This is a genomic window from Leekyejoonella antrihumi (assembly GCF_007845645.1).
GTDB lineage: Bacteria > Actinomycetota > Actinomycetes > Actinomycetales > Dermatophilaceae > Leekyejoonella > Leekyejoonella antrihumi.
Genome location: NZ_VCQV01000028.1, coordinates 1 through 56797 on the forward strand (window position 1 = coordinate 1; position 56797 = coordinate 56797).

Here is a 56797-nt window from a genome sequence, read left to right on the forward strand (position 1 = left end):
CGCAGTCCAGCAGTCGCTGCACCCGTTGCCGCACGGCGGCCTCGGACAGGCCGACCTCGCGCGCGATCGTCGAGTACGCCGCACGCCCATCGCGCTGCAACAAACCAATGATCGACTTCGAGAGATCGTCGACGACGGCGGGCCTGCGAATCTGCTCGCTCATATCGTGATTCTGACACGAAATAGTGAATCTAGCAAGAACGAGACAACGGATTCCGTTGTGTGAGAGCGTTTGACCTATGCTTATCGGACTGCCCGCCGTGGTGTAGCCGTGAATGATCCCCGTCACAGTCAAAGGTGCCCACGAATGGCGCTCAGTGCATTCGATCTGTACTCCGTCGGGATCGGTCCGTCGTCGTCGCACACGGTCGGTCCGATGCGAGCCGCGAAGTTCTTTGTCCATGGGCTCAAGGACAGCGGCGAGCTTGTCGCGGTCGCCAGGCTGCGGGTGCAGCTGTTCGGCTCCCTGGGAGCCACCGGGCACGGACACGGCTCGGACAAGGCGGTGGTTCTCGGCCTGGAGGGTGAGACGCCGGAGGGTGTAGACACCAGCACGGCTGACGAGCGCGTCGGGACGGCTCGCGAACGGCATGCGCTCGACCTACTCGGTGTCCACTCGATCGACTGGGACGCCGACGAGCACCTGATCATGCACCGCCGCAAGTCACTGCCGACGCACCCGAACGGTCTGCAGTTCGACGCCTACGACTCCGGCGGCGAAGTGATCGCGTCGCACGTCTATTACTCCGTCGGTGGCGGATTCGTCGTGGACGAGGCGGCGACCGGTCCCGACCGGGTCGTGCTGGACGACACAGCGCTTCCACTGCCGTTCTCGACCAGTGCTCAGATGCTGAAGATCTGTGCGCGCGAAGGGATCTCGGTGAGCGATGTCATGCTGCGCAACGAGCAGGTATGGCGGGCGGAGGGCGAGATCCGCGACGGCATGCTGCACCTCTGGCAGGACATGCAGCAGTGCGTCCGGAACGGCTTCGGCCATCACGGCATCCTGCCGGGCGGTCTGAAGGTGCCGCGCCGGGCGCCGGGTCGCTACGACGAGCTGACCAATGGATCACTCAAGAACGACGCGCTGGCGGTGATGGACTGGGTCAACCTGTATGCGTTGGCCGTGAACGAGGAGAATGCCTCCGGAGGGCGGGTCGTCACCCGCTCCCACCAACGGGGCGGCCGGCATCATTCCCGCGGTTCTGCACTGCTACGTGAACTCCCTCGACGCCGCCGACGACGAGGGAGTCGTGCGCTTCCTGCTGACCGCGGCCGCGACCGGCATACTGGTCAAGGAGACCGCGTCGATCTCGGGAGCCGAGGTCGGCTGTCAAGGAGAGGTCGGCTCCGCGTGCGCGATGGCGGCCGGTGAGGTGCTCGGTGGCACGCTCACCCAGGTCGAGAACGCCGCCGAGATCGGTTTAGAGCACAATCCGCAGCTGACCTGCGACCCGGTCGGCGGTCTGGCCGCCAATGTGATCGAGTGCTGACAGAGCCGTGAGGATCACGTGCTGATCCGTCAAGTATCCAATAACGACAATCGAATCCAGTGCAAAGGAGTTTAGGATGAGTGACACACCACGCCAGCTGAGGAACTTCATCGGAGGTGAGTACGTCGCACCGCAGACCGATGAGACGCTCAGCCTGATCGATCCGTCGACCGGGAAGATCGTCGCCAAGGCGCCGGTCTCCAAGCAGCAGGACGTCGACGCGGCATACGACGCGGCGAGCAAGGCCTTTGAAGAATGGGGCAACGCGACTCCGGGTGACCGGCAGTCGGCGATGCTGAAGTTCGCCGACGCGCTGGAGAAGCGGGCTGACGACTTCATCAAACTGGAGGCTCAGAACACCGGCAAGCCGTTCACGTTGACGGCCTCCGAGGAGATCCCGGTGATGATCGACCAGCTGCGTTTCTTTGCGGGTGCGGCGCGGGTCCTGGAGGGCGTGGCCAGCACCGAGTACCTGGCCGGCCATACGTCCTGGATCCGGCGGGAGCCGATCGGGGTCGTCGGACAGGTGACGCCGTGGAACTACCCGATGATGATGGCGATGTGGAAGATCGCTCCGGCGCTCGCGGCGGGCGACACCATCGTGCTCAAGCCGAGCGACACGACGCCGGAGACGACTCTGCTGATGGCAGAGGTTGCCTCGGAGTTCCTGCCGGCCGGCACCTTCAACGTGATCACCGGCGACCGGGACACCGGCCGGATGCTCGTCGAGCACCCCACCCCGCAGCTGGTGGCCATCACCGGCTCGGTCCGGGCGGGTATGCAGGTCGCGGACTCCGCCGCGAAGGACCTCAAGCGGGTGCACCTCGAGCTGGGCGGCAAGGCTCCGGTGATCGTCTTCGACGACGCCGACATCGAGGCGGCCGTCGAGGGCATCGGCACGGCCGGCTACTTCAATGCCGGGCAGGACTGTACGGCCGCGACCCGGGTGCTGGTCGCTCCGCGAATCCACGACGACTTCGTTGCGGCGCTCGCGGAGTTTGCCAGGAGCGAGGCGAAGGTCGGCATGCCCGACGACGAGGACGCGCTGCTGGGCCCGGTCAACAACGCCAACCAGCTCGCGCACGTCCAGGGCATGCTGGAGCGGCTGCCGGACCACGCGAGCCTGGCGGCCGGCGGCCACCGCATCGCGACGCTCGGTGACGGCTACTTCATCGAGCCGACCGTGGTGTCCGGGCTGCTGCAGGACGATGAGGCCAGCCAGAACGAGATCTTCGGGCCGGTGATCACCGTGCAGCGGATCGAGGACGAGAAGGCGGCGATCGCCGCAGCCAACAGTGTGCAGTACGGTCTTGCCTCTTCGGTGTGGACAAAGGACTTCGGCCGGGCGATGCGGGTGTCCAAGGCACTCGACTTCGGCTGTGTGTGGATCAACACCCACATCCCGCTGGTCGCCGAGATGCCGCACGGCGGGTTCAAGCACAGCGGCTACGGCAAGGACCTGTCGAAGTACGGCTTCGAGGACTACACCCGCGTGAAGCACGTGATGGCGAACATCGACAGCTGACTCGGCGGGCTGCGAGGACGCTTCTGGACCGGTGGCTCGACGTGAATCTGGACTGGTCTGTTCGGGCCCGTGGGGCAGTGCCAGACTGTCGACATGAGTGAGACAACGACGTCTGCCATCGGCCAGGTCACCCCGCAGCTGTTCATCGGCGGGCAGTGGCGAGATGCCGAGGGCGGCAAGACATTTTCGGTGGAGAATCCGGCAACCGGTGAGCCGCTCGGGCAGGTTGCGGATGCTTCCGTGGCCGACGGTGACGCGGCGCTGACGGCGGCGGCGAACGCGCAGTCGCAGTGGGCGAAGACCCCGCCGCGCGACCGCGGTGAACTGCTGCGGTCGGCATTCGCGCTGCTCACCGAGCGTGCCGACCACTTCGCCGAGCTGATGACGCTCGAGATGGGCAAGCCGCTGGCGGAGTCGAAGGGCGAGGTCACCTACGGCGCGGAGTTCTTCCGCTGGTTCTCCGAGGAGGCGGTACGGATCGACGGGCGCTGGTCGACCGCACCTAACGGCGCCACCCGGCTGGTGACCATGAAGCAGCCGGTCGGTCCGACGTTGATGATCACCCCGTGGAACTTCCCGCTGGCCATGGGAACTCGCAAGATCGGGCCGGCGATCGCGGCCGGCTGCACGATGGTCGTCAAGCCGGCCGCCGAGACGCCCTACAGCATGCTCGCTCTGGCGCAGCTGCTCGAGGAGGTCGGGCTGCCCAAGGGCGTGCTCAACGTCGTGACGACGAGCAACTCCGGCGGGGTGATGGAGCCGCTGATCCGCGACCCGCGCTCCCGCAAGCTGACCTTCACCGGTTCGACGCCCGTGGGCCGCAAGCTGGTCGAGCAGTCGGCCGACCAGTTGCTGCGCGTGTCGATGGAGCTGGGCGGCAACGCGCCGTTCATCGTCTTCGAGGACGCCGACGTCGACGCTGCCGTGGCCGGCGCCATGCTGGCCAAGATGCGCAACATCGGCGAGGCCTGCACCGCGGCCAACCGGTTCTTCGTGCACGAGTCGGTCTCGCAGGAGTTCGGGGCCAAGCTCGCCGAGAAGATGGGCGCCATGACCGTCGGCAGCGGGATGGACGACGGTGTCACCGTCGGCCCGCTGATCAACGCCAAGGCGCTCGACAAGGTCAGCCAGCTCGTCAAGGACGCGACGAGCCGTGGTGCGCAGGTGGTCACCGGCGGCGGCACGACCGGTGAGCGCGGCTACTTCTACTCGCCGACGGTTCTCACCGGTGTCCCCTCGGACGCGGCGATGGCGCGCGAGGAGATCTTCGGGCCGGTCGCCGGGATCCAGACGTTCACCGACGAGGAGGACGCGATCCGGCGGGCCAACGACACCGAATTCGGTCTGGTGGGCTACTTCTTCACCCGCGACATCTCTCGCGTCGTGCGGGTCAGCGAGGCGCTGGAGTACGGCATGGTCGGTGTCAATCAGGGCATTGTGTCCAACCCGGCCGCACCGTTCGGTGGCGTGAAGGCCAGCGGGTTCGGTCGTGAGGGCGGTGCCGAGGGTATCGAGGAGTACCTCGAGACCAAGTACGTAGGCCTCGCCCTCTGACCTGGGAAGGCCGCCGTGTCCCGTTGGCGTCGTACGTAGGCCTCGCCCTCTGACCTGGGAAGGCCGCCGTGTCCCGTTGGCGTCGTACGTAGGCCTCGCCCTCTGACCTGGGAAGGCCGCCGTGTCCCGTCGGCGTCCTGTGGATAACGTCCGGGGTCGCCCGTCGAACTGTTCTACCGTGCTGAGATGCGGAGGGAGCGGTGATGACGGGACTGTCCACGGATCCAGGGGCGTTGCAGGTCGGCGCGCGTACCATGGCGGCCGGCGGGAGCTCGGGACTGCCGGTAGCCGTGGCCCGGGCGCTGCGTGCGGTCGCGGGCGCCGCGGGTGATCCGCAACTGTCGGAGACGGCCCGCCGGGTCGCCGAGCTGTGGGCCACCGAGCTTGCCGACCTGGACGAGTGCGGCCAGTGGTTCGCCGCCGGGCTGCATACCGCCGGGCAGACGTATGCAGCAGCGGAGGCAGCCGTCGTGGCGTCGGTGCGACGCTCGTGACGGAACCGATCTCGGGCGATCCGCCGGATCTGCTCCGCGCTGCCGGACTGCTGTCGCGTGCCGCGGATGAGGTGGGATCCCGCGAGCAGGCACTGCGACAGGGGGCCACGGTGGGCACTACCGGGTGGCTCGGCCCGGCGGCGGTCACCTTCGGCGCTGCCGCTGGTGAGCACGCGGGCCGGCTGGTGCGCGCACGCCGTGCGCTGGGGTCGATCGGCGTCGCGGTGCGCGGGTACGCCCTGGTGCTCGAGGGCCTGCAGACCCAGGAGTCGACGCTGCTCGCCAGGCGCGGCGCCCTGACGCAGCGGCTGCGGATCGCCGCGCTGCAGCAGGGCATCACCCCCGTCGCCGTGGCGATGCCCGAGGATCGCGTCGAGCAGATTGTGGCGCAGCTCCGGCGAGTCGACGCCGAGCTGGACGACATCCGGCAGCAGGCATCCACGGCGCAACGGGCGCTGACCGCCACGATCGACGACCTCGCGCCGACGCGGTCGCCGCGAGCCGTCCCGCGCCGACCCCTTGGTCTGACCACGGCCGTGCTTGCGGATCTCACCGACGGCGGGACGAGCGCTGTCGGCGCGGTGTGGACGCATCCCTTCCCCAAGGTGCCGGCGTCGGCAGCGACCGGCCGCATGCACTGCGGGCCCGTCAGACCAGTGCTCACGGACCCCTCCGGCCGCGTGACGACCGGTCCGGTCGGGCAGCAGGTGGGCGCCGGTCACCGGATGAGGACCGGCCCGGTGCGTCCGGTGCTCGTTGACCCGACGCGCCGGATGAGGACCGGCCCGGTGCGGCGGATGCCGTGAGCGCCGGCCGTTCAGAGCCTGTCGTCAGCCTGACGGACGAGGAGCTCGTCCTGCTCAACGCGGTGCATCCCGCGGTCCTGCAGCCCTACTTGGACACCGTGCCGGAGGGCAGCCGGTCGATTGCGCTCGCCACGGCGTACCGGTCGCTGCGGGTGCACGGGCTGGCGCCGGGGTCGGCGGGTACGGGGCTTGCGGTCCCGGAGGGTCTTGTGCAGTTGCTGCAGGCCCGAGAGTGCGCCGAGGCGGTGCTCATTGTCTGCCGGACCGATGGCGACGACGAGCGGCTGTGCTACTGCCACCTGTGCGAGCCCGCCGTCATCATCGAGGAGCTGGATCGCGAGGGCATTCACACCTTCCAGGTCGTGCACGACCACGAGCTCGCGGCCGCTCTGCAGGAGTTCGCGCAAGGAGACTGTGGCGCGGGCGTGCACCTCGAGGCCCGGGTCTGGGCGGTTGCCGAGCGGGCCGAGGACGTATGCCGGATCGGCCCCGACGACCTCGCCGATGCCGGCCGGCGGATCGCCGGGCTGCTGACCGGTGCCACCGTCGGACACAATAAGGCGTGTGACAACGACTTCTAGCCCACGCACGGTCTCCCTGCTCGGATCGACCGGTTCCATCGGCACCCAGGCGATCCAGATCGTCACGGCGAGTCCGGACCGGTTCCGGGTCGTCGGCGTCAGCGCCGGCGGGCGGGATCCGCGCCAGGTCGCGCAGCAGGCGGTGACCCTGCGAGTCGAGCAGGTCGCGGTGGCGTCCGGTAGCGCAGCCGAGCTGCGCGAGCTCATCGGCGACGCGGCACGGTCGGCCGGGCTCACGGCATACGACCCGGAGATCCTGGTGGGAGCCGACGCCTCGGAGCGGGTGGCCGCATCCGGCGCCGATGTCGTCCTGAACGGCATCACCGGGTCCATCGGCCTGCGCCCCACCCTGGCCGCGCTGAAGCACGGCTCGACGCTGGCGCTCGCCAACAAGGAGTCGCTCATCGTCGGCGGCCCGATCGTCAAGGCGCTCGCGAGGCCCGGCCAAATCGTCCCGGTCGACAGCGAGCACAGCGCGATCGCCCAGTGTCTGCGGGTCGGGCGGCCCGAGGACGTGCGCAAGCTGGTGGTGACCGCAAGCGGTGGCCCGTTCCGCGGGCGGAGCCGGGCAGAGCTGCGCGACGTCAGCCCGCAGCAGGCGCTCGCGCACCCCACCTGGACGATGGGCCGGATGGTCACCACCAACTCGGCAACCCTCGTCAACAAGGGGCTGGAGGTGATCGAGGCGCACCTGCTCTTCGACGTGCCGTTCGAGCGGATCGAGGTGGTCGTCCACCCGCAGTCGATCGTGCACTCGATGGTGCAGTACGTCGACGGGTCGACGATCGTGCAGGCCTCGCCGCCCAGCATGCTGATCCCGATTGCGCTGGGGCTCGACTGGCCGAATCGGGTGCAGGACGCGGCGCCGGCCATGGACTGGACCACGGCGTCGACATGGGAATTCGAGCCGCTGGATGATGCGGCCTTTCCCGCAGTAGCCCTGGCCCGGCAGGTCGGGCAGGCGGGCTCGACCTACCCGGCGGTCTACAACGCCGCCAACGAGGAGTGCGTGGAGGCCTTCCACCAGGAGCGAATCGGCTTCTTGGACATCGTCGACACCGTGCGCGCCGTCGTGGACGAGCACGATGCTGCACCGCACACCGACCTGACTGTGGAGCAGGTTCTCGCCGCAGAGGGCTGGGCCCGCAGCCGGGCACAGCAGATGCTTAGCCAGGCGTGAGACGCTAGGGCCGTGATGTTTCTGGTCGGGATTCTGCTTGCCGCGTTCGGGGTGGCCGTTTCCATCGCACTGCACGAGATGGGTCACCTGATTCCCGCCAAGAGGTTCGGGGTCAAGGTCACCCAGTACATGGTCGGGTTCGGGCCGACGGTGTGGTCGTGGCGGCGTGGTGAGACGGAGTATGGCGTCAAGGCCATCCCGCTCGGTGGTTACATCCGGATGATCGGGATGTTCCCCCCGCGCCCGGGCCAGGCCGAAGGTGTGGAGCGCGCCTCGTCCACCGGGCGGTTCGGCCAGCTCGCCGAGCAGATGCGGGAGGAGTCCTACGAAGAGATCGACCCGCAGGACCGGGACCGCGTCTTTCACCGGCTGAAGTCCTGGCAGAAGGTCGTCGTGATGTTCTCCGGGCCGTTCGTCAACCTGATCATTGCGTCGGTCCTGCTGACCATCATCGTGTGCGGGTTCGGGCTGCCGAAACAGACCTCGGCCTACGTCACCGCCGTGCAGCCGTGCCTGTCCAGCGCCGCCACCACACCGAAGAGGTGTGCGCCCGGAGACCGTTCGCCGGCAGCGGTGGCGGGTATGAAGGCGCGTGACGTCATCGTTTCGGTCGCGGGGAAGAAGGTCACCACCACGCCGGAGGCCACCGACGTCATCCAGGCCCACGCCGGCCAGACCGTGCCGGTGGTCGTGCGCCGAGACGGTCATCTGGTCACCCTGCAGGTGACGCCGAAGCTGTGGACCGCCCCTAAGCTGGACGGCAACGGGCGGCCGGTGCAGTCTGCCAGTGGCAAGGCCGAGACGGTCACGACCGGCAAGGTCGGTATCTACATCTCCGGGACCTACCGCACCGAACGTCAGCCGCTGACCGCCGCCCCTGGCTACATCGGGTCTGCGCTCGGGCAGACCGCCGGCGTCTTCGTGAAGATCCCGCAGAAGATGGTTGGTGTCTACAACGCCGCATTCGGCAGCGCCAAACGTGACGCCAACAGCCCGGTGTCCGTCGTGGGGGTGGGCCGGATCGCCGGAGACGTCGCCGAGGCGAAGGGTCCCTCACTGCAGGACAAGGCAGCGATACTGATCGGCATCATCGCGTCGCTCAACCTGGCGCTGTTCGTCTTCAACATGATTCCGCTGCTACCGCTGGACGGCGGTCACATCGCCGGAGCCGTGTGGGAGGCCGTCAAGCGGCGGATCGCCCGCGCCCGCGGGATCACCGGTCCGGTCTACGTCGACGTGACCAAAGCTCTTCCGGTGGCCTATGGCGTTGCGATCGTCCTGATTGCGATGTCTGGGCTGCTGATGTATGCCGACATCGTCAACCCCATCACGCTCGGCAACTGAGCCGCGAGAGATACTGGACATATGAGCGTTTCCCTTGGTATGCCGTCCGCACCCCAGCCGGTGCTCGCCCCGCGTCGCAAGACGCGCAAGATCAAGGTCGGCAAGGTCGAGGTCGGCGGTGACGCGCCGATCTCGGTGCAGTCCATGTGCACCACCCCGACCACCGACATCAATGCCACCCTGCAGCAGATCGCCGAGCTGACCGCGGCCGGCTGCGACATCGTGCGGGTTGCCTGCCCGAGCGCCGACGACGCCGCGGCTCTGCCGGCGATCGCCAAGAAGTCGCAGATCCCGGTGATCGCCGACATCCACTTCCAGCCGAAGTACGTCTTTGCCGCGATCGACGCCGGCTGTGCCGCCGTGCGCGTCAACCCCGGCAACATCCGCAAGTTCGACGACCAGGTCAAGCAGATCGCCCGTGCCGCGAAGGACGCCGGAGTCTCACTCCGCATCGGGGTCAACGCCGGCTCGCTCGACAAGCGGCTGCTGGAGAAGTACGGCAAGGCGACACCGGAGGCCCTGGTGGAGTCCGCGGTCTGGGAGGCGTCGCTCTTCGAGGAGCACGACTTCCACGACTTCAAGATCTCGGTCAAGCACAACGACCCGGTCATCATGGTGCGGGCCTACGAGCTGCTGTCAGAGCGTGGCGACTGGCCGCTGCACCTCGGCGTCACCGAGGCCGGTCCGGCCTTCCAGGGCACCATCAAGTCCGCTACGGCGTTCGGCGCGCTGCTCTCCCAGGGGATCGGCGACACCATCCGCGTCTCGCTGTCGGCCCCGCCGGTCGAGGAGGTCAAGGTCGGCGACCAGATCCTGCAGTGCCTCGGCCTGCGTCCGCGCAAGCTGGAGATCGTCTCGTGCCCGTCGTGCGGGCGCGCCCAAGTGGACGTCTACACCCTCGCCGAGCAGGTGACCGCGGGGCTCGAGGGCCTCACGGTGCCGCTGCGGGTGGCCGTCATGGGCTGCGTCGTCAACGGTCCGGGAGAGGCACGCGAGGCCGACCTCGGTGTCGCCTCCGGCAACGGCAAGGGCCAGATCTTCGTCAAGGGCGAGGTCATCAAGACGGTGCCCGAGTCGCAGATCGTCGAGACGCTGATCGAGGAGGCCATGCGCATCGCCGAGGAGATGGGCGAGGGCGTCACCGACAGTGCCGACGGCCCAACCGTCAGCGTCAGCTGACCGCCGACAGGCATACGAACCCGCCGAGCGGCATACAAAATGGGTGGGCCTCCCGCCGAGAGCTATGCCTCTCGGCGGTGTAGGTAGCGCTGCAGCCACCGCTCACCGGTCCCGTCGAACGGTCCGGTGTGCTCTTGCACCATGGACAGGACCCACCGGCAGTCCCGCTCGGCCTGCGTGATCACCTCGCGCGGGTAGGCGTAGCTGACCTGGTGCTCGGCGAACTCGTCCTCGTCGTCGACGAACGGGTCCTCGCCGAGTCGCTGGACGACATCGAGGTCCAGGTCGATCATCGTCACCGTCCACCGGTCGCCGTCCCGATGCCAGACCGGGACGGTGCTGATGTCGGTGTAGATCCGCACCCTGCCGGTGTCACCGCGCGCGTCATCGCGATCCCAGATGGTGGGGGTGTAGCCGTGATCCCACGGGAAGAGCGCCACCTGCGCCCGGTCGCAGTCGAACGCGGCGCCCGGACGGGCGAAGTGGGTGCCCACCGGGAAGCCCAGCCACACTCCGTACTGGTCGCTCCCGAGCAGGACGCCGTCGAACTGCCAGTGCTGCGCGTCGTCCCACTTGCGGAAGTTGACGTGCACGGCCGCACCGATCTCGGACGGCAGGGTGGACGGATCTGGGGAAGTGGGCGCCATGTGCGGCAACCTAACACCCGGCCCAGCAGATTTGTCTGCGCGTTTTCGCTTCGCACCGGGTCATTTACGGGCAGGCTAGAAGGGTGCTCAGGACGTTCAGCTCAGCGCAGCCCCTCGGTGTCGACGACTACGCCGCGGCGCTGGAGATCTGCGCGACGAATCCGGCGATGAACGCCTTCGTGGCCGCCCGCCTGGTCGAGGGCGGCCCGGCAGCTGTGGCCTCGACGTTCGGCGTGCGCAACGGCACCCGGCTGCGCGCGATCTGCTGGGTGGCGGCCAATGTCGTGCCGGTGGAGGCCGACGACGCCGCCCTGGACGCCTTCGCCTCCCGGTTGCGCAGACATCGGCGGCGTTGCTCCTCCATCTTCGGCGACGCCGACCAGGTGCTACCGCTGTGGGACCGGTTGAGTAGGCACTGGGGCACCCCGCGCTCCCTCCGGCGAGATCAGCCGGTGCTGGCGGTCTCCAGCCCGCCGCTCGCGAGCGGCCGCACCATGGATCCGCGGGTCCGGCCGGCGCGGCCCGACGAGGTGGACCTGGTGCTGCCCGCGTCCGCGCACATGTTCACCGAGGAGATCGGCTACCCGCCCTACCTCGGTTCGGACCGGGAATACCGCCGGCTGGTGGCGTCCCTGATCGACCGGGGCCACACCTACGTGATCGTTGAGCACGGCAAGGTGGTATTCAAGGCCGACATCGGGTCGCTCGCCTCCGGCGTCGCGCAGATCCAGGGGGTCTGGGTCGCGCCCAGCCGCCGAGGCCAGGGGATCGCCACCCCGGCCATGAATGCGGTCGTGCAGCAGATCCTCGACCGGCACGCATCGATGGTCACGCTTTACGTGAACGGTTTCAACGAGGCGGCACGTCGCACTTACGCCGCCGCCGGATTCCGCCAGATGGGCACCTTCGCCACCGTCATTCTGTGACTGGCTTCGACCCGACCGGTTCCGCATGACATGCTGCGCGAATGGCTCCTCTGTCGCTCACCACCAAAGGTGTCATCGGTGCGTTCATCGGTTCCGGCGTCATCCACCTGGTGCGTCCGCAGGCCTTTGAGTCGATCGTGCCCGCACAGCTTCCACGCAAGAGGGAGCTGGTCTACGCCTCCGGAGTGGCCGAGCTGGTCTGTGCGGCAGGGCTGCTCACACCGCGGACCCGTCGTCTCGCCGGGCTCGCCTCTGCCGGTCTCCTGGTCTCGGTGTTGCCCGCGAACGCGCAGATGGCTTGGGATGCGCATCGCGCCGTCGTCCGCAAGGGTTCAACGCCGCGGCGGGAGGCGATGCGTGCGGGAACGATCGCTCGACTGCCGCTGCAGATCCCGATGATTCGCGCGGTGCTGCGGGCACGCTGAACCAGTCTCCTGCCTCGTACCCGAGCGGCGGCTCAGGACCAGCCGACCGTCATGTTCCGGCGCCAGACCTGCAACGCATCGAATCCGTCCTGCCGGATCTCCAGACCGCGGTTCCACAGGCCCAGGTAGAGCTGCGCGGCGGTGCCGGTCCAGGTCGTGTCGGGCTCGCTGTCGGGTCGGCCGGGCGTTGCCACCGCCGGCTGGTCGCTCAGCCGCACCGTCCATGCCCGGTCGGTGTCGCTCGCGTGCACGAGCACAGTGACGGGTGCCTCGGTGCGCATCTGCTCCCCTGGTCGGGTGAGGAAGCCGCACAGCAGCTCGTCGATGCCATCCGACGCGAATTGCGCGTCGATGTCGGCGGCGTGCGCTTCGGGGTATCCGCCCAGCCCGGCGGCCAGCGCGTCGACGGCGTGGATCGCGGTCTCGTGCGCCTGGCGCCGGGCCCAGGCGTCGCGAGGTCGGCCGGCGTCCGGCAGGAAGAATCGGACATTCAGGTCATCGGCGGAGGCACGCAGCACCGTCTCGAGGGCCTTCGAGCCGGCCACCACCCAGGCGCCGGGATCACTCTGCTGCAGGCCATCGGCCTTCATCGCCTCGGTGTCGAGGTGCCGCTCTCCGCGCAGATATCCCGTCGCCCAGCGATGCACCATCCCCTGATGGGCGAGCAAGGCGCGCACCTTCCACCCCGGACAGGTCGGCACCGACGCGTCGAGACCGGCCTTCACCGACTCGTCGTGGAGCCGGGCTGTTGCCATGGGCAGGGCATCGAGATAGCTCTCGAAGGGTAGCGAAGCGGGCATGCCACGACCGTATCCGGCGGGCCGGGGTAATGTCTGAAGATGACCGGCACAGATCCGTTCCAGCGCCAACCGATCAACCAGGCCGCACCGCTCGTGGGCTATAGCACGGTCACGTCGGACCGAGCACTTCGCAGCGCGATCGAGGCGCAGGCGGGTGCCGACGCCGACGCGATGATCTCCTCGCTGCACGACCTGGGGATCGTCGCCGGATCTCCTGAGGCCCGCGAGCACGGGATGCTCGCCAACGCGAACGAGCCCACGCTGCATACCGTCGACCGGTTCGGCAACCGCGTCGACGAGGTGAGCTTTCACCCGAGCTGGCACTGGATGATGGACAAGGGCATCGGGTTCGGCCTGGCCGCGCACCCGTGGGTATCGGACGAACCGCTCCCGCACGTGCGTCGGGCGGCGGGCTACATCGCCTGGACGGCGATCGAACCAGGACATGCCTGCCCGATGACCATGACGTATGCCGCGGTGCCGGCCCTGCGCGCCGATGACGCGCTCGCCAAGGAGTGGACCGACCTGCTGGCGTCCACGACCTACGACTTCGGGCTGCGCCCACCGCAGACCAAGGCCGGCATCCTCGCCGGGATGGGTATGACCGAGAAGCAGGGCGGCTCGGACGTGCGCACCAACGTCACCACGGCGGTCGCCCAGAGCGACGGCAGCTATGTCCTGCGTGGGCACAAGTGGTTCACCTCCGCGCCGATGAACGACCTCTTCCTCGTTCTCGCCCAGGCACCCGGTGGACTGACCTGCTTCGTGCTGCCGCGGGTCTGCCCCGACGGCACTCGCAACGCGGTGCAGATCGTGCGGCTGAAGGACAAGCTCGGCAATCGCTCCAACGCCTCCAGCGAGCTGGAGCTGCACAACGCGTCCGCGGTGCGCCTGGGGGACGAGGGCGCCGGCGTGCGGACGATCATCGAGATGGTCGCGGCAACCCGGCTGGACTGCGTGCTGGGATCGACCTCGCTCATCCGGCGGGCCGTCGCGGAGGCGACCTGGCACGCTTCGCAGCGCTCCGCATTCGGCGGTCCACTGATCGACAAGCCGGCCATGACCGGGGTGCTTGCGGATCTGGCACTCGAGAGCGAGGCCGCGACCATGCTGGGACTGCGGCTGGCCCGCTGCGTCGAGTTGCCGCATGACGAGCACGAGGTCGCGCTGCGGCGAATGGCGTTGCCACTGTCCAAGTTCTGGGTCTGCAAGCGTGCCCCGATGGTGTGTGTCGAGGCCATGGAGTGCTTCGGCGGCAACGGCTATGTCGAGGACTCCGGCATGCCACTCATCTACCGTGAGTCGCCGCTGAACTCCATCTGGGAGGGCAGCGGCAACGTCAACGCCCTCGACGTCCTGCGGGCGTTGGCACGGGCGCCGGAGGGTCGGCAGGCGTATGCCGATGAGGTAGGTCGGGCCCGCGGGGCCAGTAAGGTGCTCGACGGCGCGGCCGACGAGATCGTGGCGGACGTGCGGACGATCGCGGCCGATCCGTCGTCGGCCGAAGGTCACGCGCGTCGGCTTGCCGCGCGAATGGCGGTGGTGCTGCAGGGTTCGCTGCTGGTACGGCACAGCCCGTCGCAGGTAGCAGATGCCTTCATCGCCTCGCGGGTCGGCGGCGACCACGGCGGAGTATTCGGCACCCTCGGGACGCGCGCCGACACCACCGCAATCACGGCTCGCGCGCTCCCCGAGGTGTGACGGGCAGCCATCTCGATGCGAAATCGAGATGACCCACGTGGTCGATCGGCCCTAATCTCGGGCGTATGCACTCTCCGCCCACCGGTTTCGACGAGCACGCTCTCGTGCAGCTGGTGGCGGCGCGGTGGAAGAAGCGGGCCGAGCGGCTGACCTACGCGCCGGTCGGCTTCGGCAGCCATCACTGGATCGCCTCGGATCACGGCGGCGGGCGGCGGTTCGTGACCGTCGACGACTTCCGCGGCGGCGCGTCCGCGCATCGCACCATGGCACTGCGCCGGGCGATGCGCACCGCGCACATCTTGAGTGGCAGGTCGCGTCACGTGGTTGCTCCACTGCCGGCGCGCGACGGTCACCTGGTGCACCAGCTCGGCGAGGGGTATGCCGTGTCGGTGTTTCCGTTCCACGAGGCGGCCCGTCTCGAGGAGCCGTTGAACGCCAAGGTGCGGGCCCGAGTCGTCGATGTGCTCGCGGATCTGCACGACGGTACCTCGCACGTGACGCAGGTTGCCGACTACGAGCGATTCGAGCTGCCCGGCCGAGACGCCCTGGTCGCAGCGCTGACGAGCCTGCACGACGGTGGGCCGCCGGACGTCTGGATGACCGGGCCGTATGCGCTGCCCACGCGGCAGCTGCTGGCCCGTCACGAGGCGGGGTTACAGAGCGCTCTTCGCCACTACGACGAGGGGACAGCGCGGATGCAGGGTGATCGGCGGCACTGGGTCGTCACCCACGGCGAGCCACACAGCCGCAACATCCTGAGCGATGACGGCCACCTGCTGCTGATCGACTGGGACACGGTGCGCATTGCACCCGCAGCCAGGGATCTGTGGCATGTCGAGGTAGGTGATGGATCGCAGATCGCGCACTACGCCGCAGCCACCGGTCGCGCCGTGCCGATGCCGGAGATCGGGTTCTACCGGCTCAAGTGGGACCTGATGGAGATCTGCACGTATGTCGAGTGGTTCACCACACCGCACACCGCCACGGCCGACGCGGAGACCGGCTGGGGCGCTCTGGTGGAGGCGTTCGACCACGTCGACCAGTGGCCGGTCGATCTATGAGCACCGACCCGAACGAGGCCCACGGACACAACTGCGGTGTCAGCCTGCGGCCCTGGCAGATATCCTCAACCTTCTGGGCACACTCAGCCCCAACTTCAAGGAGAGCACCCGTGGCACTGCGCATGTCGACCCTGTTCCTGCGAACCCTGCGCGAGGACCCGGCCGACGCGGAGCTGCCGGGCCACAAGCTGCTGGTCCGCGCCGGCTACATCCGCCGCGCCGCGCCGGGCATCTACACCTGGCTGCCGCTCGGCATGAAGGTGCTGGCCAAGGTCGAGGGCATCGTCCGAGAGGAGATGGAGCGGATCGGCTCACAGGAAGTGAGGTTCCCCGCACTCCTGCCCCGTGAGCCCTATGACGCGACCGGGCGTTGGACCGAGTACGGCGACAACCTGTTCCGGCTCAAGGACCGCAAGGACGCGGACCTGCTGCTCGGCCCCACCCACGAGGAGATGTTCTGCCTCGCAGTGAAGGACATGTACAGCTCGTACAAGGACCTGCCGCTGTCGCTCTTCCAGATGCAGAACAAGTACCGCGACGAGGCCCGTCCGCGCGCGGGCATCCTTCGCGGACGCGAATTCATCATGAAGGACGCCTACTCGTTCGACGTCGACAGCACGGGCCTGCAGAAGGCCTATGACGGCTTCCGCGAGGCCTACATCCGCATCTTCAACCGGCTCGGCTTCGAGTACGTCATCGTGCAGGCCGACTCCGGAGCGATGGGCGGCTCCGCCTCCGAGGAGTTCCTCGCGGTCAATGAGAACGGCGAGGACACCTTCGTCCGGGACGAGCACGGGTACGCCGCGAACGTCGAGGCCGTCGTCGTGCCTCAGGCTGCGCCCGTCGAGGTCACCGCCGGATCTGCCCATGTCGAGGACACCCCCGACACCCCGACGATTGAGACGCTGGTCAACGCCCTGAACGCGAACCACCCTCGTGCCGATGGGCGTTCGTGGACCGGTGCGGACACTCTCAAGAACGTCATCGTCATGCTGCATCACCCGGACGGCACACGTGAGCCCCTGGCCATCGGGCTGCCCGGTGACCGTGAGGTGGATCCGAAGCGGCTCGAGACACAGGTTGCCCCCGCCGAGGTGGAGGCGTTCGAGGGCAAGGACTTTGCGGCATACCCGATGCTGGCCAAGGGGTATATCGGCCCGGGTGCATTGGGGGAGTCGAAGAGCAGTGCCATCAGGTACCTGCTCGACCCGCTGGTTGCCGAGGGCTCGGCCTGGGTAACCGGCGCCGACGAGCACGGCAAGCACGTGCTGGACCTTGTGCACGGCCGCGACTTCACCGCCGACGGCACAATTCAGGCCGCGGAGCTCCGCGAGGGCGACCTCAGCCCCGACGGCAACGGCACGCTCACGCTGGCTCGCGGCATCGAGATGGGCCACATCTTCCAGCTCGGCACGAAGTATGCCGAGGCCCTCGGGCTCAAGGTGCTCGACGAGCAGGGCAAGCTCGTCACCGTCACGATGGGGTCGTATGGGGTGGGTGTCACCCGGGCAGTTGGCGTGGTGGCTGAGGACAACAACGACCAGGCGGGTCTGGTCTGGCCACGCGAGATCGCGCCGGCCGACGTGCACATCGTGGTGGCCAGCAAGGACAGCGCCGCCTTCGTGAAGGCCGACGAGGTGGTCCGTGAGCTCGAGGCACGCGGTGTCGAAACGATCTATGACGACCGCCCGAAGGTGTCGCCCGGTGTGAAGTTCAAGGATGCCGAGCTGATCGGTGTGCCGACCATCGTGGTGGTGGGCAAGGGCCTGGCAAACGGTGTGATCGAGATCAAGGACCGCCGCTCGGGTCACCGCCGCGAGGTGCCGGTAGACCACGCGGTCGACGAGATCGCCCGCGAGGTCGCCCGGTGAGTGATGGTGGCATCGGGGCCGTCATCTTCGACTGGGGCGGCACCCTCACCCCCTGGCACGAGGTGGATCTCGTCGAGCAGTGGCGGGTCTACGCCCGCGGTCTCACCCCGGACGGGCCGGCGGCGCAGGCGCTGGCAGACCGCATTCTGCGGTCGGAGTCCGCGGCGTGGGCTCGCGCCCGCGAGCAGCACACCAGCGCCCGGGTGGACGACATTCTGCTCGATGCGGGCCTGACTCCGGAACAGCTCGCGGATGCTGCCGCTCGCGCCGCCTACGAGAAGTTCTGGGAGCCGCACACCTACACGAACCCGCAGGTCCAGGCCCTGTGGGAGGGGTTGCACGACCGCGGCATTCGGGTCGGGGTGCTGTCCAACACGATCTGGACCCGTGACTATCACCGGGCGATCTTCGAGCGCGACGGCGTGCTCAGCCTGGTCGATGCCGACGTCTATTCCAGCGAGATTGCCTGGGCCAAGCCGCATCCCGGCGCATTTCGCGCGGCGGCCGATGCAGTCGGCGTCGCGCCCGAGCGGTGCGTGTATGTGGGGGATCGGCTCTTCGAGGACGTGCACGGCCCGCACCAGGTCGGGATGCGCGCGGTCTGGGTGCCGCACTCGACACTGCCCGCGAACCAGGTCGTGCAGACCGACGACGAGCCGGACGGCGTGGCTCGTGAGCTGCTCGACGTGCAGCGCCTGGTGGATGCGTGGTCCGCGTGACCACCGACCTCGCAGAGCGCTTCCGAGACGTCGACGCGTGGGTGTTCGACCTCGACAACACGCTCTACCCGGCGGGCACGAGTCTGGGGCAGCAGATCAACGACGGCATCCGCAGCGTGGTCGCGCAGCACTTCGGCGTCGACATCGCCGACGCCGCGCAGATCCAGCGCGCTCTGCGCGACGTGCACGGCACCACGCTGCGCGGGATGATGACCGAGCACGGCATCGAGCCGGAGACCTTCCTCGCGTTCGAGGCCAAGATGGACTACTCGGTCCTCGCGCCCGACCCGTCCCTCGCCAGGGTGATTCGGGCGCTGCCCGGACGACGGATCATCTTCACCAACGGCAGCCGCGTACACGCCGAGCGGGTCCTGGAGCGAGTCGGGATGGTGGGCATGTTCGACGACATCTTCGACATCCTCGCCGGAGAGCTCATCCCCAAGCCGATGCCGGAGGCCTACGACCGATTCGTCACCGAGCTCGGGGTTGCGCCGGCTCGCGCAGTCATGTTCGAGGATCTGCTGGTCAACCTCGAGATCCCGCGCCGGCTGGGCATGTCTACCGTGCTCGTCGGGTCTGCGGTCGCGCCGGTCGTTGACCTGGAGCACCAGGACAACGCGTATGACTACGCGACCGACGACCTCGCGGGGTTCCTACGGCGCATCGTCGAGGTCCGCTGACGGCACGCTCGTCGGCGGCGTGACGGCGTCGAAGTAGCCGGTGATCCGGTCGTTGTCCCAGTGGTAGGCCTCACGCAGGCCTTCCGCGAGCATGTGCAGGTAGGCCGGCGACGGGGGTGTGTGCCTGACGTCGTCGGTGCCGTGCGGTGCCGTGAAAGTAAGCATCGGCAATCCATCTCGACGGCCGACCTCGATCAGCGTCTCGTAGGTGCCCGGTCCGGCCTCGAACCGTCCCGCTGCCAGACCGGAGCCGACCACGAGCTCGAGGGGATCGTCCGGGTGGGGGTCGCGGTGCATCTCCTGCACCGCGACATCGACGAACTGCTGCACAGTGAGCAGGTAGGCGCGAGCGGGTGTGAATCCGCCCGGCGAGGTTTGGTCGTGGTCGTAGAAGGCCACTCCGCCGCCCCATACGGACGACTCACCGGCGAAGTAGATGCGCCCGGGCAGGTCGACAGCGGAGTCGGTCTGCGGCGCAGCGTGATCCCGCGCGCCAACGTAGCTGCGGCGGGCTCCGGGTGGTCGTCCACCTTGTAGGTAGCACAGCAGCCGTTCTCGGCACAGGTTGGAGCCATAGCTGACATACCAGACGTGCGTGAACGGGTGCGGCTGCTGCACCACTGACTAGTCCAGCTCGACGTGACTGAAGATCTCGCCGAGCACCAGCACGATGAGGAGCACGAACGTGATGACGTGGACCCCGGTGCACCACAGACAGATTGCATGGATCTTGAAGAACTCGGCCCACACCAGGTAGAACACCATCAGCAGGCCGATCGCCGCAGCTCCCAGCCGGATCTGCTGCACGAGCTGCGGTGCGCGCCGCCAGACGACCGGCAGACACAGCAGCGTCATCGCGATGAAGAAGAGCAGGCCGAGCAGTGCGACGGGGATTCCTGCGAGCTCCGACCACTGGCTGGTGGTCACCTTTGTGCAGTTGACGAGCTGGGTGTCCGAGCAGGCCAGCGACGTGGACCCGCTGTAGTGCTCATAGGTCAGGTAGGCCGCATCGAGCAGTCCGAGCACGCAGAGCACCAGACTCGTCGGTGGAAGCCAACCCGGCCGCTTCAAGTGGAGGCCCATGTCGCCGCTCACTACTTGATGCCGCCCGCCGCCAAGATCACGCCCTTGGATTGGCACACCTTTGTCGGCTCTCCATGCGTCATGTTGCAGATCTGGACGGTCATGGCGTTGGCCGCGCCCAGGACGCCCTTGGCGATGGTGCTGCTCGTGTTCTTCAGCTGGGCCGCGACGGCTGCCGCGGACTGGTTCGACATCGAGCTGCCGTCGTAGGTGACGCCGCTCGTGTAGTACTGGCCACCGAAGTCGATCCACGGAATGCTGCCTTGCGGGTTCACCGAGGTCTCGACCTTGACGATGGCGGCCGGCGGGGTCTGCAGGGGATTGTGGTTGCGGTCCTGCGTCTCATAGGAGTTGAAGACCAGGTACTTGCTGGTGTACTTCGCGTGCAGGAACGTCATCGTTGGAATGTTGGCGGGGCTGTCGGTCGAGGAGGAGACCTCGCTCTGGATACCGGTGAACGTGCCGAACCGGGACAGCGCCGCGACCATGGCCCAGCGCTCCATACCGCAGTAGGGGCAGAACTCCGCGCCGATGTAGGTCATCACCGGTTTGCCGTTCTCGGTCTCGACCTTGGGGCTCTTGAACTTCTGAGGGGTGCCGTTGGCTCCACCGGCACCCACAGCGTCGAACGAGGCGGCCGGGATGCTCGTGACCGTGGAGATGAAGGCATTCGACTTCGCCTGCGCCAGTGCCTTCTTGTCCTGACTGCTCTTGCTCTGGCTGGACACGGCCCACGCAACGCCGACGGCAATCAGGACGACCACCACGAACCCCGACAGGACGGCAAGCAGCTTCTTCTGTCGCGCCGCGCGGGCCTGCTCGGCCTGCACCACGGCGAGCCGCTGCTTGCCGGAACGTGGCTGGGACTTATCGCTCACGGGTGAGCCACCTCTCGTCTGGTCATTTCCGAGGTCAGACTAACCCGCGAACCCTTGAGGGCCGCACAGGTAGCGTGAGGGTTCCTGACCGGATGAGCAGCGAGGTAGGCAGCGTGAGCGTGCATGACGTCCAGACCCGTGACTGGCGGCCGTGGGTAGGCCTGCTGGCCAGGCTGGTGCTCGGAGTCACCTATCTGGTGGCCGGGGTCGACAAGGGCAGCAACCTGGAGCAGACGAAGCGCGCGACGCGGGCCTTCCAGATCCTGCCGTACGACCTGGCCAACCTCTGGGGCACGTTCATGCCGTTTCTCGAGATCGTCCTCGGGGTGCTGCTGATCATCGGCCTGCTGACCAGGTTCACCGCGGTGCTCGGCGGCCTGCTCATGCTCGCCTTCATCATCGGCATCGCCTCCGTGTGGGCGCGGGGGATCAGCATCGAGTGTGGCTGTTTCGGCGGTGGGGGAGCCACGGTCACGACGCACTATCCGATCGACCTGCTGCGCGACACCGGTCTGCTCATCTGTGCGATCTGGCTCGCCGTGCTGCCACGCACCCGGGCCGGCCTGGACGGCCGCCTGTGGGGCTGAATACTTCCTGAACCTGCTCGGGTAGGGTCTGAGCCATGCCCAGACCGGATCCCAAGGAGAAGCTCGACGCCCTGAAGCCCAAGGAGGGCCCATCGAAGGCGATCATCGCCGCAATCGTGGTGGTGGTCCTGGTTCTTGGCGGATTCGCGGCACTCATTGTCAGCCAGACCGGCGGTAGTGACTCCACCAAGGGCACTGCGCTGCCGAAGGGCGCGATCGCCGACGGGAACGGCATCGTCGCGTATCCGGGGGTGGCGAAGAAGGGAGTGCCGACGGTCGATCTCTACGAGGACTTCCAATGCCCCATCTGCAATGAGCTGGAGAAGGCGAATGGCTCCGACATCTACGCGATGGGCAAGAGCGGGCAGATCAAGCTCGTCTACCACATGATGACGTTCCTCGACCAGAATGAGCACAACACGGCCTCCGCGCTCGCGGCGAACGCCGGCTACTGCGCGGCGGATGCGGGCAAGTTCCCGGAGTATCACAAGGCGAACTACGCCGGGCAGCCTGCGCAGGAGGGCGCCGGCTACACGGTTGCCGATGTGAAGAAGTTCGGCCGGCAGGCCGGCATCACCGGTAGCGCACTCAAGACGTTCGACAGCTGTGTCGACGCCAACAAGTACGCGAAGTATGTGCAGGCCACCGAGACCCGATCCGGGAAGAACGGCGTCAACAGCACTCCGTCGGTCTTCATCAACGGCAAGCAGCTGGACCAGAACTCGCAGGACTACAGCTCGCTGCTGAGTCAGCCGGGCAGCTTCCCGAAGGTGCTCAAGGCGCACTCCTGACTCCACCGAGTCGCGAGCCGCCTACTGCGTCATCGCCTTAGCGATGGTGATCAGGCGGGACACGACCGCCAGATCGGGATCCGCGGTGTCGGCCTCGTCGAGCGCACGGCGCACCGCGCGAACGAGGGACCAGGCGCGCACCCGGTCCTCGTCGAGATGAGCGGTGCCGGCGACCACGTCGGCGCGCAGACCGCCGATCACCTCCCACGCCTCGAGCAGGGGAGCTGCCTCGAGCGACCGGTCGCCGTCGAGTCGCTCGAGCAGGAGGGCCCACCGGGAGGGGTCGGCCGCCAGTAGGTTGACCGCCCCGTGGCCGGCCCAGTGGCGCAGGGCAAGGTGCTCGTGGCGCGCTTGCGGATGCGGCCAGGTCACCTTCAGCGCCACCGGTCGCCGGCCTTGCCTGCACGCGACAATGACTGCGGCGCCACCATGCCAGAGCTGGGGTCCTGTCCCGCGTGCGGAGGGCTCGACGAATCGCAGGTCCCATCGGTCCGCGCACTCGGTGAGCAGCCGCGGCAGGTCGACGAGCCACTGGCTACCGCTTATCCAAAGGGCCGGCGGGCGGCCCTCGATGACCTCCTGAATACCCCTCGGCAGGCGGAGGCCGTCGAGGTCTGCAGGGCTCACTCCCGTAGGCCGGGGAAGGGGACCGGCTTGACTCCCCACTGCCAGGACGCCGCCGTCGCCTCCGACCACAGGCGCACGACCGCGCCGACCTGCGAGACGCGTCCGGCCGTGGACGGCGACTGGCTGGCGCAGGTGGCAACCACCCGCCCGAGCATGACCTGGGCCAGGCGGCGGGCAGCCGCGGCGTCGGTGACCGGCACCGGCAGCCGATACTCGACCGGCGCCGGCGGCGCGGAGGAGCCCGCCGCCAGGACGAGGCGAGAGCGGGCGGCATACATCGTGGTGAGGGTTGCGGCGATCAGGGTGCGCTGTTTGAGCGGCGTTCGGCCGGCGATGACCTCGAGCGCATACACGCAGCCGCGCACATCGCTCAGCAGTGCGAGGGCGGCCGGCCCCGGGGTCGCGACGCTCGGCCAGCTCACGGCGGCCCCGAGCATCCGCGCACCGGCGCCCTGGGTGGCTGCAATCGAGCACAGCATCGGCACGTTCTCCGGGGCCACCCCCGCCACGCCGTCGAGTGCACGCGGCCCCACTCCACCAACCTCGAGGTCGCGCAGCTGCCGCAGCGTGCCGGTGGCCGCGACGGGTGCGCTCGGCGGTGCACTGATGCCCTCCGTCGCGATGACGGCCGCCAGTCGGGTGGCCTGCTGGTGATGAATCGTGGCCAACCGAGCGGCCCAGAGGGCGTGCGTCGCGACGGCGTCGGAAGCCCGGGCCGATGGCTTTGCGGCGCTGCTGTGTCCGGCAGACGACGTCGCGCCGCCCACATGTCCGACGCCCTCGGCCCTCGCGGCCAGCCCGCGCAGACGCAGCAGCATCGCGCGGAGCGTCGCGGCGTCGGCCGGCGGGCTCTGGGTCGGCACGCCCGGGATGTGAGGTGCACCACGTTGGAGGCGCACATCGCAACCCGCCAGCACTCCGGCGGTCAGCAGCGCGCAGCTCGCCAGCACGGCTCGGCGACTGTGCGCGCCCGAGGTCCCCTGCGGCATGGGCGGAATCATGTCATGTCGAGATCAGGACTGAAGCGCGGTCGACGGATCTCGACCCGTGAGACAGCGCATGTATCAGTTGACGTTTTGGAAAACAGAATGAAACGTTATGAGGCGTGACTCCTCGCATCGAAGGTCAGTGGGCCCTGGGCCAGCATGAGCCGCTCAACGACAACGAACGGATGAAGCGTGACGACGACGGTCTGAATGTCCGGGCGCGGATCGAGGACATCTACGCCAAGCAGGGTTATGCGTCGATCGACCCGAGCGACCTGCGCGGCCGTATGCGGTGGTGGGGGCTCTACACGCAGCGTCGCCGGGGCATTCCCGGCGGCCGTACTGCGACGATCCCACCGGAGGAGCTGGATGACGAGTTCTTCATGATGCGCGTGCGGATCGATGGCGGAAAGCTCACCACGGAGCAGATCCGGGTGCTCGCCGGTATCGCGCAGGAGTTCGCGCGCGGCACCGCCGACATCACCGACCGGGCCAACCTGCAGTACCACTGGGTGCGGATCGAGGATGTCCCGGAGATCTGGCGACGGCTGGAGGCGGTCGGGCTGCGCACCACCGAGGCGTGCGGTGACTGCCCGCGCGTCGTGATGGGATCTCCCGTGGCCGGGATCTCCGCCGACGAGGTGCTCGACGTGACGGGGGCCGTCGAGGCGATCCGGGATCGATACATCGGGGACCCGACGCTGTCGAACCTGCCGCGCAAGTTCAAGACCTCGATCGCCTGGCTTCCCGACTGTGCGCCCGAGATCAACGATGTCTCCTTCGTCGGGGTCGAGCACCCCGACCTCGGCCCGGGCTTCGACCTGCTTGTGGGTGGCGGGCTGTCCGTCGCCCCGCGACTGGCCGTGCGGCTGGGTGCCTTTGTCGAGCTGGACCAGCTGCCGGAGGTGTGGTTCGGCGTCACGTCGCTCTTCCGGGACTACGGCTATCGGCGGCTGCGCAACCGCGCGCGGATGAAGTTCCTGGTCGACGACTGGGGCGCCGAGAAGTTCCGCGAGGTGCTCGAGACCGAATACCTCAAGTACCCGCTTCCCGACGGCCCGGCGGCGCCCGTTCCGGACCGGGTGGTGGACCACGTGGGCGTGCACAACCAGCACGACGGACGCAAGTATGTGGGGTTCTCCACCATCGCCGGCCGGGTCTCCGGTGAGATCCTGGCCCAGGTCGCCGACGCGATCGAGGCGGCCGGGTCGAACCGGCTCAGCTTCACGCCCTACCAGAAGCTCCTCGTCTTCGACGTCGACGAGGACCGCGTGGATGCGCTGGTCGGGCGCATGGCGGAGGTCGGCCTGTATGCCGAGCCCTCGCCGTGGCGGCGGTCCGTCATGGCGTGCACCGGCCTGGAGTTCTGCAAGCTGGCGATCGTCGAGACCAAGCAGCGGGCCAACGATCTTGTCGAGGAGCTCGAGCAGCGCCTCGCGCACCTCGAGCTGGACCGCCCGATCTCGGTGCACCTCAACGGATGTCCGAACTCGTGCGCGCGAGTGCAGACCGCGGACATCGGCCTGAAGGGGCAGATCGTCCTGCGGGACGGGCAGCAGGTCGAAGGATTCCAGGTGCAGCTGGGTGGCGGGCTCGGCGCCGACGCCGGCTTCGGTCGCAAGGTCCGCGCGCTCAAGGTCACGTCGACCGAGCTCGGTGACTACATCGAGCGTGTGGTGCTCCGGTATCTCGAGCACCGCGATGACGGCGAGCGATTCGCTCAGTGGGCGCAGCGTGCCGACGAGGAGCTGCTGCGGTGACCTATGACCCGGCCTCCGGGCGCGTGGCGGTCAACGCGTGCCCCTACTGCGGGGAGGACGACCTGCGACCCGAGCCTGAGCCGCGCGGCGCCTGGCGCTGTGCCGGTTGCACGCGAGTCTTCGTGGTCACCTTCGTCGGCCTGAGCGTCGGGGGGCCGGTTGGCGCAGGCGCTTCACTTCGACCGGGAGGTCTCCGCGGGTTAGAGTGAGCGTTCCCACTCGAGAACAGCAGGAGCCGACCGATGAGCGCCAGTTCAAACGCCCGCGCGGGCCGGATTCTCGAGGACCTCACCTCTGCCGTCGCATCCCTCGACCTGGTCGTCGAGGACGTCACCGTCATGCCTGCGGGCAAGCGCCGCCTGGTGCGCGTGCTGGTGGACCGTGACCTGCGAGGCCTCGATGACACCGATACGACCAGTCAAGTGGCCCCGCTCGACCTGGACCAGGTCGCCGACGCCACCCGGCTGATCAGCGACCGGCTGGACAGCTCGGACGCGATGGGCGAGCAGGCCTACGTGCTGGAGGTCAGCTCGCCTGGCACGGACCGGCCGCTGACCGAGCCGAGACACTTTCGCCGCAACGTGGGGCGACTCGTGGACGTGACGACGGACTCCGGTGAACAGCTGGCCGGACGCATCGTCGAGGCCGACGCTCACGGCATACGCCTGGAGGTGACGGGTGACAAGGGGCGCACCAGCCGGCGAGAGCTGACGTATGCCGAGTGCGCACGAACCCAGGTCCAGGTGGAGTTCAACCGGCCCGACCAGGCCGTCGACCACGCAGATGAAGACGGAGAGGACGACTGATGGACCTCGATATGGCGGCGCTGCGTGCGCTGGAGCGTGAGCGGGACATCCCGATGGATGTGATCATCCCGGCGATCGAGCAGGCGCTGTTGACTGCCTACCACCGGCAGGAAGGTGCCTACCGGCACGCGCGGGTCGAGCTCGACCGCAAGTCGGGGCATGTCATTGTCTGGGGGCGCGAGGACGGGCAGGTCGACGGCGAGGGCAACCGTGAGGATCCGGGGCCGGAGTTCGATGACACCCCAACCGACTTCGGTCGGGTCGCCGCTGCCACCGCGCGCCAGGTCATTGTGCAGCGGATGCGCGATGTCGAGGACGAGGCCGTGCTTGGCGACTTCCGCGGGCGCGAGGGCGACATCATCGCCGGCGTCATCCAGCAGTCCAGTGACCCGCGGGTCGTGCGCGTCGACTTCGGGACCATTGAGGGCTCGCTTCCGGTTGCCGAGCAGGTGCCGGGTGAGCGCTACGGACACGGTGAGCGGCTGCGCTGCTACGTCGTCAGCGTCAAGCGCGGCCCCAGGGGCCCGCAGATCGGGCTGTCGCGCACCCACCCGAACCTGGTGCGCAAGCTCTTCGCGCTGGAGGCACCGGAGATCGCGGACGGCACCGTCCAGATCGCCGCACTGGCACGCGAGGCCGGTCACCGGACCAAGATCGCCGTGCACAGCAAGGTTCCCGGTGTCAACGCCAAGGGTGCGTGCATCGGTCCGATGGGGTCCCGCGTGCGCGCGGTGATGGCCGAGCTGCAGGGGGAGAAGATCGACATCGTCGACTACTCGGAGGACCCGGCGCAGTTCGTGTCGGCGGCGCTGTCGCCCTCACGGGTGCAGTCCGTGGAGATCGTCGATGCGGCGACCCGATCGGCCCGGGTCGTGGTCCCGGACTTCCAGCTGAGCCTCGCGATCGGCAAGGAGGGGCAGAACGCGCGTCTGGCCGCGAAGCTGACCGGCTGGCGGATCGACATCCGCCCGGACACTCCCGCCGCGGGCGGGCATCCGGCGCAGGAGCAGTAAAGACTACGATAGGATGAGGATGAACGGTCGTACGTGCGTGGGCTGCAAGGTTCGCGACGACCGGTTTATGCTGTTGCGGGTGGCTCTGCTCACTGGTGACACTGACGATGTGGATTCGTCCGCGTCCGTGGTGGTGCCGGATGTGCGGGGCCGACTGCCGGGCCGAGGGGCCTGGCTTCACCAATCGACAGGATGCCTCCAGAAGGCCATTCAACGTCGAGCCTTTGGGCGGGCGCTGCGTCTCACCTCGTCGGTGGACGTCACCCGGCTCGAGGCATGGTTCACGCAGCAGCTGAATGCACAGGCCGGATCACCAGGATGCGGTTTCGACATGACCGAAAGCGGGTTTGACGCTGATGAGCACCCGATGAGTACTCAGCGATGAGCACCCCCCAGTAACTGGCGGTCCATGCCACCCGGATATGTCCGGGCTGCCCGGGCCGTCACCACTCGATGAGGAGAAGCGTGGCAAAGGTCCGGGTTCACGAGCTCGCAAAAGAGCTCGGAATTGAGAGCAAACAACTTCTTTCGTACCTCAAGGAACAAGGCGAGTTCGTCAAGACGGCGAGTTCGACGATAGAGGCTCCGGTCGTACGCAAGATCAAGGAAAACCCGCCGCCGGCGACCAAGGCCGCCAGCGGTGCGGACGCCGGCGCGAAGAAGCCGGCAACGCCTGGCAAGCCGGGCGCGGCGAAGCCGGCGCCCAAGCCGGGCGCGGCGAAGCCGGCCGCGGGACCGGCGGCACCGCCCGCAGCGGTGGCGCCCGAGGTCACTCCCGCGGCCCCAGAGGCCACGTCGGTGGTGCCAGAGGTCACCTCGGTGGCCGGGCCCAGTGCGACGCCCGCGGCGCCGGCGCCGAAGGCACCCCAGGCGCCCGAGCCCGTGCAGCAGGAGTCACCTGCCGCCGAGGTCTCCCCACCGGCAAGTGCCGGCGCGGCCCGTCCGCCCAAGCCCGGGGCACCGGCGCCGAAGGCACCGGCCGCCCGGGAGAGTGGCGGCGGTCGCTCGGGTGGGCCCCGTCCGGGCGCCCCGCGTCCGGGCAACAACCCGTACTCGTCAAGCCAGGGCATGCGCTCCGGCAAGCCGGCTCCGCGTCCGGGCAACAACCCGTTCGCGACGAGTCAGGGCATGCCCCGTCCCGCCAGCGCCCGTGGGCGCGGCGAGGGTGCCGGCGGTCCCCGTCCGCCCGCACCACGTCCTGGTGCCGGCAGCGCCGCCGGTGCCGGTGCCGGTGCGCCACGTCCCGGGACAGCACGTCCGAACCCGGGCATGATGCCCGATCGCGCCGCCGTTCGTCCGGGACAGCGGCCCGGTCGCGGTGGTGGTGGCCGCGGTGGTCCCGGTGGCACCGCCGGCGCCGGCGGTGGCGGTTTCGCCGGCCGCAGTGGCGGCGGCGGGTTCCGTGGCCGCGGACCCGGACGCGGTGGCACCCAGGGTGCCTTCGGCCGCGGTGGCGGCAAGGTGCGCGGGCGTAAGAGCAAGCGCGCGAAGCGCCAGGAGTTCGAGCAGATGCAGGCGCCGAGCATCGGTGGCGTCACGGTGCCCCGTGGTGACGGCAAGACCGTCGTGCGGGTGCGGCGTGGTGCGTCGCTGAGCGACTTCGCCGACCGCATCGACGCGAATCCGGCAAGCCTGGTCACGGTGTTGTTCCACCTCGGTGAGATGGCCACCGCGACCCAGTCGCTCGACGAGGACACCTTTGCGCTGCTGGGTGCCGAGCTGGGCTACAACGTGCAGGTGGTCTCGCCGGAGGAGGAGGAGAAGGAGCTCTTCAACGCCTTCAACATCGACCTCGAGGCCGAGGCCGAGGCCGAGGGCGACGATGATCTTGCTCCGCGTCCGCCGGTGGTGACCGTCATGGGTCACGTCGACCACGGTAAGACCCGACTGCTGGATGCGATCCGGCACGCCGAGGTCGCCGAGGGCGAGGCCGGTGGAATCACCCAGCACATCGGCGCGTACCAGGTGCACACCGAGCACGAGGGCAACGAGCGCGCGATCACCTTCATCGACACCCCTGGTCACGAGGCGTTCACCGCAATGCGTGCCCGTGGTGCGAAGGTGACCGACATCGCGATCCTGGTCGTCGCGGCCGACGACGGTGTCATGCCGCAGACCATTGAGGCGTTGAACCATGCCCAGGCGGCGGACGTGCCGATCGTGGTGGCGGTCAACAAGATCGATGTCGAGGGCGCCAACCCGGACAAGGTGCGCCAGCAGCTCACCGAATACAACCTGATTGCCGAGGAGTACGGCGGCGACACGATGTTCGTCAACGTCTCTGCGAAGCAGGGTGACAACATCGAGGGTCTGCTCGAGGCCGTGCTGTTGACGGCAGATGCGTCGCTGGACCTGCGCGCCAACCCGGACAAGGACGCCCGAGGCGTGGCCATCGAGGCCAACCTGGACCGCGGCCGAGGCGCAGTGGCCACGGTGCTGGTGCAGAGTGGCACGCTGAAGGTCGGCGACGCCATCGTCGCCGGTCAGGCACACGGCCGAGTGCGCGCGCTGCTCGACGAGCACGGCAACCATGTCGACGAGGCGGGCCCGTCCCGTCCGGTGCTGGTCATGGGGCTTGCCTCCGTGCCGCGTGCCGGTGACACGTTCATCGTGGCGCCGGACGACCGCACGGCGCGCCAGATTGCCGAGAAGCGTGAGGCTGCCGAGCGGCAGGCCTCGCTGGCCAAGGCGCGCAAGCGCATCAGCCTGGAGGACCTCAACGAGGCCCTTGCCGCAGGCAAGGTCGAGACACTGAACCTGATCCTCAAGGGCGATGTCTCCGGTTCGGTCGAAGCGCTCGAGGACGCGTTGATGCAGATCGACGTCGGCGACGAGGTCGATCTGCGGATCATCGACCGCGGTGTCGGGTCGATCACGATGAACAACATCAACCTTGCCGTCGCCTCCGACGCGGTGATCATCGGCTTCAACGTGCGAGCCGAGGGTCAGAACGCGGAGTACGCCGACAAGGAAGGCGTGGAGATCCGCTACTACTCGGTGATCTACCAGGCCATCGAGGAGCTCGAGGCTGCCCTGAAGGGCATGCTCAAGCCGGAGTTCGAAGAGGTCGAGCTGGGTACCGCCGAGATCCGTGAGATCTTCCGGTCCTCCAAGTTCGGCAACATCGCCGGTTCGCTCGTGCGATCGGGTGAGATCAAGCGTGGCACCAAGGCGCGGATCACCCGTGACGGGGTCGTTGTCTCCGAGGGCGTCGAGGTGGCCGGTCTGCGGCGCTTCAAGGACGACGTCACCGAGGTCCGTGACGGTTTCGAGTGCGGTATCAACCTCGGGTCGTACAACGACCTGCAGGTTGGCGACCTCATCGCGACCTATGAGATGCGGGAGAAGCCGCGCGACTGACGAGCTGACCGTCGAGCGGAGTAGTTAACCGTCGAGTGGAGTAGACATTTCTACTCCACTCGACGTGTTTGTGCTCCACTCGGCGCCGGGGCCCCCGCGAAGTACCGAGCGAGGTACGAGTGAGGACTTCGTGGGGTGCGGTGGGGTGGGTCGGATACCTTGGCGGGCATGCCTGAATACCTGGTGCTGGTCGCGCCGTCCGCCAACCGGGTGTATGCCGATGCCGCACCCCTGCTGGTCGAGGCCGAGGCACGCGTGGTGGCGTCGGCGCTCGCCGGACCCGACGTGTCGGTCCTGCGCACGGTGCTTGCGGGGGTGGACTACGTCCAGGTGCAGGTGCTCGAGGACACCCAGGGGCGCGGCCTACGGGCCCTGTCGAACCTGTCGGCGACGCATGCGATCTTCCAGCGCGAGGGTGAACTGCTGCGACCGGTCCCGCTTGCGCGGATGGAGCGGTATCCGAGCGACCTGCTGACGATCCAGAAGTATCGCGGCAAGACCAACGAGCAGTGGACCCGACTGGTGCTGAACGTGACGGCGGCGGCCGCCCGGCGCCCGGAGCGGTGGCTGGACGGGGGCCTGGTGGTGCTTGACCCGATGTGCGGTCGCGGCACCACGCTGAACCTCGCCATGAGCTGCGGTTATGACGTCATCGGGGTGGACCTGGATCGCCAGGACTATGAGGCCTACGGTGCGTTCATCAAGACGTGGCTGCGCCAGCATCGACTCAAGCACACGGTGAGCGAGGGCGCGCTACGCATCTCGGGTGAGAACCGAGGGCGCCGGCTGGAGCTGCAGGCGGCTGCGACGAAGGACGCGTTCAAGACCGGTGACCTGCAGCAGGTGACCTACCTCAGCACGGACACCACGGCGTTGGACGGGCTGCTGAAGTCGGCGAGCGTCGACCTGATCGTGACGGACACGCCCTATGGGGTGCAGCACGGCTCGCATGGCGATCGGCTGTCCCGACGACCCCTGGAGCTGTTGGCGACGGCCTTGCCGGGCTGGACGCGGATCCTGCGCGCGGGCGGAGCCGTGGGACTGTCGTACAACCGGCACGTCGCGCCGCAGGACGAGCTGGCGGACCTGTTGCGTGCCAACGGGTTGGAATGCGTGCAGGGGCCGGGATATGACGACCTTCGGCATCGCGTCGATGCGTCGATCGATCGAGATCTGATCGTGGCGCGCAAGGCCTGAGCCGGCACCTCACGTCGTCGCGGGCACCGGCGCCGAGGCCATGGAACGCACGAGCAGTGCGGCAGCGCCCAGCTGAGTGGCACCGCCCAGCAGCAGCAGCTCGTAGAGCGGACGGCCGACAAGGACGCCGGCGAGCGCGGCCCCGATGCTGGCGGCGCTGATCTTGAGGCTTGCACCCGTCGTGAAGATCTGCGAGCTCAGCCTCGACGGTGTGTCTCGATATCGAATTCCCATGAGCTGCACCAGTGCTGGGCCGTCGCCGATGCCGATGATGGCCGCACCAGTCACGACCGTGACCGCGCTGGGCGCCGCGGTGACGGCGAATCCGGCCGTCGTGATCATCATGCTGAGGGCGAGCAGCCCGTCCGGTGCGACGCTCGTCGGCCATCGCGAGAGAGCCAGCGTTGTCAGCCCGGCGGTGGCTGCCGTGACCGACAGCAGCATGGCTCCGTGTCCAGATCCGCCCAGCTCGGCGATGCCGATCCGCGGAGCAAGCACGTCGAACATGCCGATGCCGACGAAACGACAGGCAGGATGAGGCCGTTGCGCGGCGCAGGGTCGCGGTGCGTCGGATGACCTGGAGGCCTGACCGGATGTCCCGGACGATGTCACCGGCCGCCGCCGGTCGTGTCGGTGTGCCGCGGTGGGGGAGCCGGATCGCCGTGCTCGCGGCGGCCGTCAGGAGCGCGGCGACCGCCGCCATTCCGGCGGTGGGCCCGAGTGTCTCGGCGAGCAGACCCGCAGCGGCCGGCCCGAGCAGTCCCGCCACGCTGTACGTCGTCGCGTCGAGTGCCTGGAGGTGCCGCAGGCGCGTGGCGGGGACGATGAGGTCCAGCTGGGAGGTCCAGCCGCCGGCGATGGCCGGACCGGCGAGTCCGGATCCGAACGCGATTGCCGCGAGAGCGATCGGTGCGGCTGTCCCAATGACGGCCGTGAGCACAGCCATGCCGGCGGCATACAGCAGCAGGCACCCGGCGAGAAACCGGCCGGGTCGTCCCGCTCGATCGAGGAGCGCGCCGAGCAACGGGCCCCCGAGCGCGGCGGACGCGGTCAGAGCGGCGACCAGGAGCGGCGGGACGGAACCGGGCAGGCTCGTCGTCATGGCGAGCAGGAGCAGGGCCGTCGAAGACATCGCGTCGGCCGTGCGTGCCGCGGTGCTTCCGCCGAGGTAGACTGCGGCCCTGTAACGCCTTGACATTCAATACATGTTACATGATAGTCGTCAGATGGAGTCGGAGTTTCGTGGCAGCCCCCGCGACGTAGCGGTCCGCGCGGTGGACGTGATGGCCGCGCTCGACCGTGCCGAGCAGGATCAGCTCGCGGCGGTGCGAGAGGTCTTGCGGCGCTATGGCGAGGATGGCGTCGACGATCTGACTGGCCCGCAGGTCGAGGGGCTGCGCGCCGCATCCGACCAGCTGCGTCCGATCGTCGAGGCCGCCGACGCGTCGGCGGCAGCGGCTGCGCTGAACGACGTGCTTCGGGCCTACGGTGGGACACCACGGGTCACTTCGCACGGCGGGTCCCCATGGCACCTGCACATCGACGAGGACGACGACGGGGCGTGGGTGACGTGGTTCATGTCCTCCACCGCGATGGCGCTCGCAGTGCTGCTCACCGAGAGCCAGGCGCCGCCACTTGCTCCATGCGGTTCGCCGTCGTGTCGTCGGGCTTTCGTGCGCAGTATGCGGGGCGCTCCGCGTCGGTACTGTTCACGCACCTGTGGCACCCGCGAACGAGTGGCGCAGCTGCGCGCAGGGCGTGCGGCCGACACCTGATCGGCCGCATAGACTTGTCGGCAGGTCGGGCCGACCGTCGCGGAGGGTCCGGCCATCATCCACCAACGCCACCAGCGGGAAGGACGTGCAGACATGGCTGACCCGGCACGCGCACGCAAGATCGCCGAGCGCATCAAGGCACTTGTCGCCCAGTACCTCGAACACCGGATCAAGGACGAGCGCCTCGGATTCATCACCGTCACCGACGTCCGGGTGACCGGTGACCTGCAGCACGCGTCGGTCTTCTACACCGTATTCGGCAGCGACAAGGAGCAGGAGGACACCACGGCTGCCCTCTGGGACGCCCGTGGGCGGATCCGCTCCCATGTGGGCCAGGGCCTCGGCATCCGGCTGACGCCCTCGCTGGAGTTCATCCGCGACGCCATCCCGGAGGGAGCCGCGCAGATCGAAGAGGCGCTGAAGGTCGCCCGGGAGCGTGATGCGGAGCTGGCCCGATCGGCCGGCAGTGCCGGCTACGCGGGTGACGAAGATCCCTACAAGAAGCCCTGACTCCGTGCGGGACGGCCTGCTGATCGTCGATAAGCCGGCGGGTTGGACCAGCCACGACGTCGTCGGCCGCGCCCGGCGGCTTGCGCACACCCGGCGAGTCGGTCATGCCGGCACGCTGGATCCCATGGCCACCGGGGTGCTTGTCCTCGGCATCGGCCGTGCGACCAAGCTGCTGACCTACCTGGTGGGGTGCGACAAGGCATACACCGCCACCATCCGCCTGGGCCAGTCGACGGTGACCGATGACGCCGAGGGCGAGATCACCGGGGAGTATGACGTGAGCGACCTGCGGGACGATGCGATCCTGGGCGAGGTGGGCCGTCTGACCGGCGACGTCCAGCAGGTGCCGAGCAGCGTCAGCGCGATCAAGATCGGGGGCAAGCGATCCTATGCGCGCGTCAGAGGCGGCGAGGACGTCACGCTGCCTGCACGTGCGGTGCGGGTTGAGAGATTTCAGGTGGTCGCTCGACGAGATCACGACGGCGTGAGTGACCTTGAGGTTGAGGTTGAGGTCTCGTCGGGCACTTACGTGCGGGCGCTTGCCCGGGATCTCGGTGCCGCGCTCGGTGTCGGCGGGCACCTGACCGCCCTGCGCCGCACCCGGGTGGGGACCTTCACGCTCGACGCGGCACGCCCACTGGAGGAGCTGTGTGCTCTTGAGCTCGAGGAGCTTCCGGTGCTCCCGATGGGTGCGGCCGCCGGGCGGCAGCTGGCCGTGCGGGTAGTGAGCGAGCAGGAGGCCGTGGATCTGCGACATGGCAAGCGCCTCGCGCCCGCGGGCGCATCGCCGGAGCCGGTGGCCGCACTGAGCGAAGACGGCGAGCTGATCGCCATCCTGGACGAGGGGGAGCACGAGGCCCGATCGCGCGTTGTCTTCCCGGAGCGTCCCTGACGGGCCGAGCGGAGCGAGGACTTCGTGGGTGGGGGCACCTCCCGCTTGCGGGGGAACTAGAGTTGCGGCCGTGCTTCGCCTCACTGATGTCTCCCAGGTGCCGGACGACTTCGGCCCCAGTGTTGTCACCATCGGCAACTTCGATGGGGTGCACCGCGGGCATGCCGCGCTGCTGGCCTCCGTTGTGGGTCGGGCCCGTGAGACCGGTCTGCGCAGTGCGGCCGTGACGTTCGACCCGCACCCGCTCGCCGTGCTCTACCCCGACAAGGCTCCGTCGCTGATCGAGTCCCTGCCGGAGAAGCTGGACCGGATGGCAGACATTGGGCTGGATGTCGCACTGGTTCTGCCCTTCACCCGTGAGCTTGCCGCGATGACTCCGGAGGAGTTCGTGCGGGAAGTCTTCGTGCGCGGCCTGCATGCGCGCCACATCGTGGTGGGCCGGGACACCAGGTTCGGCGTCAAGAACTCTGGCAACGTGGACACGCTGCGACAGCTCAGCAGGGCCTCTGGGTTCGAGGTGCAGGTGCTCGCCGATGTCGGCACCGGGCACCGCTACTCCTCGACTCAGGTCCGTGAACGGCTGGCGGCGGGTGATGTGGAGGGTGCTGCGGCCGTGCTCGGCCGCCCGCACGAGGTGGGCGGCATCGTCGTTCGGGGCTTGCGGCGTGGGCATGAGCTGGGCTTTCCCACCGCGAACCTCTGCGAGGAGGTGTCCGGGATGGTTCCCGCGGACGGCGTGTATGCGGGCTGGCTGGTGCGGGACGACAAGTCGGCGGATGACCCCGACCACCGGATGCCGGCAGCCATCTCCGTTGGGACCAACCCGACCTTCGACGATGTCCTGCAACGCACGGTCGAGGCGCATGTGATCGACCGTGACGACCTGGACCTCTACGGTGAGGCTGTTCATGTGCAGCTGGTGCAGCGGCTGCGGGGGAACACCCGCTTCGAGTCGATCGACGCGCTGGTCACGCAGATCGGTGCCGATGTCGACCAGGCCCGCCAGATCCTGCGTGGCACCGCCTGAAACGAGCCGACCACGTCGTTTGACTTCCTGCCCCTCAATTCGGGTTACTGACGCGTATGGTGGCAGGCCAGGGCCCGGCGACGGCGAGCGTGCCCACTCAGTAGCCTGTGCGACACACTGCCGGTAGCCGGCGATGCTGAACGAGAATTGGGAGAAACCATGGTGATGACGGTCGCGGATGAGAAGCCGGACACTGCGGTGATCGAGCGTCGGGCGCGGTCGGTCGCCCATCTGTTCATCGATCGCGTCGGCAAGACGCCGTATGCGGAGGCCTACCGTTACCCGAGCGACGGCACGTGGAAGTCGCTGACCTGGAAGCAGGTCGATGTCCAGGCGCGCAACATTGCCGCCGGGCTGGTCTCGCTGGGGGTTGCGCCCGAGGAACGGGTCGCGATCGCGTCGGCGACCCGCCTGGAGTGGGCGGTGGCAGATCTGGGGGTCATGCTCGCCGGCGCCGCGACCACGACGATCTACCCCACGACGACCGTCGACGACACCCTGTACATCGTGGCGGACTCCGGCAGCCGCGTCGTCTTCGCGGAGGACGACGGGCAGCTCGACAAGCTGCGGGGCGGCCGAGACCGGGTCGCGGACGTGATGAAGGTCGTGACCTTCGACGGCACCGGCGACGGTGACTGGGTCATCACGCTGGACGAGCTGGAGGCGTTGGGAGCGTCCTACCTGAAGGAGCACGCCGACGTGATCGAGGAGCGGGTCGCCGAGATCACGCCGAGGCGTCTTGCCACCCTCATCTACACCTCGGGCACCACCGGTCGGCCGAAGGGCGTGCTGCTCTCGCACGACACGTGGACCTACGAGGCAGCCGCGGTGGACTCGGTCAAGCTGTTGAACGCCGACGACCTGCAGTATCTCTGGCTGCCGCTCGCGCACGTCTTCGGCAAGATCTTGCTGACGCTGCCGCTGCAGGTCGGCTTCCCCACGGCCATCGACGGCCGGGTCGACAAGATCATCGACAACCTGCCGATCATTCGACCAACCTGGATGGGCGCCGCACCGCGCATCTTCGAGAAGGTCTACGGCAGGATCACGACCATGATGGAGGACGAGGGCGGCGCGAAGGCGAAGCTCTTCACCTGGGCCTCGGCCAACGGCAAGCAGGTCGCCGAGCAGCGTTCTGCCGGCGGCAAGGCCGGCTTGGGGCTGGCGCTCAAGCACAAGGTCGGCGATGCGGTCGTGCTGTCCAAGATCCGTGAGCGCTTCGGCGGGCGGGTTCGGTTCTTCATCTCCGGCTCGGCCGCGCTGAACAACGACGTGGCTCGGTGGTTCGACGCCATGGGTATGCCGGTGCTGGAGGGCTACGGCCTGACCGAGACCGGCGCGGCCTCATGCGTCAACCGCCCATATGCCAACGCGATCGGCACCGTTGGCTGGCCGATCCCCGGCACCGAGGTCAAGATCGCCGAGGACGGCGAGGTCTTGATCAAGGGACCCGGCGTCATGATGGGGTACCGCGGCCTGGACGAGGCGACCGCCGAGTCGCTGGTCGACGGCTGGTTCCACTCGGGTGACATCGGTGAGCTGACGCCGACCGGGCACTTGAAGATCACCGATCGCAAGAAGGACCTGTTCAAGACCTCCAACGGCAAGTACGTCGCGCCCAGCCAGATCGAGTCGATGTTCAAGGGGCTGTGCCCGTACGCCTCGCAGCTGGTCGTCGAGGGGGACGGGCGCAAGTTCGTCTCGGCGCTGATCACGCTAGACGAGGAGGCCGTCGCAGATTGGGCCAAGGGCAAGGACGGTCTCGACGGCAAGGACTACCGCACCGTCGTGACGTCCCCCGCGGCTCGGACGATGGTGCAGGGCTACGTCGACGAGCTCAACGCGCAGCTCAACCGGTGGGAGCAGATCAAGAAGTTCGTGATCCTGCCGCGCGATCTGACCGTGGAGGACGGCGAGGTCACGCCGAGCCTCAAGCTGCGGCGCAAGCTGGTCATCGACAAGTTCAAGGCCGATCTGGACAAGCTCTACACGGACTAGGGGTGTCGACCCGTGCTCAGAAGCCGCCGAGCAGGCGGGTGAGGTAGGCGTCCAGCAGCGTCGTCAGCCGGCCGGGGTCCAGGTTGTCCGGACAGGTGATCGCGTCGAACATCAGACCGTCGGCGACGGCGAGCAGTAGTGCGGCCTCATCTCGGGCGGACAGCAGGAAAGTGGAGACTGGTTTCCCCTGGGACCCGGCGCGCTCGATGACCTCTGCCAGCTGGCCGGTGATCTGTGCCAGCGTCTCCGCCTGCACGGCGGCGAGCCGTGGCGACGTTGCAGCTCGAGCGGCGAAGGCGACATAGACCCGCGCTTCGCGCTGCCTCGTCGCATCAAGTGGCAGCAGCTCGCGAAGGACCAGGGACAGGTTCTGCGCGATGGATTGCCCGAGCGGGACCTGGCGGACCCGGTCGGTGGTGGCCCGCACGATGTGTTCGAACACGAACACGAGCATGTCGTCCTTCGTGCGGAAGTGGTGCTGAACTGCGCCGATCGAGACCCCGGCCTCGCTCGCGACTTCGCGGATACTGGCGCGTTCCAGGCCATGATCGGCAATGACTGCGCACACGGCCTCAGCCAGTCGGATCGCCGGACTGACGTCAGCGGGGGTTGACTCACGCGCCATGAGGCATACCATACAGTCGTATGAAAAAATACAATCGTATTGGAAATGCACGGGGGGTGATCCTGCCTCTGGTTCTCGCCTCGGCTGCGTGGGCCGCTTTGCAGTGGGTGCAGGTGGCGGTGGGGCTCAGCGGCCGGACGACGGCGTTGTGCTGGATGACCGTGCTGCCGCTGAACGTCCTCGTGACCCTCGCGGTGCCACGATGGAAGTCGGCAGCGGTTCGGTTCGTTCAGCGTTGGATGGTCAACCCGCCGGTGCGGTGGTTGCTGCATCTGGGTGTCATGCCGCTGGGCTACGCGCTGCTTGAGACTCGCGGTCGCACCTCGGGCAAGCCGCGACGCACGCCGGTGGGTAAGGGCATGATCGGCGGCACGTTCTGGCTGGTCGCCGAGCACGGCATGCGCGCGGGGTACGTGCGCAACATCGAGCGCGATCCGCACGTCCGGCTGCGCATGCGGATCGGTCTGCGGTTCCGGTGGGTGGAGGGGATCGCGTCGTTGCACCCGGAGCTGGATCCGGCGAGGGTGCAAGGGCGGCTGGCGAGGTGGCATCCGCTGCGGGCGTTCAACGCGATGCAGGTGCAGGTGCTGGGCAGCACACTGCTGGTCGTGCGAATCGACCTGCCGGCTGCGGGCTGGAACGGGGCATCCACCTCGTTCCGATCGGTTCCGGCGACCTGAGCGTGCGTCACTCGCCCGGGTAGACGACCCCGACCTGCCGCCGGACCTCGTCCATCACCCGCATCACCGCGCGGGACGACTCCCAGGTCATTCGCTCGCTCTGCTGGCGTCCTCCGGCGACACAGCGAGCGACTTCGGCAGCCTCGAACTGAAAGCCGTTGGGCACGTGACCATCCCACTCCTCGACGATGGTGCGCTCGGAGTCAGCGCGGCGCAGCCGCACGACGTTCGGCTGGTAGAAGTCGCCGTCGATCTCCAGGCTGCCCTCGGTGCCGGACACGACGGCCGTCGTTGGGGTCTTGGTCCAGAGCGTCGTGTCGGCCTGGGCCAGCCGCCGGCCGGAGTAGCCGAGCACCACTGACACGTGACCGTCCACGCCGGTCTCGGTGAGGTGGCCGATCGCAGCGACCTGCGCTGGTTCGCCGAGCAGATCGATGATGAACGACACCGGGTAGACGCCGAGGTCGAGCATGGCGCCGCCCGCAAGTGCGGGATCCTTCAGTCGGTGGTCCGCGGGAAGGTCGAGTGCCTGGCCGTGATCGGCCGTCACCTGGACGATCTCACCGATCGCCCCCGCCGCGACCCGCTCGCGCAGCCAGTCGATGTGGGGCAGGTGCCGGGTCCACATCGCCTCCATCGCGAAGACGCCCGCGCTCTTCGCGGCGGCCAGGATCTCCTCGACCTCGCCGCTGTTGCGTGCGAGCGCCTTCTCGACGAGCACATGCTTGCCGGCGTTGATCGCCAGCAGGGCGTGATCGCGGTGCGCCGAGTGCGGCGATGCGACATACACGGCCTCGACCCCCTCGTCGGCCACCAGATCCGCATACCCCTCGTGCACCCGGGGTATGCCGTGCAGCCGGGCGAAGTCCTGGGCGCGGGCGATGCTGCGTGAGCCGACTGCGACCACCGACCCACGGGTGAGGTCGGTGACCGCTTCGGCAAACTTGTGGGCGATTCCACCCGGAGCGATGATTCCCCAGCGCAGGGCTGGGGCGTCGGTGGGCTCTGGCACCGTCATGGCGGGCCTCCTCGGTCGGGGGAGCGGATGCACGCCAGTATTCCCGATGGTGCCGAGTCTGGAAACGCGTCAAAGGTGCCCAGGAGGCGCCGTAGCTGGGGTCCTGGGTCGGCAGGGGCAGATCGGTGACGCGTTGGTGGCTGCCCCCGACGACCGACTGTGCGATACTCGATGGTGGCGGTGCACACACCACAACGTGTCCATCTCCCGTCGAGTCCCGACCGCACGCGCGCCTGATGGCGGCGACTGCAGGACCCGGACCGACGGCGCCAGGTGCTGGTGCCGCGCAGTGCGCGAGCCGCATCGGACGTAGCAGCCGACTTCCGTCGGGCAACCTTTACAGGTGTCGCGGCGGCCAAACCGCAGGATGCGGGCGTGTGGGCCAGTGGCCCCTGAGTTGTGGGCGTCCTGCTTCCTGGCAGTTAAGGACGGGCATGGCCCCCCAGGACGACAACGACTCATCGGTGAACAACTCGCAGGATGCGGGCGTGGCGAGCGAGGCTCCCACTGCGCAGGCCGCACCCGCATTCGGCCTCCTTTTCCAGGCGCCTGACCCGGTGACTCGGGCACCCAGCCCGGAGCCGGAGCGTGACCAGACGGCCCCGCGTGCCGAGCGAGGGGACGACGACTCCGCCGACCAGGACGGCGAGGGCGGCGCTCGAGGTCGCCGTCGCGGTGGTCGCGGACGTCGACCGAAGAACGGCGACGGCACGGGGTCGGACGAGCAGGACAACGCCGGCAAGGGCGACACCGGGAACGAGGACGCGGGCAGGGACGACGCCGGCTCCAACGGTCGGCGCGACGCCAACGACAAGACGCAGAAGGGCAAGTCCGGCGGCAAGAAGGAGGCCACCAAGGGCGGCGCCTCCGCCGACCAGGGCAGGTCCGGCACGGGCAACAACGGCCCGGAGGACTCCACCGACGGCGCCAAGGACGACGACTCCGCGAGTGATGGGGGTCGTCGCCGCACCCGCCGTCGTCGACGCAGCGGATCCGGATCGGCCGACGGGGAGGACCCGCCCGGCACCGTGACCAAGGTCCGCGAACCGCGCAAGGAGCGGGACGAGGTGACGGCCATCAAGGGGTCGACCCGCCTTGAGGCCAAGAAGCAGCGTCGCCGTGAGGGCCGTGAGGCGGGCCGGCGGCGCACCGTCATCACCGAGGCCGAGTTCCTGGCACGGAGGGAGAGTGTCGAGCGCAGCATGGTCGTGCGCGAGCGCGAGGGTCGCACCCAGATCGGCGTCCTCGAGGACGGCGTGCTGGTCGAGCACTACGTCTCTCGAGACACCCAGCAGGCATCCATGGCGGGCAACGTCTACCTGGGCAGGGTGCAAAATGTCCTGCCCAGCATGGAGGCGGCGTTCGTCGACATCGGTCGTGGCCGCAACGCGGTGCTCTATGCGGGTGAGGTCAACTGGGACGCGGCGGGCATGGACGGTCAGCCCAAGCGCATCGAGAACGCCCTCAAGTCCGGGCAGACCGTCCTGGTGCAGGTGACCAAGGACCCGATCGGGCACAAGGGCGCGCGGCTGACCTCTCAGATCTCGCTGCCCGGCCGCTTCCTGGTCTATGTGCCGGGGCACTCCATGACGGGCATCTCGCGGAAGCTGCCCGACATCGAACGCAGTCGGCTGAAGAAGATTCTCAAGGAGGTCGTGCCTTCCGAGGCGGGCGTCATCGTGCGGACCGCGGCGGAGGGGGCCAGTGAGGAGGACCTGCGCGCCGACGTCGAGCGGCTGCAGGGAGCCTGGGAGAAGATCCAGGCCGACAGCAAATCGAAGTCCGGTGCCGCCCCGTCGCTGCTGCACGGCGAGCCGGACCTGACCGTTCGCGTGATCCGCGATGTCTTCAACGAGGACTTCGCCAAGATGGTCATCTCTGGTGACCGCTCCTGGGACCTCGTCAGCGAGTATGTCGGGTCGGTCGCGCCCGATCTGGCAGACCGCCTGGAGAAGTGGACCGGAACGCAGGACGTCTTCACCGTTCACCGCATCGACGAGCAGATCGCCAAGGCGATGGACCGCAAGGTCTGGCTGCCCTCGGGTGGTTCGCTGATCATCGACCGGACCGAGGCGATGACCGTGATCGACGTCAACACCGGCAAGTTCGTCGGCTCCGGCGGCAATCTCGAGGAGACGGTGACCAAGAACAACATCGAGGCCGCCGAGGAGATCGTGCGTCAGCTGCGGCTGCGTGATATCGGCGGCATCATCGTGGTCGACTTCATCGACATGGTGCTCGAGTCGAACCGTGACCTGGTCGTGCGCCGGCTCCTGGAGTGCCTGGGCCGCGACCGCACCAAGCACCAGGTGGCCGAGGTGACGTCGCTCGGGCTCGTCCAGATGACCCGGAAGCGGGTCGGCAGCGGCCTCATCGAGGTGTTCTCCGAACCCTGTGAGCACTGTGGCGGGCGTGGGCTCATCGTGCACGACCACCCGGTGGAGAAGCAGTCCGGCGGACCCAGCAGCACCGGGAGCGGGGGATCGCGCAGCCGCAAGGGCAAGGGTCGCAAGAACGAGGACGGCGAGCAGTCCGGTGCCAAGCAGCCGGAGACGCCGAAGTCGTCCGATGGACCCACGGCCGCGCAGATCGCCGCCGCGGCCCACGCCGCGGCCTTGAGCGCCGGTGACAGGGACGCCGCCTCGCCCGCGGCAGACGGTGGGCAGACGGCACCGGTGGTGACCGGCCGGGCGAGGAGGTCGGAGGCACCCGCTGCCCAGCCGGAATCCGCGCCCGAGCAGCCCCGGCAGGCCACGACCGAACCCGCGACCGAAACCGTGGCCGTCCCGGACGTGACCGCCCCGGCCGTGGCAGCACCGACGGCAGCCGCCGCCAAGCCGCGGAAGAAGCGCAAGCGAGTCGTGGCACCGGCCGGACCGCCGAATTTGGTCGGAGAGTAGCCGCCCGGTACGCTTGATCCTCGGTGCGCCCACCGAGCCGACGTCTCATCCGTGAGGTAGCTGTTGGCCGGTTCAGACAGAGCGAGTGCACTCTTTAGCGAAAGTGAGTTACACGTGTACGCGATTGTTCGCGCGGGCGGTCGTCAGGAGAAGGTTTCCGTCGGCGACACGCTCATCATTGACAAGGTCACCGCGTCGGCCGGCCAGAGCATCGACCTGAAGCCGCTGCTGCTGGTGGACGGCGACGCCGTGACCTCGGACGCGTCCAAGCTGGCCACGGTGAAGGTGACGGCAGAGGTCCTGAAGTCCGCGAAGGGCCCGAAGATCACGATCGTGAAGTACAAGAACAAGACGGGTTACCGCAAGCGTCAGGGCCACCGTCAGCCGCTGACGCAGGTCAAGGTCACCGCGATCGAGGCCTAGACCGTCACCCCGCGAAGTTCTCCGCTCGTCCCTCGCTCCGATACTGCGCGGGGATCCCGAACAGACTTCACCCGACTCACCCACGACTAGTAAAGGCTTGTAGACATGGCACACAAGAAGGGCGCATCCTCCTCCCGCAACGGGCGCGACTCGAATGCCCAACGACTCGGCGTGAAGCGCTTCGGCGGCCAGCTCGTCGCCGCGGGCGAGATCATCGTTCGGCAGCGTGGCACACACTTCCACCCCGGTGAGGGAGTCGGCCGCGGGAACGACGACACGCTCTTCGCGCTTCGCGCGGGTGCCGTGGAGTTCGGCGCCAAGCGTGGCCGCAAGACGGTCAACATCGTCGAGCACGACGAGCAGGTCGCTTCGGCCTGAGGCCCGGCAAACGTTCATACCTCGGATGGAGGGGTGGGTCCCACAGTGGGCCCACCCCTTCAGCCATAGCCTGGTTCCATCCATCCCTTCGAAGGAGATCCTCCGTGGCTACGAATTTCGTCGACCGCGTCATGCTGCACGTGGTCGGTGGCAATGGTGGTCACGGCATTGCGTCAGTTCACCGTGAGAAGTTCAAGCCGCTCGGTGGCCCCGATGGTGGCAACGGCGGACGCGGCGGCGATGTGGTCCTGGAGGTCGACCCGCAGTCGACGACCCTGCTCGAGTACCACCACACTCCGCACCGACGGGCGACGAACGGCAAGCCGGGCGCCGGAGACGAGCGATACGGCGGCGACGGCGAGGACGTGGTGCTGCCGGTGCCGGAGGGCACGGTCGTCAAGACGAGGGACGGTCAGGTGCTCGCCGACCTGGTTGGGATGGGCACCCGGTATATCGCGGCCCGCGGCGGCCGAGGTGGCCTGGGCAACAAGGCGCTGGCGTCCATGCGGCGCAAGGCGCCCGGTTTCGCGCTGCTCGGCGAGCCCGGTGACGAGCAGGACATCCTGCTCGAGCTCAAGACACTCGCGGACGTTGCCTTGATCGGTTTCCCGTCCGCCGGCAAGTCCAGCCTGGTCTCGGTCATGTCGGCAGCGAAGCCGAAGATTGCCGACTACCCCTTCACCACGCTGGTGCCCAACCTCGGGGTTGTCACGGCCGGCGGCGATCGCTACACGATTGCCGATGTGCCCGGCCTGATCCCGGGTGCCAGCGAGGGCAAGGGCCTCGGACTGGAGTTCCTGCGGCACGTCGAGCGCTGCTCGGTCCTGGTGCACGTCATCGACTGCGCCACCCTCGAGCAGAACCGCGACCCGATGAGCGATCTCGACGCGATCGAGCACGAGCTGTCGGAGTATGTCGCGGACGACTCCCTCGGCGGGCGTCCACTGGCGGAACGCACCCGGATCGTCGTGCTCAACAAGGCCGATGTGCCCGATGCGCGGGAACTGGCCGAGATGGTGCGCCCAGATCTCGAGGCACGCGGGCTCGAGGTGCACGTGGTCTCCGCGGTCGCGCACGTCGGGCTGAAAGAGCTGAGCTTCTCGTTGGCCAGGCACGTCACCGCTGCCCGTGACGAGGTCGAAGCAGCCGTCCCGACCCGGATCGTGCTGCGTCCCAAGGCCGTTGACGACTCGGGTTTCACGGTCCGCAAGGAGCGGACCTCCGACGGCGAGCTGTTCCGCGTGGTCGGAGACCGTCCCACCCGGTGGATCCGGCAGACGGACTTCAGCAACGACGAGGCGATCGGCTACCTGGCGGACCGGCTCAATCGCCTCGGAGTCGAAGATGCCCTCTTCAAGGCGGGTGCGGTGCCCGGTTCTACGGTGCTCATCGGCCCTGAGGACAACGCGGTCGTCTTCGACTGGGAGCCAACCATGCAGGCCGGCGCCGAGCTGCTCGGCTCCCGCGGCACCGACCTGCGCCTGGACGAGGCCCAGCGGCCCACCCGCGCCGAGCGGCGTGATCAGTTCCACGCGCGCAAGGATGGTCAGCGAGAGGCACGCGAGGAGCTCATGGCAGAGCGTCGTGCCGGCCTGTGGACCGAGCGGCCCCCCGTGGAGGTCGACGACGCCGGTGACGATGACGACTGACCTGCGAGCACGGGTCGCATCGGCGTCACCACTGGTCGTCAAGGTCGGTTCCAGCTCGCTCACGGGCCCCGAGGGCGGCATCGCAGCTGAACGGCTGGCCGCCCTGGTCGAGGTGCTGGCCGCGCGACGGGCAGCGGGCAGCCAGGTGGTGCTGGTCTCCTCGGGCGCCATTGCCGCCGGGCTGACACCCCTCGGCCTCTCCGTGCGGCCACGAGACCTGGCGACCCAGCAGGCAGCCGCAAGTGTCGGTCAGGGCGCGCTGGTGGCCGCATACAGCGCGCAGTTCGCAAGGCACGGCCTCCTGGCCGGGCAGGTCCTGCTCACCGCCGACGACGTGACGCGGCGCGGGCACTACGTCAACGCCCGGCGCACACTGGAGAAGCTGCTGGCGATGGGCGTGGTCCCCGTGGTCAACGAGAACGACACGGTGGCCACCCACGAGATCCGGTTCGGCGACAACGACCGGCTGGCCGCCCTCGTGGCCCATCTGATCAATGCCGAGGCGCTGATCCTGCTGTCTGACGTCGATGCGCTGTATGACGGGCCACCGCGCCGGCCCGGGTCGTGCCGGATCGACTTTGTGCCCGACGCCGATGACCTCGGCGGAGTCGACCTCGGCGGCTCCGGCTCAGGGGTGGGCACCGGCGGCATGGTCACCAAGGTCGAGGCGGCGCAGATCGCCACGTCGGCAGGGGTGACGACCCTGCTGACCTCGACCCCCCTGGCGCAGCGTGCACTGGCCGGGGAGGACGTGGGCACGGTCTTCGCGCCCACGCACGCCCGGGGGAGGGCCCGCCAGCTGTGGCTCGCCTACGCCGCCTCCTCGCGTGGAGCGCTGACGCTCGATGACGGCGCGGTGGAGGCAGTGACTCGTCACGGGAAGTCGCTGCTACCGGCGGGGATTCGTTCGGTCACCGGACGCTTCGTCTCTGGTGATGCGGTCGACCTGGTCGATCTTGCGGGACGGGTGGTCGCGCGAGGCCTGGTCAACTACGACTCACGGGACCTGCCGGGGCTGCTGGGGCGCAGCACACGCGACCTGGCGCGCCAACTAGGCGCCGAGTACGAGCGGGAGGTTGTCCATCACGACGATCTCGCAATGCTGAGGCGGGGGAGACGATGAGTGATGACGACGCCGCGACGGGGGATCCGGCCGTGACCCACGGCGACGACTCGGGCCACGAAGCGCTGCCCGCGCAGGACGTCGCAGCGCAGCAGCCTGCCGAGCGGGAGTGGTGGGACGACCCTCGGATGCCGTGGAAGGGCAAGCCCCGCAGGGTCGACATCGCCTGTTGGGCCTCGTTCTGCGTGATCGGCATCTACGGCCTGGTGACGCTGCCACTTCGCCCGATCCTGTTGAGCTTGAACACCTATGTCCTGGCCGCGGTCAGCGGATCCAGCATCGCGATGGTCGACTTCGGCACGCAGCTGCGGGCCGGCACGTCGCATTTCGGGTGGTTCGGCCTGCTCTTGGGCGCGCTGTCGGTGATGAAGTTCGACTGGATCTTCTGGTGGGCCGGCCGGTTGTGGGGGCACGGCATCATCGAGGTGGTCGCCGGCCGGTCTCGGTGGGCGGCACGCACGGCCCACCACGCCGAGCGGCTCGCCGACCGTTTCGGTGCCCCCGCGGTTGTCCTGGCCTGGTTCATCCCGTTCATCCCCACCGCGATCGTGGACGCGTTCGTCGGCAATGCCCGGATGAAGCTGCGCAACTTCCTGCTGCTCGACTTTGCGGCAGCGGTCGTCAACCGCGGCATCTACTTCTACCTCGGCTACCGGATCGGCGCGCCGGCCAAGCATCTCGTCGACCTCATCAGCAAGTACAGCTACTACATCTCGATCGTGCTCGTCGTCGGAATCATCGCCAGCAGCATCATCCGCAGCCGGCGGCAACGCGCCTAACTACCATTGGTCTCATGAGCATCCCATCCGCGCAGGTCATCGATCGGATCCAGCAGACGGCGCGGCGAGCCCGGGTGGCCGCCAAACGCCTGGCGCTGCTGCCGCGCGCCGAGAAGGACCGGGCGCTGCTCGCGCTCGCGGACGCGGTCGCCGCGGCCACCGACGATGTCGTGGCCGCCAACGCGGTGGATCTTGCCCGCGGCCGCTCGCACGGCATGCCGGAGAGCCTGCAGGACCGCCTACGCCTGACGCCCGAGCGGGTCGCAGCGATCGCGCAGGCGCTGCGTGACCTCGCCTCGCTCCCCGACCCGGTCGGAGAGGTGGTCCGCGGCTCCACGCTCGCGAACGGCCTGCAGATCCGGCAGGTGCGGGTCCCGATGGGTGTGGTCGGGATGGTCTATGAGGCGCGACCGAACGTCACGGTTGACGCTGCGGGCCTCGGCCTGAAGAGTGGCAACGCGATGATCCTGCGGGGCGGGTCGGCCGCCGCGAGCAGCAACGCCGCGCTGGTCGGAGTGCTGCGGGACGCGCTCGCCGCGCAAGGGCTGCCGGTGGACTCGGTGCAGCTGCTCGACGGCGGCCACGACGATGTGACTGCTCTGATCACCGCCCGGGGACTGGTGGACCTCGTGATACCGCGCGGCGGGGCCGAGCTGATCCAGGCGGTCGTCCTCGAGGCGACCGTGCCGGTCATCGAGACCGGCATCGGCAACTGCCACGTCTATGTCGACGCCGGCGCCGACCTGGCCATGGCGCACGACATCGCGATGAACTCCAAGACCCACCGGCCCAGCGTCTGCAACGCGGCCGAGTCGCTGATCGTGCATCAGGACGTGGCGCAGGAGTTCCTGCCGAAGATCCTCGTCGACCTGGCGGCCGCCGGCGTGCGGCTGTATGCCGACGAGGCGGCCGGCCGCGCGGCCGCGTCCACCGGCACGGCATACCTGCCGGTCACGGACACGCAGTGGGGCAAGGAGTTCCACGGGCTGGAGATGAGCGTCGGCGTGGTGTCGTCGCTGGCTGCCGCCATCGAGCACATCGACCGCTTCGGGACGGGGCACACCGAGGTCATCGTCACGAACGACCGCGTGGCCGCGCGACGGTTCACCGCCGAGGTGGACGCCGCCGCCGTCATGGTCAACGCCTCGTCCCGGTTCACCGACGGCGGGGAGTTCGGATTCGGCGCCGAGATCGGGATCTCCACGCAGAAGCTGCACGCCCGGGGGCCGATGGCGCTGCCCGAGCTCACCAGCACCAAGTGGGTCGTCGAGGGTGACGGGCAGGTGCGCTGACCAACCCGGTAGCATGCGGCTATGACCTCGTCCCTTGTATCGCTGAACGCAACGGCTCCGGTGCCGCCGCTGCACGAGAATGCGCTGCCGATGCCCCATATCTTTTACGGGATCATCGCGATCTGCGTATTCCTGGCCTTGCTCGCGATCCTCTGGTCGTTCCGCAACGTCGCCAGCAAGACCCGCCCGACGAGGCCGCAGGGGAAGTCGGAGCACTGACCACTCGCCTCGGTGTGATGGGCGGCACGTTCGATCCCATCCACCATGGTCACCTGGTCGCGGCCAGCGAGGTGCAGTCGCTGCTGGGGCTCGACGAGGTGCTCTTCGTGCCGACCGGCCGACCCTGGCAGAAGCAGGGTCGTGATGTCGCGCCCGCCGAGCACCGCTATCTCATGACGGTGATCGCGACCGCGTCCAACCCGAGGTTCAGCGTCAGCCGGGTCGACATCGACCGGCCGGGGCCGACGTACACGATGGACACCCTCCACGACCTGCAGCAGCAACGTCCCGACGCCGAGCTGTTCTTCATCACCGGCGCCGACGCGCTGGCCCAGATCGTGTCCTGGAAGGGCATCGACCGGATGTGGGAGCTTGCGCACTTCATCGGGGTCACGCGCCCCGGCCACGTGCTCTCCGATGCCGGGTTGCCCCAGGAGCGCGTGACGCTCCAGGAGGTGCCGGCCATGGCGATCAGCTCGACCGAGTGCCGTCGCCGCGTCGACTCGGGCCAGCCGATCTGGTATCTCGTGCCGGACGGTGTGGTGCAGTACATCGGCAAGTATCAGCTTTACCGCTCCCCGCCCGGGGACCTTCAGGAGGAGTAGACGTGGTCGCGACGCAGCGGGCGCTCGATCTGGCACGCGCAGCGGCAGCCGCCGCGCAGGACAAGCTGGCGACATCGGTGACTGCCATCGATGTGAGCGACCAGCTTGCGCTGACCGATGTCTTCGTCGTGGCCGCGGCCGACAACGAACGCCAGGTGTCCGCGGTGGTGGATGCCGTGGAGGAGCGGTTGCACGCGTTGCAGGCCAAGCCCGTGCGCCGGGAGGGCCAGCACGAGGGCCGTTGGGTGCTGCTGGACTTCGGAGACATCGTCGTGCACGTCCAGCATGAGGAGGAGCGCGACTTCTACGACCTTGATCGTCTGTGGGGGGACTGCCCGACCATCGACCTCACGGCATGAGCGCGTCGACCAACCGGGTCGAGCAGCCACGCCGGCTGATCATCTGGCGGCACGGCCAGACCGGTCACAACGCCCGTGGTGTCTGGCAGGGCCAGCACGATGTGCCGTTGTCGAAGAAGGGGCTCCGACAGGCCGACGAGGCGGCGAAGCACCTCGCGGCATACAAGCCGGTCGAGATCGTGGCCAGTGACCTGTCCCGGGCGGCCTCGACCGCGCAGGCGCTGTCGAACGTGACCGGTGTGCCGGTGACGTATGACGCGCGGATGCGGGAGATCGACGTGGGGCAGTGGTCCGGTCTGGACTCCGCTCAGGTGCGCTCTCGCTATGGCGATGTGCTCGACAGGGTGGACCAGGGGGAGGATCTGCAACGGGGCGAGACGGGCGAGACCGTTGCCCAGGTCGCCCGGCGCGCTCGAGAGGCCGCCGACGAGCTGATCGGACGACTGCCGGTCGGTGAGTGCGCGGTCATCGCCAGTCACGGGGTGACCAGCCGGGCGCTGGCGGCATCGCTCGTCGGGATGGACCAGCATACGGCGTGGACGTCGTTGGTCGGGATGGGCAACTGCCGTTGGACTACACTTGTAGAATCTCGAACCGGATGGCGCATCGAAGGGTGGAACTCGTGCCGCTGATGTCCCCGCATCGACTCCAGTGCCGGCGGATTTGGTGACCGGGTCGGGTTTTCGTTAGAGTGTGGCAGTCGCCGTTCGCGGGGACGCACCCACTTGGGGCATTGGCGCAGTTGGTAGCGCGCTTCCATGGCATGGAAGAGGTCAGGAGTTCGAATCTCCTATGCTCCACCAAAGTGCTCGTATGAGAACTCTGCACCTCGGCAACGCCAGCACTGCAGACGTCAGAACCACCCACCGGGGTCACCCGGTGGGTGGTTTCGTTTTGTTGCTCCTGCATCTCACGGTGTACGCGAGCTGGCACGACGCGTGACAGCAGCTCCTCGAATGGCTGGTTGTAATCGACCCGGACCCTGCGCTCACGACTGTCGTGATCCTCGTCGATGTAGATTTTCTTGAAGAACGCCTGGTTGAACAACCGCCTGGTCTTGTCGTCGGCTTCCAGGTAGGCGCTGTGACAGTCCCGGGCAAGGTCGAGGGTCTCGGACAGCATGGTCCGGGCTTGTTCGAAGTTGGCGTCGGCCGTCCCCAGCTGGTTTTGGATACGAGACAACTGACTGCCGATGCGGTCTTGCTCGGTCTTCAGTAGGTCGAGTGGGATGGCACCGGCGTAGTGCGCATCCAGCAACTTCTGGCGCTGTGCCATCAGGGTGATCCGCTGCTCGTCGAGTTGCTTGCGCTCATCGGCAGAGGCGGCTTGCAGCGCCTCGAAGTCTTCCTGGACGAGGTCTTCGACGTTGTCGCGCAGTTCGGGCGACAACGCGATGGTGCGGTACTCGTCGTCGATGAGTTCCTCGACGTGCTCGGCAAGCATGGCTTGCCGCTGGCACCCGGTCGTCTTCCGGGCTCGTCCGGAACAAATGAGGTAGAGGTAGTCGGTACCCCACTTGTTGCGTGCCGTGGTGACCATGAGTCGGGAACCGCAGTCGCCACAGAACACACTGCCACGCAAGTAGTGCTGGTTGGTGCGCTGCTGGTTGCCGGCCTGGTTGTGCGCCGACAGCAGGTCTTGCACCTGCTGCCAGGTCGTGGGGTCGACGAGGGGCTCGTGGGTTCCGGCGTAGACGACGCCCCGGTAGTGGATCTCGCCTTTGTAGTAGGGGTTGTGCAGGATCTTGTGGACGGCGGTGATGCTGAGTGGCTTGCTGGGCCACTTCGGTGTCGCCCTCGTGGTCAGGCCGCGGTCGGTCAGCTCGTCGAGCAGCAGTCGGATGGTGGTGTCGCCCTCGGCATAGCGGAAGAACGCCCAGCTGATGAGGTGGGCGCGTTCGGCGTCGATCTCGACTGTGCGGTTGATCCGTCCCAGCTCGTCGGTGAGATGCACGTTCTTGTATCCCAGGGGTGCCCGGTTGACGGTGCCACCCAGGCTGGCCTTTTGGACCAATCCCTTGGTGACCTCGTTGGCCAGGTTGCGGGAGTAGAACTCGGCGATGCTGCTCATGATGCCGTGCATCAGCATTCCGGATGGCGTCTCGTCGATGTTCTCGCTGGTGGACACCAGCGTGACCCCGGCTTGCTTCAAGGCGAAGTGGATGGACACGTCGTCGGCCCGAGACCGTGCCAGCCGGTCGAGCTTGTGCACGACGCAGTAGTCGACCGGGTGCTCGCGCACGTAGCCGAGCATGCGTTGCAGTTCGGGCCGCTTGGCCGCTGACGTGCCTGACTCACCAGCGTCGACGAACTCTTCGACGATAATCGCATCCATGGATGCGGCCTTGCGGGTATTGGCCTCGCGCTGGGCGGGGATGGAGAAGCCTTCCTCCCGCCCACCGCGTGATGCCTGATCGGCGGTGGACACCCGTAGGTAGGTAATCGCGGTCTTCGATGGTGATGACGATGCGGCACCAGGTGGTGGCAGCTCGGTCATGGCTGTACTCCTTTCGCTATTGGTTGTTGGTCTTTGTGGTGCGACGCGACTTCGCGGCGCTGCCTGTGACCGCGGACTTGCCGATGAATCCGGCAATGGCCTCGCTGCGCGCCGCCGCTTGTCGTTCGACCTCTGCTCTGGCTTGTTCGGCCTTGGCAATGACGTTGGGGTCTTCTTGGGCGCTGGTGATGCGCTGCTCCAGTGCCGTGCGGATCTCCTCGGAGATGCTCGTCTCATTGAGTTGGGCGAGGAACCGCAGTCGGGCGTGCAGACCTTCCTCGACGCGGACGGCGAGGGTCTTGAAATGTTGTTCTGCCTCTGGCTGATCCGTGATGTTCTGTTCTTGTGGTTGTTGTTCTTGCATAGTGAATATGCCTCCTTTCATTACTTGTTACTGGTTGGCGGGAGGGGCCCGGCGGGTCCCTCCCGCGCTGTCGACATTGACGCTCTCTTCGGCCGTAAAGTCCAGTCGAAAACGGGCGTTGACCTGCGGAAACACCGGCGCCGCCCGTTGCCGCGTCCCACGTCCGGCCGTGTCGCGTCTCGGTGGCTCGGCTCGGCCCAATGGCCCGCGTCAGTCCCGATCGGGCGGACAGCGGCTCGTGTGGCCTGGCTGGCGTGGAGAGGGCGGCCTCCTCGTCTGGTGGTTATGGCCACTGCTCGAAGACGTGGTACTCGTCCACCAGGTTGACGATGTCGTAGTGCTCCTGGGTGAAGTCCCAGATGGCATCCCGGTCGAGTGTCACGATGGAGCGCAGCAGCGGTTCGTCGCGCAACAGTCGGTCGAGGTCGCGGTGCCAGCCCCAGGAGTCAATGGTGTCATCGACGAGCGCGTCTTGGCTGTCGTAACTGGCGACGTAGGCGTCGCGGAAGTCTTCCTCGACAGACTCGCTGTACTGGTCGACGTCTTCAAGGCTCAGGTAGACGGCGAACGCGTTCCCGTGGCGGGCGTAGACCTCCTCGATGAGGTGAGCAGCATCCGGGCTGGGCGGGTCTTGGATGACATCCAGGACGTAGGCGTCACCGAGCTGTGGCTCGCGCTGTTCGGGACTGGGCTTGTTTGGTTCGTTGTTCATGAGGTTGTACCTCCCTTCTGCCCACCCCCTGGATTAGTGAATGTGTCGTGGCCGCCGGAACGGATCAGGTCCAGGAAGTCGTTGGCCGTGATGACGGTGAAAAGCCGAGGGTCGAGCCGCCCGTCGGCGTCGATCCAGCCGCGGAGCTGTTGGCGTCGGTGCTCGTCGGGGACTACCCACACCACGACCGGAAAGGTGTCGTGTGTTGCTTGGTAGCGCCCGGTCGCACGGAAGGACTGGTAGGCCAGGCACTGGCGCAGCACCACTGGGGCGTGCTCGGTGGCCAGGTCGATCTCGAGGAACCAGTGGTACTCGTAGTCGCCGTTAGCGGTGACCAGCCGCAGGTCGGGCTTGAGCCACTGCACCGTGCCCCTTGGGGAGAGCGATTGCTGCCAGCTGTCTGGCTCTGTCTGGAGATCGAAGATCTCCACATCGCTGCTGCGGGCGGCCTCAATGGTCTGCACCGCCAGCTCGGCGATCGCCAGCGTGTGGTCGACGAAGTACCTGGACGGCTCCCGGTAGTTGCGTCGCCCTCTACCGGCGGCTGGTTCGAGCAGCCGGAGTAGCCGGTCTCCAGCTGGGCCGACGTACCAGACGAATCCGGCCGAGCCAGCTCGCACGCCGCCGATCCGTCGTTCCAGAGCCTTGAGGATGTGCAGCCGCCGAAGTCGGGCCAGCGTCCGGTTGCAGGCTCGGGCTGCGGCAACCGGGGTTGGACGGGCGTGGTCGAAGTACAAGCGCTGAATCTGGCTGGTCGTCAGCAGCCGGTACTTGTCTGCGTCGCGCAGGAGCTGGAGGTCAGAATCGGTGAGGTGATCTTGCAGGCCAACCAGATCGGAGCGGGTCATCGGGTGCCTCCCGTGCCTGCTGCTGCCTCGCCCCTGATGCTGCCCCGCGACGCGGGGTCAGTCCCCTCCCGCCACAGGCGGCAGACGGCACCTGACCTGCCAAGCGGGCGAACTCTTGACGGTCGGGACACGACGACCGAGATGACAGTCAGAGGCTGGCCGATTCCTGCCCACTCAGCGGTGGATCCTCGTCGTACGACCTTATGTTGACGACTCATGATCGTCTCCGTTTCCGCCCCAGCTCACCGTTGGGTGCCTCGTTACGATTCTGGTTATTGGCAATTGGTTGCGCTCGCTGCGGTTGGGGGACCTCGCTGGCATAGTGGTCTCGACTGTGGGCGCGGATCCGGCCTCCGAGCCCTGTCGGCTCGGGCGATGGCAGTGTGCGCACCAATGCCCATCCGGCCGGGGTGCCGTCGCTGGTGAGATTGGCGTAGGCCTGCCACTTGCCGAGGCTAAGGAAGTCGACCGCCTGCAGGTCGGGTGCCTGCCGGGCCACGGCCGCTGCATCGTCGGGGTCGAGTGGCCGGAAGATGATCTTCGACTTGGCGTTGGAGTCGACGGCTGCCCGGGTCGAGGGTGGTAGCTGGGCGCGGTGCTGGTGGGCCAGGTGCCAGCCGACCCCGTAGGAGCGACTGCGGGTCAGCGCGTCATCGATCGAGACCGGCAGGTGCAGGTACTGCTGCACTTCGTCGATGACCACGCTGGCCGGACGACTACCCGGGTCATCTTCCTCGGCGCGTTCCAGGGTGGCCGACCAGGCCTCGGCCACGATGAGGGAGCCGAGCAGCTGCGCGGTGATCGGCCCGATGAGGGCCTCATTGAGCGGTACCAGCACAATCTTGTTGCCCTTAAAGACATCCCGTAGCCGGAAAGTCGGGTCGCGCTGTCCGAGGATCGCTCGCAGGCTGGGCCGCAGTAGGTACTGGCGCAACTTGTTCAGCGGCGCGGCAATTGCCTGAGCTTGGGCTCCCGGTGACATCGCCAAGTAGCTCGACCAGAACGACCAAAGACCAGGGTCTTCAACCACCTGCCCAATGACCGAGCGCCGGAACCGATCGTCCGTCAGCAGCCTGGGTAGGTCCATCAGCGTGAAGGGGACCTTCCTGGTTGCGCTGACGCGCGCTAGGGTCAGCAGGGCGGAGTGGATGATGTCCTCGGTGCGTGGGCCCCAGCCATCGTGGAAGACCTGCTTCAGCACGGCCACCAGGCCGTCGATGACGACATCGGGGTCGCGGTTACCGACATTCAGCGGGTTGAACCCGACAACCCGACCGGTCTTCGCGTCGGCCGGATCGATGATGACAACATCACCAATACGCTCCTTTGGCACGGCGCGCTCGACGATGTCGCGGATGAGCTGTCGCTTCGGGTCGATCACCAGCACCGGCCGCCCGGCGGCGATATCGGCTGCAACGAGGTTGACCAGCACGGTTGACTTACCGGATCCGGTCGGACCCAGCGTCACCAAGTGAGCCGTCAAGTCCTGGGCTGAAATCCCAACCGGTGCCGAGGGGCCGGGTGCACCGGGCACCGCGAACAGTCGTTCACTACGGTTGACCGCCTCGGGGACGCGCAACGGTCGTGGGTGACGTGGTGGCACGCCGGGTAGCTCTCGGTCGCCGAGTGGCCAGCCCAACAGCCCCGTCAGCTCCGTCGCTCCGAGCCGCAGTGGCCAGCGCCACGGCAAGCGCGGCTGGTTGAACCGGTTGGCCGGTTCAAACCGCAGGTCGACATATGTCCCACGGTCCTGGGCGGTGGACAGCGCTCCCAGGATCCCGATCATCAGTTGCTGCCGTCGTTCCGGGGTCATGGCGGCTGCTCCGATGCGGATAGTGGCGGCGAAGCCGTGCTGCCCAGAGCGGGTGTCGATCTGGTCGCGTATTGGAGTTGGTGCCGACAACTCACCGCGCAGGACCATCTGCCACCACGACTCAGTCGGATCCGGTAGCTCCTTCGGTAGGTGCTTCGGTGATAGTCGCCGTCCCAGCATTACCTGCACCACCAGACGTTCCCCTTCGGCCAGCCGAGCGTCCAACGCGGACAACAGA

General features: G+C 68.0%; 55 protein-coding genes, 1 tRNA gene and 3 pseudogenes (1 of these 59 cut by a window edge). 42 read left to right on the forward strand and 17 right to left on the reverse strand.

What is annotated here, in order from left to right; genetic code table 11:
- Positions 1–163 (reverse strand): AsnC family transcriptional regulator (locus FGL98_RS17435; RefSeq protein ID WP_146318810.1); only part of this gene is annotated, 163 nt, incomplete at its 3' end.
- Between the two features lie 144 nt (positions 164–307).
- On the opposite strand from FGL98_RS17435, the pseudogene FGL98_RS17440 reads away from it, so the two are divergent.
- The 9 genes and pseudogenes from FGL98_RS17440 to ispG form a co-directional block, all read left to right on the forward strand.
- Positions 308–1469, forward strand: a pseudogene (locus FGL98_RS17440) (L-serine ammonia-lyase); the annotation flags it as partial.
- Positions 1470–1569: 100 nt separating this feature from the next.
- Complete coding sequence (locus FGL98_RS17445; protein ID WP_146318812.1) at positions 1570–3018, forward strand: gamma-aminobutyraldehyde dehydrogenase; 1449 nt, start codon at positions 1570–1572, stop codon at positions 3016–3018.
- Between the two features lie 93 nt (positions 3019–3111).
- Positions 3112–4572 (forward strand): NAD-dependent succinate-semialdehyde dehydrogenase, encoded by a 1461-nt coding sequence (locus tag FGL98_RS17450; RefSeq protein ID WP_146318814.1) that lies wholly within the window; start codon positions 3112–3114, stop codon positions 4570–4572.
- Between the two features lie 203 nt (positions 4573–4775).
- A complete protein-coding gene (locus tag FGL98_RS17455; protein WP_146318816.1) occupies positions 4776–5066 on the forward strand; it encodes a hypothetical protein in 291 nt (96 codons plus the stop codon).
- Entirely contained in the window at positions 5063–5872 is an 810-nt protein-coding gene (locus FGL98_RS17460) for a WXG100 family type VII secretion target (RefSeq protein WP_146318818.1), read from the forward strand. Before FGL98_RS17455 ends, FGL98_RS17460 begins: the two co-directional genes overlap by 4 nt.
- A complete protein-coding gene (locus FGL98_RS17465) occupies positions 5869–6453 on the forward strand; it encodes a hypothetical protein (protein ID WP_146318820.1) in 585 nt (194 codons plus the stop codon). The genes FGL98_RS17460 and FGL98_RS17465 overlap by 4 nt, the downstream gene beginning before the upstream one ends.
- On the forward strand, positions 6437–7633 hold the full coding sequence (gene dxr, locus FGL98_RS17470) for a 1-deoxy-D-xylulose-5-phosphate reductoisomerase (RefSeq protein WP_146318822.1): 1197 nt from the start codon (positions 6437–6439) through the stop codon (positions 7631–7633). The genes FGL98_RS17465 and dxr overlap by 17 nt, the downstream gene beginning before the upstream one ends.
- 15 nt (positions 7634–7648) lie before the next feature.
- Positions 7649–8977, forward strand: a complete 1329-nt coding sequence (locus tag FGL98_RS17475) for a M50 family metallopeptidase (RefSeq protein ID WP_146318935.1) — start codon at positions 7649–7651, stop codon at positions 8975–8977.
- Between the two features lie 21 nt (positions 8978–8998).
- Positions 8999–10156 carry a flavodoxin-dependent (E)-4-hydroxy-3-methylbut-2-enyl-diphosphate synthase gene (gene ispG / locus FGL98_RS17480; protein ID WP_146318824.1) on the forward strand — a complete coding sequence of 386 codons (1158 nt, stop codon included), beginning with the start codon at positions 8999–9001 and terminating at the stop codon, positions 10154–10156.
- 62 nt (positions 10157–10218) lie between these two features.
- Here ispG and FGL98_RS17485 read toward each other — a convergent pair whose 3' ends face one another.
- The gene (locus FGL98_RS17485) at positions 10219–10803 is read right to left on the reverse strand and encodes a DUF402 domain-containing protein (RefSeq protein ID WP_146318826.1); all 585 of its coding nucleotides are present in this window, start codon (positions 10801–10803) and stop codon (positions 10219–10221) included.
- 83 nt (positions 10804–10886) lie between these two features.
- On the opposite strand from FGL98_RS17485, the gene FGL98_RS17490 reads away from it, so the two are divergent.
- Both FGL98_RS17490 and FGL98_RS17495 read left to right on the forward strand, forming a co-directional pair.
- On the forward strand, positions 10887–11729 hold the full coding sequence (locus tag FGL98_RS17490) for a GNAT family N-acetyltransferase (RefSeq protein WP_246136614.1): 843 nt from the start codon (positions 10887–10889) through the stop codon (positions 11727–11729).
- A 41-nt stretch (positions 11730–11770) separates the two neighbouring features.
- The gene (locus FGL98_RS17495; protein ID WP_146318828.1) at positions 11771–12154 is read left to right on the forward strand and encodes a DoxX family protein; all 384 of its coding nucleotides are present in this window, start codon (positions 11771–11773) and stop codon (positions 12152–12154) included.
- 32 nt (positions 12155–12186) lie between these two features.
- On the opposite strand, the gene FGL98_RS17500 is transcribed toward FGL98_RS17495, so the two are convergent.
- Complete coding sequence (locus tag FGL98_RS17500; protein WP_146318830.1) at positions 12187–12954, reverse strand: maleylpyruvate isomerase family mycothiol-dependent enzyme; 768 nt, start codon at positions 12952–12954, stop codon at positions 12187–12189.
- A 39-nt stretch (positions 12955–12993) separates the two neighbouring features.
- Between FGL98_RS17500 and FGL98_RS17505 the strand changes: the two genes are divergently transcribed.
- The 5 genes from FGL98_RS17505 (at position 12994) to FGL98_RS17525 (ending at position 18986) form a co-directional block, all read left to right on the forward strand.
- Entirely contained in the window at positions 12994–14655 is a 1662-nt protein-coding gene (locus FGL98_RS17505; RefSeq protein ID WP_146318832.1) for an acyl-CoA dehydrogenase family protein, read from the forward strand.
- Between the two features lie 65 nt (positions 14656–14720).
- Positions 14721–15716 (forward strand): phosphotransferase, encoded by a 996-nt coding sequence (locus tag FGL98_RS17510; RefSeq protein WP_146318834.1) that lies wholly within the window; start codon positions 14721–14723, stop codon positions 15714–15716.
- Between the two features lie 110 nt (positions 15717–15826).
- Complete coding sequence (locus FGL98_RS17515) at positions 15827–17587, forward strand: proline--tRNA ligase (RefSeq protein WP_222432240.1); 1761 nt, start codon at positions 15827–15829, stop codon at positions 17585–17587.
- On the forward strand, positions 17584–18306 hold the full coding sequence (locus tag FGL98_RS17520) for an HAD family hydrolase (RefSeq protein ID WP_146318837.1): 723 nt from the start codon (positions 17584–17586) through the stop codon (positions 18304–18306). The genes FGL98_RS17515 and FGL98_RS17520 overlap by 4 nt, the downstream gene beginning before the upstream one ends.
- Entirely contained in the window at positions 18303–18986 is a 684-nt protein-coding gene (locus FGL98_RS17525; protein WP_146318839.1) for a pyrimidine 5'-nucleotidase, read from the forward strand. The genes FGL98_RS17520 and FGL98_RS17525 overlap by 4 nt, the downstream gene beginning before the upstream one ends.
- Here the strand turns inward: FGL98_RS17525 and FGL98_RS17530 are convergent.
- The 3 genes from FGL98_RS17530 to FGL98_RS17540 are packed head-to-tail and all read right to left on the reverse strand — an operon-like array spanning position 18960 to position 20947.
- The gene (locus FGL98_RS17530) at positions 18960–19607 is read right to left on the reverse strand and encodes a histone deacetylase (RefSeq protein ID WP_222432241.1); all 648 of its coding nucleotides are present in this window, start codon (positions 19605–19607) and stop codon (positions 18960–18962) included. The genes FGL98_RS17525 and FGL98_RS17530 overlap by 27 nt on opposite strands.
- A gap of 3 nt (positions 19608–19610) precedes the next feature.
- A complete protein-coding gene (locus FGL98_RS17535; protein ID WP_246136615.1) occupies positions 19611–20069 on the reverse strand; it encodes a vitamin K epoxide reductase family protein in 459 nt (152 codons plus the stop codon).
- 11 nt (positions 20070–20080) lie between these two features.
- Positions 20081–20947, reverse strand: a complete 867-nt coding sequence (locus tag FGL98_RS17540) for a DUF929 family protein (protein ID WP_146318841.1) — start codon at positions 20945–20947, stop codon at positions 20081–20083.
- A 92-nt stretch (positions 20948–21039) separates the two neighbouring features.
- Here FGL98_RS17540 and FGL98_RS17545 point away from each other — a divergent pair, with 92 nt between their 5' ends.
- Together FGL98_RS17545 and FGL98_RS17550 are read left to right on the forward strand one after the other, a co-directional pair.
- On the forward strand, positions 21040–21534 hold the full coding sequence (locus FGL98_RS17545) for a MauE/DoxX family redox-associated membrane protein (protein ID WP_146318843.1): 495 nt from the start codon (positions 21040–21042) through the stop codon (positions 21532–21534).
- A 35-nt stretch (positions 21535–21569) separates the two neighbouring features.
- Positions 21570–22325: a DsbA family protein gene (locus tag FGL98_RS17550; protein ID WP_146318845.1), complete on the forward strand. Its 756-nt coding sequence runs from the start codon at positions 21570–21572 to the stop codon at positions 22323–22325.
- Between the two features lie 21 nt (positions 22326–22346).
- On the opposite strand, the gene FGL98_RS17555 is transcribed toward FGL98_RS17550, so the two are convergent.
- Together FGL98_RS17555 and FGL98_RS17560 are read right to left on the reverse strand one after the other, a co-directional pair.
- On the reverse strand, positions 22347–22952 hold the full coding sequence (locus FGL98_RS17555; RefSeq protein WP_246136616.1) for an aminoglycoside phosphotransferase family protein: 606 nt from the start codon (positions 22950–22952) through the stop codon (positions 22347–22349).
- Entirely contained in the window at positions 22949–23941 is a 993-nt protein-coding gene (locus FGL98_RS17560; RefSeq protein WP_186526234.1) for a DUF4439 domain-containing protein, read from the reverse strand. Before FGL98_RS17560 ends, FGL98_RS17555 begins: the two co-directional genes overlap by 4 nt.
- A 116-nt stretch (positions 23942–24057) precedes the next feature.
- Between FGL98_RS17560 and FGL98_RS17565 the strand changes: the two genes are divergently transcribed.
- The 6 genes from FGL98_RS17565 (at position 24058) to FGL98_RS17595 (ending at position 32074) form a co-directional block, all read left to right on the forward strand.
- Entirely contained in the window at positions 24058–25698 is a 1641-nt protein-coding gene (locus FGL98_RS17565; RefSeq protein ID WP_246136617.1) for a nitrite/sulfite reductase, read from the forward strand.
- Positions 25699–25940: 242 nt separating this feature from the next.
- Entirely contained in the window at positions 25941–26504 is a 564-nt protein-coding gene (gene rimP / locus FGL98_RS17575) for a ribosome maturation factor RimP (protein WP_146318848.1), read from the forward strand.
- Complete coding sequence (gene nusA / locus FGL98_RS17580; RefSeq protein WP_146318850.1) at positions 26504–27517, forward strand: transcription termination factor NusA; 1014 nt, start codon at positions 26504–26506, stop codon at positions 27515–27517. The genes rimP and nusA overlap by 1 nt, the downstream gene beginning before the upstream one ends.
- 19 nt (positions 27518–27536) lie before the next feature.
- On the forward strand, positions 27537–27902 hold the full coding sequence (locus tag FGL98_RS17585; RefSeq protein WP_146318852.1) for a YlxR family protein: 366 nt from the start codon (positions 27537–27539) through the stop codon (positions 27900–27902).
- A gap of 80 nt (positions 27903–27982) precedes the next feature.
- Positions 27983–30877, forward strand: coding sequence for a translation initiation factor IF-2 (gene infB / locus FGL98_RS17590; protein WP_146318854.1), 2895 nt, complete (start codon positions 27983–27985; stop codon positions 30875–30877).
- A gap of 168 nt (positions 30878–31045) precedes the next feature.
- Positions 31046–32074 (forward strand): TRM11 family SAM-dependent methyltransferase, encoded by a 1029-nt coding sequence (locus FGL98_RS17595; protein WP_146318856.1) that lies wholly within the window; start codon positions 31046–31048, stop codon positions 32072–32074.
- Positions 32075–32083: 9 nt separating this feature from the next.
- Here the strand turns inward: FGL98_RS17595 and FGL98_RS17600 are convergent, their stop codons facing one another.
- Together FGL98_RS17600 and FGL98_RS27180 are read right to left on the reverse strand one after the other, a co-directional pair.
- Positions 32084–32581: an MFS transporter gene (locus FGL98_RS17600; RefSeq protein ID WP_146318858.1), complete on the reverse strand. Its 498-nt coding sequence runs from the start codon at positions 32579–32581 to the stop codon at positions 32084–32086.
- 58 nt (positions 32582–32639) lie between these two features.
- Positions 32640–33272: pseudogene (locus tag FGL98_RS27180) on the reverse strand (MFS transporter); the annotation flags it as partial.
- A 28-nt stretch (positions 33273–33300) separates the two neighbouring features.
- On the opposite strand from FGL98_RS27180, the gene FGL98_RS17610 reads away from it, so the two are divergent.
- The 5 genes from FGL98_RS17610 (at position 33301) to FGL98_RS17630 (ending at position 38276) form a co-directional block, all read left to right on the forward strand.
- The gene (locus FGL98_RS17610; RefSeq protein WP_186526235.1) at positions 33301–33849 is read left to right on the forward strand and encodes a CGNR zinc finger domain-containing protein; all 549 of its coding nucleotides are present in this window, start codon (positions 33301–33303) and stop codon (positions 33847–33849) included.
- Between the two features lie 93 nt (positions 33850–33942).
- Positions 33943–34359 (forward strand): 30S ribosome-binding factor RbfA, encoded by a 417-nt coding sequence (gene rbfA, locus FGL98_RS17615; protein WP_146318862.1) that lies wholly within the window; start codon positions 33943–33945, stop codon positions 34357–34359.
- A 4-nt stretch (positions 34360–34363) separates the two neighbouring features.
- Entirely contained in the window at positions 34364–35251 is an 888-nt protein-coding gene (truB, locus tag FGL98_RS17620) for a tRNA pseudouridine(55) synthase TruB (protein WP_246136618.1), read from the forward strand.
- Positions 35252–35321: 70 nt separating this feature from the next.
- Positions 35322–36278 carry a bifunctional riboflavin kinase/FAD synthetase gene (locus FGL98_RS17625; protein ID WP_146318866.1) on the forward strand — a complete coding sequence of 319 codons (957 nt, stop codon included), beginning with the start codon at positions 35322–35324 and terminating at the stop codon, positions 36276–36278.
- Between the two features lie 159 nt (positions 36279–36437).
- Entirely contained in the window at positions 36438–38276 is a 1839-nt protein-coding gene (locus tag FGL98_RS17630; RefSeq protein ID WP_146318868.1) for an AMP-dependent synthetase/ligase, read from the forward strand.
- A gap of 16 nt (positions 38277–38292) precedes the next feature.
- On the opposite strand, the gene FGL98_RS17635 is transcribed toward FGL98_RS17630, so the two are convergent.
- Entirely contained in the window at positions 38293–38901 is a 609-nt protein-coding gene (locus FGL98_RS17635) for a TetR/AcrR family transcriptional regulator (RefSeq protein WP_186526236.1), read from the reverse strand.
- A 20-nt stretch (positions 38902–38921) separates the two neighbouring features.
- On the opposite strand from FGL98_RS17635, the gene FGL98_RS17640 reads away from it, so the two are divergent.
- Positions 38922–39581 carry a nitroreductase/quinone reductase family protein gene (locus FGL98_RS17640; RefSeq protein ID WP_222432243.1) on the forward strand — a complete coding sequence of 220 codons (660 nt, stop codon included), beginning with the start codon at positions 38922–38924 and terminating at the stop codon, positions 39579–39581.
- Positions 39582–39588: 7 nt separating this feature from the next.
- Here the strand turns inward: FGL98_RS17640 and FGL98_RS17645 are convergent, their stop codons facing one another.
- On the reverse strand, positions 39589–40599 hold the full coding sequence (locus FGL98_RS17645) for a Gfo/Idh/MocA family protein (RefSeq protein ID WP_146318872.1): 1011 nt from the start codon (positions 40597–40599) through the stop codon (positions 39589–39591).
- Positions 40600–41033: 434 nt separating this feature from the next.
- On the opposite strand from FGL98_RS17645, the gene FGL98_RS17650 reads away from it, so the two are divergent.
- The 12 genes from FGL98_RS17650 (at position 41034) to FGL98_RS17705 (ending at position 51129) form a co-directional block, all read left to right on the forward strand.
- Positions 41034–43499 carry an Rne/Rng family ribonuclease gene (locus FGL98_RS17650; RefSeq protein ID WP_425461008.1) on the forward strand — a complete coding sequence of 822 codons (2466 nt, stop codon included), beginning with the start codon at positions 41034–41036 and terminating at the stop codon, positions 43497–43499.
- Between the two features lie 114 nt (positions 43500–43613).
- Positions 43614–43922, forward strand: coding sequence for a 50S ribosomal protein L21 (gene rplU / locus FGL98_RS17655; protein ID WP_146318876.1), 309 nt, complete (start codon positions 43614–43616; stop codon positions 43920–43922).
- Positions 43923–44027: 105 nt separating this feature from the next.
- Positions 44028–44300, forward strand: a complete 273-nt coding sequence (rpmA, locus tag FGL98_RS17660) for a 50S ribosomal protein L27 (RefSeq protein ID WP_146318878.1) — start codon at positions 44028–44030, stop codon at positions 44298–44300.
- 104 nt (positions 44301–44404) lie between these two features.
- Positions 44405–45949, forward strand: coding sequence for a GTPase ObgE (gene obgE, locus FGL98_RS17665; RefSeq protein WP_146318880.1), 1545 nt, complete (start codon positions 44405–44407; stop codon positions 45947–45949).
- Positions 45939–47072 carry a glutamate 5-kinase gene (gene proB, locus FGL98_RS17670; protein ID WP_146318882.1) on the forward strand — a complete coding sequence of 378 codons (1134 nt, stop codon included), beginning with the start codon at positions 45939–45941 and terminating at the stop codon, positions 47070–47072. The genes obgE and proB overlap by 11 nt, the downstream gene beginning before the upstream one ends.
- Entirely contained in the window at positions 47069–47851 is a 783-nt protein-coding gene (locus FGL98_RS17675) for a DedA family protein (RefSeq protein WP_146318884.1), read from the forward strand. The genes proB and FGL98_RS17675 overlap by 4 nt, the downstream gene beginning before the upstream one ends.
- Positions 47852–47865: 14 nt before the next feature.
- The gene (locus FGL98_RS17680) at positions 47866–49143 is read left to right on the forward strand and encodes a glutamate-5-semialdehyde dehydrogenase (RefSeq protein ID WP_146318886.1); all 1278 of its coding nucleotides are present in this window, start codon (positions 47866–47868) and stop codon (positions 49141–49143) included.
- Positions 49144–49164: 21 nt separating this feature from the next.
- Positions 49165–49362, forward strand: a complete 198-nt coding sequence (locus FGL98_RS17685; protein ID WP_146318888.1) for a hypothetical protein — start codon at positions 49165–49167, stop codon at positions 49360–49362.
- Positions 49363–49379: 17 nt separating this feature from the next.
- Positions 49380–49967 (forward strand): nicotinate-nucleotide adenylyltransferase, encoded by a 588-nt coding sequence (gene nadD, locus FGL98_RS17690; RefSeq protein ID WP_146318890.1) that lies wholly within the window; start codon positions 49380–49382, stop codon positions 49965–49967.
- 2 nt (positions 49968–49969) lie between these two features.
- The gene (gene rsfS / locus FGL98_RS17695; protein WP_146318892.1) at positions 49970–50326 is read left to right on the forward strand and encodes a ribosome silencing factor; all 357 of its coding nucleotides are present in this window, start codon (positions 49970–49972) and stop codon (positions 50324–50326) included.
- The gene (locus FGL98_RS17700; protein ID WP_146318894.1) at positions 50323–50958 is read left to right on the forward strand and encodes a histidine phosphatase family protein; all 636 of its coding nucleotides are present in this window, start codon (positions 50323–50325) and stop codon (positions 50956–50958) included. Before rsfS ends, FGL98_RS17700 begins: the two co-directional genes overlap by 4 nt.
- Before the next feature lie 95 nt (positions 50959–51053).
- Positions 51054–51129 (forward strand) — tRNA-Ala (locus FGL98_RS17705).
- Positions 51130–51787: 658 nt separating this feature from the next.
- Here FGL98_RS17705 and FGL98_RS27185 read toward each other — a convergent pair.
- The 5 genes and pseudogenes from FGL98_RS27185 to FGL98_RS17725 all read right to left on the reverse strand — a co-directional run.
- Positions 51788–52822, reverse strand: a pseudogene (locus FGL98_RS27185) (recombinase family protein); the annotation flags it as partial.
- A gap of 16 nt (positions 52823–52838) precedes the next feature.
- Complete coding sequence (locus FGL98_RS26420; RefSeq protein WP_246136620.1) at positions 52839–53207, reverse strand: hypothetical protein; 369 nt, start codon at positions 53205–53207, stop codon at positions 52839–52841.
- A 262-nt stretch (positions 53208–53469) separates the two neighbouring features.
- Positions 53470–53898, reverse strand: coding sequence for a hypothetical protein (locus FGL98_RS17715; RefSeq protein WP_146318896.1), 429 nt, complete (start codon positions 53896–53898; stop codon positions 53470–53472).
- On the reverse strand, positions 53895–54746 hold the full coding sequence (locus FGL98_RS17720) for a replication-relaxation family protein (protein WP_146318898.1): 852 nt from the start codon (positions 54744–54746) through the stop codon (positions 53895–53897). Before FGL98_RS17720 ends, FGL98_RS17715 begins: the two co-directional genes overlap by 4 nt.
- A 214-nt stretch (positions 54747–54960) precedes the next feature.
- Positions 54961–56797: the 3' portion of a type IV secretory system conjugative DNA transfer family protein gene (locus FGL98_RS17725; RefSeq protein ID WP_146318900.1), read on the reverse strand. The gene runs 368 nt beyond the window's last position; the window shows 1837 of its 2205 coding nt (coding positions 369–2205); its start codon lies off the right edge, out of view; it ends in the stop codon at positions 54961–54963.

Bases quoted from the DNA above. Each gene is read 5' to 3' on its own strand.
- proB (WP_146318882.1), top strand. From the start codon at position 45,939: ATGACGACTGACCTGCGAGCACGGGTCGCATCGGCGTCACCACTGGTC.
- FGL98_RS17630 (WP_146318868.1), top strand. From the start codon at position 36,438: ATGGTGATGACGGTCGCGGATGAGAAGCCGGACACTGCGGTGATCGAG.
- FGL98_RS17510 (WP_146318834.1), top strand. From the start codon at position 14,721: ATGCACTCTCCGCCCACCGGTTTCGACGAGCACGCTCTCGTGCAGCTG.
- FGL98_RS17635 (WP_186526236.1), bottom strand. From the start codon at position 38,901: ATGGCGCGTGAGTCAACCCCCGCTGACGTCAGTCCGGCGATCCGACTG.
- FGL98_RS17600 (WP_146318858.1), bottom strand. From the start codon at position 32,581: ATGTTCGACGTGCTTGCTCCGCGGATCGGCATCGCCGAGCTGGGCGGA.
- rbfA (WP_146318862.1), top strand. From the start codon at position 33,943: ATGGCTGACCCGGCACGCGCACGCAAGATCGCCGAGCGCATCAAGGCA.
- nadD (WP_146318890.1), top strand. From the start codon at position 49,380: ATGGGCGGCACGTTCGATCCCATCCACCATGGTCACCTGGTCGCGGCC.
- FGL98_RS17505 (WP_146318832.1), top strand. From the start codon at position 12,994: ATGACCGGCACAGATCCGTTCCAGCGCCAACCGATCAACCAGGCCGCA.
- FGL98_RS17550 (WP_146318845.1), top strand. From the start codon at position 21,570: ATGCCCAGACCGGATCCCAAGGAGAAGCTCGACGCCCTGAAGCCCAAG.
- FGL98_RS17475 (WP_146318935.1), top strand. From the start codon at position 7,649: ATGTTTCTGGTCGGGATTCTGCTTGCCGCGTTCGGGGTGGCCGTTTCC.
- ispG (WP_146318824.1), top strand. From the start codon at position 8,999: ATGAGCGTTTCCCTTGGTATGCCGTCCGCACCCCAGCCGGTGCTCGCC.
- FGL98_RS17645 (WP_146318872.1), bottom strand. From the start codon at position 40,599: ATGACGGTGCCAGAGCCCACCGACGCCCCAGCCCTGCGCTGGGGAATC.
- FGL98_RS17595 (WP_146318856.1), top strand. From the start codon at position 31,046: ATGCCTGAATACCTGGTGCTGGTCGCGCCGTCCGCCAACCGGGTGTAT.
- FGL98_RS17700 (WP_146318894.1), top strand. From the start codon at position 50,323: ATGAGCGCGTCGACCAACCGGGTCGAGCAGCCACGCCGGCTGATCATC.
- FGL98_RS17450 (WP_146318814.1), top strand. From the start codon at position 3,112: ATGAGTGAGACAACGACGTCTGCCATCGGCCAGGTCACCCCGCAGCTG.
- FGL98_RS17610 (WP_186526235.1), top strand. From the start codon at position 33,301: ATGGAGTCGGAGTTTCGTGGCAGCCCCCGCGACGTAGCGGTCCGCGCG.
- FGL98_RS17685 (WP_146318888.1), top strand. From the start codon at position 49,165: ATGACCTCGTCCCTTGTATCGCTGAACGCAACGGCTCCGGTGCCGCCG.
- FGL98_RS17715 (WP_146318896.1), bottom strand. From the start codon at position 53,898: ATGAACAACGAACCAAACAAGCCCAGTCCCGAACAGCGCGAGCCACAG.
- FGL98_RS17560 (WP_186526234.1), bottom strand. From the start codon at position 23,941: ATGCCGCAGGGGACCTCGGGCGCGCACAGTCGCCGAGCCGTGCTGGCG.
- FGL98_RS17640 (WP_222432243.1), top strand. From the start codon at position 38,922: ATGAAAAAATACAATCGTATTGGAAATGCACGGGGGGTGATCCTGCCT.
- rpmA (WP_146318878.1), top strand. From the start codon at position 44,028: ATGGCACACAAGAAGGGCGCATCCTCCTCCCGCAACGGGCGCGACTCG.
- FGL98_RS17445 (WP_146318812.1), top strand. From the start codon at position 1,570: ATGAGTGACACACCACGCCAGCTGAGGAACTTCATCGGAGGTGAGTAC.
- FGL98_RS17500 (WP_146318830.1), bottom strand. From the start codon at position 12,954: ATGCCCGCTTCGCTACCCTTCGAGAGCTATCTCGATGCCCTGCCCATG.
- FGL98_RS17535 (WP_246136615.1), bottom strand. From the start codon at position 20,069: ATGGGCCTCCACTTGAAGCGGCCGGGTTGGCTTCCACCGACGAGTCTG.
- FGL98_RS17545 (WP_146318843.1), top strand. From the start codon at position 21,040: ATGAGCAGCGAGGTAGGCAGCGTGAGCGTGCATGACGTCCAGACCCGT.
- rimP (WP_146318848.1), top strand. From the start codon at position 25,941: ATGAGCGCCAGTTCAAACGCCCGCGCGGGCCGGATTCTCGAGGACCTC.
- FGL98_RS26420 (WP_246136620.1), bottom strand. From the start codon at position 53,207: ATGAAAGGAGGCATATTCACTATGCAAGAACAACAACCACAAGAACAG.
- FGL98_RS17585 (WP_146318852.1), top strand. From the start codon at position 27,537: ATGAACGGTCGTACGTGCGTGGGCTGCAAGGTTCGCGACGACCGGTTT.
- FGL98_RS17680 (WP_146318886.1), top strand. From the start codon at position 47,866: ATGAGCATCCCATCCGCGCAGGTCATCGATCGGATCCAGCAGACGGCG.
- FGL98_RS17485 (WP_146318826.1), bottom strand. From the start codon at position 10,803: ATGGCGCCCACTTCCCCAGATCCGTCCACCCTGCCGTCCGAGATCGGT.
- FGL98_RS17650 (WP_425461008.1), top strand. From the start codon at position 41,034: ATGGCCCCCCAGGACGACAACGACTCATCGGTGAACAACTCGCAGGAT.
- FGL98_RS17455 (WP_146318816.1), top strand. From the start codon at position 4,776: ATGACGGGACTGTCCACGGATCCAGGGGCGTTGCAGGTCGGCGCGCGT.
- FGL98_RS17720 (WP_146318898.1), bottom strand. From the start codon at position 54,746: ATGACCCGCTCCGATCTGGTTGGCCTGCAAGATCACCTCACCGATTCT.
- nusA (WP_146318850.1), top strand. From the start codon at position 26,504: ATGGACCTCGATATGGCGGCGCTGCGTGCGCTGGAGCGTGAGCGGGAC.
- FGL98_RS17675 (WP_146318884.1), top strand. From the start codon at position 47,069: ATGAGTGATGACGACGCCGCGACGGGGGATCCGGCCGTGACCCACGGC.
- FGL98_RS17495 (WP_146318828.1), top strand. From the start codon at position 11,771: ATGGCTCCTCTGTCGCTCACCACCAAAGGTGTCATCGGTGCGTTCATC.